We start from the raw sequence: 57,671 nt of genomic DNA on the forward strand, positions 1-57,671 counted from the left end.
GCACTTGTGGCTGCCCTTGTTGCGGCTGCGGCTGGCCCGGTTGATAGCCCGGATAGGCAGACGTGTCGCCGTAAGGACGCATGGGTGGCCCAACAACTTCTACGCTAGTAATGTAATACTTGGTTTCGCCATTCCAGGGGAATTTCAAGATCTTTTCTTCGTAATGCAGTGTCACACGCTGACCTGTTTTTACAGCATCGGTAATCTGCTTGGCTACGTCTTCATCTTTTACCGAAAAGTCAAAATATTGGGGGGTGAGTGAGCCCGTTTCGCCCGAAAAACCACCTACGTTCAGAACACCTTCGTAAGTTTTGAAAATAAATCCTCGTCGGCTGAATTTCGAGACGGTTCCGGCCCGTTCGCCGTCGCTGTAGCTCCAGCCAGTCAGCGCATAGAGTACGCCAAAAACAACTAATAAAAACAAGAGAAAATATAATAAGCCGCGCATAGATATGGTTGGTTTGGTGGTACTTGTAAAGCACACAAATAGACAAAAATTTCTGATAACTTCTGTTTCAGGACTATAAAGACCATGAATTATTCATTAAGTAACAAACCAATCGGGTTCTGGTTCTGAAGTTTTGCCCTGTATTTCGTTACTTTGCGCTCGATTTGTGTATAAGCCTAAGCGCCTGTGCGTCAAATCAGATAAACCGGCCTGCCGGATCACCGGAGCGCCGGACCGATAGCATAGTTTGTTGTTAACCCTTTTTATTCTCTCCAATGAGTACCATCCAAAGCATTCATGCCCGACAAATTCTGGATTCACGCGGTAACCCAACTGTTGAAGTTGACGTTCGTACCGAAAACGGTTTTCTGGGGCGGGCCGCTGTACCCTCGGGCGCATCGACAGGTACCCACGAAGCGGTCGAACTCCGCGACGACGACAAAAAGGTATATATGGGCAAAGGTGTCCTGAAAGCCGTCTCGAATGTAAATGAATTGATTTTCCCTGAACTGGTTGGCATATCGATCTTTGAACAAAGCATGATCGATCGGATTATGCTCGAACTGGACGGTACGCCCAACAAAGGTCGTTTAGGGGCCAACGCCATCCTTGGCGTGTCGCTGGCAGCCGCTAAAGCAGCTGCTCAGGAAGCAGGTTTGCCGCTGTATCGCTATATCGGTGGCGTAAATGCCAACACGCTGCCCGTGCCGATGATGAACATTCTGAACGGTGGCTCGCATGCTGATAATTCAATCGACTTCCAGGAGTTTATGGTAATGCCCGCCAATGCGCCGAGTTTCTCGGAAGCCCTGCGGATGGGTACCGAAATTTTCCATACGCTGAAAGGGGTTCTGAAAAAAATGGGTCTGGCTACCAACGTCGGTGATGAAGGTGGGTTTGCACCTAATATCAAATCGAACGAAGAAGCGATTCAAACCATCATCCAGGCTATCGAAAAAGCAGGCTACCGCCCAGGTGAAGACGTTTGGATTGCTATGGATGCCGCTTCGTCCGAATTCTATGATGCCGAAGCAGGTGTATATCATTTCAAAAAATCGACGGGCGACAAACTGACTTCGTCGGAGATGGCCGGATTCTGGAAAGACTGGGTGAACAAATACCCAATCCTGTCGATTGAAGATGGCATGGCCGAAGACGATTGGGATGGCTGGAAAGCTCAGACCGATTTGCTGAAGGATAACAAAACCCAGCTTGTTGGCGACGACCTGTTTGTAACGAACGTAACCCGCCTTCAGGAAGGTATCGATAAAGGAATTGCCAATGCCATTCTGGTAAAAGTAAATCAGATTGGTTCGTTGACCGAAACCATCGATACGGTAAATCTGGCGAAGCGCAATTCGTACAAAAACATTATGTCGCACCGTTCGGGCGAAACCGAAGACGCTACCATCGCTGATCTGGCCGTAGCATTGAACACGGGTCAAATCAAAACGGGTTCGGCTTCGCGCTCAGACCGGATGGCAAAATACAACCAGTTGCTCCGTATCGAAGAGGAACTGGGCGAAACCGCTTATTTCCCAGGACTTAAGTTTTAGCATAGGGCAAAGGGGACGGGGTATGGGCCAGACGCTCTACCCCATGCCTTCTGCCCCAGGCATCTTGTACCATGCTACAAAAAATCCTCCGCTATTTTCGTAATTTCTACGTTGCCACAGGCGTAGGGCTTCTGGCATGGATGCTGTTTTTCGACGCCAACGACCTGCCGACGCAAATTCGAAACTGGTGGAAGCTGCACGTGCTGGAAGAGGATGTTCAGTTTTATCAGGGCAAAATTAAGGCCGTTCGAACCGAGCGTAAGGAGTTACTGGGAAATGACCAGCTTCGGGAAAAGTTTGCCCGCGAGAAATACCTGATGAAGAAACCCGGTGAAGATGTATTCGTCATTGTGGACGAGAACAACGAACCGCTTGAAAAGTAGCGAGGTGCAGCGAGCATGGAGCGAGGTGATCATTGGTTCACCCTACTCCACGCTCCATGCTCCACGCCCCCTGCCGCTATGATTTCCGTTCTCTTTGTTTGTTTAGGCAATATCTGCCGGTCGCCGGTGGCAGAGGGTATTTTTAAGCAGCTCATCTCCGAAGAAGGGCTTGACAAACAGATAAGTTGTGATTCGGCAGGAACATCGTCCTACCATATCGGCCAGTTACCTGATCTTCGAAGTCGTGAAAATGCCCTTGAACATGGGCTTACGCTTACGCATCGCGCCCGCCGTTTGACGGGCGACGATTTGGCACAGTTCAATTACTTCGTAGCGATGGATGAGAAGAACCTCGAAACCATCGAAAAATTAAACTACCGAAGTACGGGCCTACATACGACTGACACGATTTTTCTGCTACGTGAATTCGATCCCGAGGTCAGCGATGAACCTGATGTGCCGGACCCCTACTACGAAGGTCCCGAGGTTTTCGAAGACGTTTATCAGATCTGTCTACGTTGCTGCCGACAGTTGCTTACGTATTTAATTCAACAGCATAATCTTAATGAGCGAAAGAGCGAAAGAGCGAAAGAGTGAAAAGCCAGCGTAGACTATTTTCACTCTTTCACTCTTTCACTCTTTCGCTCTCTCACTCTTTCACTCATTAAAAAATGAACAAAAAAGTCATTCTCATCATTCTCGATGGATGGGGTATCCCGCTGAAACGCGAAGTATCTGCCATTGAATCGGCACATACACCTTTTATAAACTCGCTGTATCCCAAATACCCGCATAGTACGCTCGAAGCGTCGGGGCTGGCCGTTGGACTACCTGCCGGTCAGATGGGTAATTCGGAAGTTGGGCACATGAACCTTGGTGCCGGTCGGGTGGTGTATCAGGATCTGGTGAAAGTCAACAAAGCCGTTGAGGAGCACACGCTCGATAATGAGCCGGTATTGGTCGATGCCCTGAATTATGCCAAAGCCAACAACAAGCAGGTGCATTTCATTGGACTCGTTTCGGACGGTGGGGTTCATGCACACGTAGATCACCTCAAAGGATTATTGTCCATCGCTCACGCCCACGATCTGACGAACGTATATGTCCACGCCTTTACCGACGGCCGCGACACCGACCCGAAAGGGGGTATTGGGTATATCTCAGAAGTTCAGGACCACATGGCCGCCACTACCGGGCAGATTGCCAGCGTGGTTGGGCGGTATTATGCCATGGACCGCGATAATCGCTGGGAACGGGTAAAAGTTGCTTACGACGCTATGGTACACGGTATTGGTACCAAAGTGGCTGCGTCGGGGGTAACCCAGGCATTGCAGGAGTCATATGATGCCGACATTACCGATGAGTTTGTCAAACCAATCATTGTCAGCAATCCCGACGGCTCGCCTGTAGCGGTTATTGAAGAAGGTGACGTCGTGCTTTGCTTCAATTTCCGTACCGACCGTGGCCGCGAGATTACGCAGGCACTGACGCAGAAGGACTTCCCGGAACAGGGCATGCAGAAACTGCCACTGTACTACATCACCATGACCAACTACGACAGCGAGTTTATGAATGTCAAGGTGATTTTCGATAAAGATAATTTGTCGAAAACGCTGGGTGAAGTCGTGGCTGATGCGGGCCGGAAACAGATTCGCATTGCCGAAACCGAGAAATATCCGCACGTTACGTTCTTCTTCTCCGGTGGGCGGGAAGAACCTTTTGTGGGTGAAAAACGGCTGTTGTGCCCGTCGCCTAAGGAAATGACCGTTCTGGACGACCGGGGTGTGCAGATTACCATTCCGGTAAAAACCTACGATCAGATTCCGGAAATGGCCGCTTACGATATTCGGAATGCCATCATTCCGGAATTGGAGAAAGAAGAAACGGATTTCATCTGCCTGAACTTTGCCAATACCGATATGGTCGGCCATACAGGTGTATTTTCTGCCGTTGTGAAGGCTGCCGAAACGGCTGATGCCTGTGCCCAGGCTGTAACAGAAGCAGCTCTTGCGCATGGCTATACCACAATCATCATCGCCGACCACGGGAATGCCGAGTACATGATCAATGACGACGGTACCCCTAATACAGCGCATACAACGAACCTGGTTCCCTGCATCCTGATCGATAAAGACTATCATCCGGAGCTGAAAGATGGGAAACTGGCCGATATTGCTCCTACTATTCTTCAGTTGATGGGTATTCCGCAACCCCCCGAAATGGGTGGCGTAAGTTTGATCAAAGAATAGAGTGGCAGCGAAGGATTTATATCATCAGGCTGTTGTTAAAGCGTTGGAAGCTGATGGCTGGATGGTCCGAAAAGACCCTCTAGCCATTACTTTTTTGAACCGTACAGTTTTCGTTGATTTGGGTATTGAAGGCGTATCGTTAATCGCTAATCGATCGGGAAGAAAAATCGCTATTGAAATCAAAAGTTTTCTGAGTACCTCGCCGATAAAGGATTTTCAGGAAGCGATTGGGCAATACCTGATGTATGAACTGATTCTGAATGAAACAGATCCCGAGATTGAACTTTGGCTGGCTGTTCCAGTTGCTGTCTATGATGAATTCTTTCTGGAGGAGTTTACGCTCTTTGTTCTAAGTAAGATTTCGATTAGTTTAGTTATATTTGATCAGGTCGCATCGAAAATTGTCAAATGGATTCCATCAATATCTATAGGCAGGCCGCCCAGCAGATAGTTGAGCGGTACGCATCGTATCAATCAGGTAGCCATGAAATTCATCATGAATTGGTAATGGATACTGTGCGGGACCACTATGAAGTGTTAGTTATCGGATGGCAAAAAGGACGGCGTGTGTACCATACGATGATGCATTTTGACATTATTGAAAGCAAGATTTGGATTCAGGTAAATAATACTGACAGGGACTTATCAGCGGAGTTAATCGAATTAGGGGTTTTGAAAGACGATATAGTGATTGCTTTCCATCCTGAAGGCATTCGCAGACACTTGATACCAGCGGCTTAATAGGCTCTAGGGGTTATAAAAGCCGCACTTGTTCGATCAGGTTGCGGCTTTTTTGTTACCATACATAAAAATCCGTGGTCTAGTGCTTATTATAAAGTAGTAGTCCCATCAACTGCTCTTTAAGTAAGGAAACCGGAAAGCTTGTCGTTTCCCTTACTTTATGCAGATTAACTATTCCTTACAACTCACCGATCTTACCGCAAAACTTGACCGATTCTGGGACCTGTCTGGTCAGAAAATACGCCTGATTGAAGCCGAATACGACGTGTCAAAAGGCTCCCCGGTTTTTACCTGGGCGGGTAAATACACAACCCGTGGCTGGACCGAGTGGACACAGGGGTTCCAGTTTGGTTCCGCCATTTTACAGTTTGATGCTACCAACAATACTGAATTTCTGGAAATAGGCCGCCAGAAAACACTTCGTGTAATGGCTCCGCACATTAGCCACATTGGTGTGCATGACCACGGATTTAATAACGTGAGCACGTATGGGAATTTACTGCGGCTCATGCAGGAGGGCCGAATTCCGCACAATGAATGGGAAAAGAATTTTTATGAACTGGCCCTGAAAATCTCCGGTGCCGTACAGGCTAGCCGATGGACTACCGTTAAAAACGGTGGCTTCATTAGCTCGTTCAATGGCCCTCATTCACTGTTTGTCGATACTATTCGTTCCTGCCGGGCGCTAGTGGTGAGTCATGCGCTTGGGCATGTGTTTCAGGGTGAGGGCGATGCAAAAATAAGTCTGCTGGAACGGGCTTTGCAGCATATGAAAGCCACTGCCGATTATTCCGTGTTCTACGGTGAAGGGCGGGATTCGTACGATGTGTGGGGCCGGACTGCTCACGAAAGCGTATTCAACGTAAAAGATGGCAATTTTCGCTGCCCCAATTCTCAGCAGGGGTATTCCGGCTTTACGACCTGGACACGCGGCTTGGCCTGGGCTATGTGTGGGTTTGCCGAAGAACTGGAATGGCTGGCTACCTGCGACGATGCCGAACTAGAACCCTTTGGCGGGCGAACAACTATCGAAGCCTACATGCTCAAAGCGGCAGCCGCTACCTGCGATTTTTTTATTGAAAACACGCCTACCGACGGCATTCCGTATTGGGATACGGGGGCGCCTACCCTGCATCGCCTGGGTGATTACCTGAATCGTCCGGCAGATCCTTACAATGCATTTGAACCTGTGGATAGTTCGGCGGCCGCTATTGGTGCTCAGGGATTACTGCGTTTAGGGAACTATTTAACAGAAAAAGGCAATGAAGAAGCCGGTAAACGCTACTTCCAGGCTGGCCTAACCACGCTTGATACACTCCTTGATGCCCCATATTTGAGCACGAATCCAACGCATCAGGGCTTGCTGCTGCATTCGATCTATCACCAACCCAATGGCTGGGACTATGTACCACCCGGCAGCCACATTGCCAATGGTGAGTCGAGCATGTGGGGTGATTATCACATCCGCGAAGTGGCACTCTACCTACAACGCATCATCCGTAACGAACCGTACTATACCTTCTTTAACTGCATCGCCTGATTGTTTTGCCCATGAGTGAGAAATACAAACCCGCCTACCCGCGTATGGCTCAGCTAAAAACGGCTGCGGACCTGCATAACTACCTGGAAAAGAATCATATCGAGTTGCCGTTCGATGAAACGGTGTTACCCCCCGCCGAAAGTCCGTTCAACCGACCGATTCATCTGAAGTCGGGAAAAACGATTGGCAATAGCCTTTGTATTCTGCCGATGGAAGGGTGGGACGGTACTACAGACGGAAGACCAACCGACTTTACCCGAAATCGGTGGAAGAAGTTTGCCATTAGTGGGGCCAAACTGCTCTTTGGTTGTGAAGCTGTTGCGGTTTGTCATGCCGGAAAAGCCAACCCAAATCAACTGGTCCTGAACGATGAAACCTTTTCGGATTTCGTCGATTTACGTCAGCAACTTCTTAAAGATCATTCCGAGGCCTTTGGAGCAACCGACGATCTGCTGATCGGCCTGCAATTGACGCATTCCGGGCGGTTCTGCAAACCAAAAAGTCATAAAGCCTTTGAGTCAAAAATTCTGTATAGCCATCCGTTTCTGAACAGTAAGTTTGGCATGGCGGCCGATTACCCGGTACTGACCGATGAAGACATCGACCAAATCATCGAGCAATACGTTCAGGCGGCTGTGCTGGCCCAAAAAGCAGGATTCGACTTTGTCGACATCAAGCACTGTCATGGGTATCTGGGGCATGAATTTTTGAGCGCGGTAAGCCGTGAGGGCCAGTATGGCGGTTCCTTTGAAAATCGAACCCGCTACCTGCGAAACATTGTGGCGGGTATCCGGCAGGCAGCATCCGGCTTGGAAATCGGTATTCGATTGAGCGCTTTCGATATGTTGCCCTTCAAAAAAGGGCCAGCTGGAACAGGTATCCCCGAATCGGCCGAACAATATCCGTTTGCCTTTGGGGGTAAGTCGGATGGGCTTGGCCCGGATCTGACCGAAACCAAAGCTTTTTTGGCCCTGGCCGAATCGTTGGGTATTCAGTTGGTTTGCATTACGGGAGGAAGTCCATATTATAACCCTCACCTGATGCGTCCTGCTTTATTCCCACCCTCTGATGGCTATTTGCCTCCCGAAGATCCGCTGCTGGGTGTAAAACGGCAAATCGACGTGACGCATGAGTTGAAGCAGGCTTTTCCTGAACTAGTGATTATTGGATCAGGCTATTCGTATTTGCAGGAATGGTTGCCCAATGTGGCGCAGTACGTGTTGCGGCACAACATGGCCGATAGTGTTGGTTTCGGGCGAATGGTGTTGTCGTATCCGACCATGCCTGCCGATATGCTGGCAGGCCGTTCGCTGGTCCGAAACCATATCTGCCGTACGTTCTCCGATTGTACCACGGCTCCCCGTAATGGACTTATTTCGGGTTGCTATCCGCTGGACACACTCTACAAAAAAAGCCCCGAGGCCGAACAGCTTAAAGCGCTAAAAGACAGCCTGTGAAAAACGTGAAACATAAGCCAGTAGCTCTCATAACGGGTGGTAGTCGCGGTATTGGCTATGGTATTGCCGAACATCTGGCAAAAGCAGGCTTTGACCTCGCTATCAATGGTGTTCGGCCCGAAACGCTGGTGACAGATGCACTGGACAACCTACGGGCACTGGGCGCAGAGGTGATCTACTGTCCCGGTGATATTGCGTCGCGGGAAGACCGGCTGAGTATGCTGGAGAAAATAAAGGCGTATTACGGTCGGCTGAATGTGCTGGTAAATAATGCCGGTGTTGCGCCCAAAGAGCGTCGGGATATTCTGGAAGCAACGGAAGAAAGTTTTGAGTACGTACTATCGACCAACTTGCAGGGGGCCTATTTTCTGACACAAGCGGTAGCCAACTGGATGATTGAGCAAAAAAGAGATGCTCCTGACTTTGCTGGCCGAATCATTACCATTTCGTCGGTTTCAGCTACCGTTGCTTCCGTAAACCGGGGTGAGTATTGCGTAGCGAAAGCCGGATTGAGCATGGCGACTCAACTCTTTGCGGCCCGGCTTGGTGAGTTCGATATTCCGGTTTATGAGGTCCGTCCGGGCATTATCCAAACCGATATGACGGCAGGTGTCACGGCCAAATACGACAGGCTGATTGCCGATGGGTTGTGTGTGCAGAAACGATGGGGGCTTCCCGACGATGTTGGTCGGGTGGTTGCGTCATTGGCCAGGGGCGACTTTCCGTATTCGACAGGTCAGGTAATTATGGTGGATGGCGGCATGACGTTGCCCCGTTTATAAGTTTTTGATAATCAGTTGGTGGTTTTTCGATTAGTTTACCACTGCCCTCCACTTTATGTTCTGAAAACTCATTACGGATTCGTTTGACCATTGTAGTCGTATTTAAGTCAATCAGCGTATTACGATATGACAGAAGAATTGAACGTTTGCCTAACGAACGTACTGAACGTCTAAATCCTAAAATTGCACATGGAGAGTCAAAACGAATCTCGTAGAAAATTTATTAAATCGGCGGCTGTAGGGTCTATAGCTGCCTTCGGCTTACCTACCTACATTCCGGCCCACGCGTTTGGGGCTAACGATCGGGTCCGGGTAGCCGTTATCGGGGTCAATGGTCGGGGGAAAGATCACATTCAGGGGTTTTCCAAGCTGAAAGATGTTGAAGTGGTTACTCTTTGCGATGTCGACAGCAACGTACTTCAGGAACGAGCTTCGGATTTCGAAAAGAAATACAACCGAAAAGTGCAGACCATCGGTGATTTGCGGCAGGTTTACGACGACAAAAACATCGATGCCGTCAGCATCGCTACCCCAAACCATTGGCATGCGCTGGCAGCTATCTGGGCGTGTCAGGCTGGTAAGGATGTGTACGTCGAAAAACCGGGTGCACACAACCTTCACGAAGGCCGTAAACTGGTTGAAGCTGCCTCCCGCTACAATCGCATCGTGCAGCATGGCGTACAGTTACGAAGCTCGGAAGCCATTCAGGAAGCGATCAAGCACCTGCGTGATGGCCTGATCGGGAAGGTCTATATGGCCAGAGGGCTGGTGTTTAAATGGCGTCCAAGCATCGGTGATCTGGGAAAATCAGCGGTTCCGGCCGAACTGAACTGGAACTTATGGCAAGGGCCCGCTCAGGAAAAGGAATTCAGCAAAAATTACGTTCATTACAACTGGCACTGGTTCTGGGATTATGGTAATGGCGACATCGGCAACCAGGGCATTCACGAAACCGACCTTTGTATGTGGGGGCTGGATGTAGGTTTTCCTGAAGAAATCACATCGTCGGGTGGTAAATTTCTCTGGAATGACTGCAAGGAAACGCCCGAAACTCTCACTTCGGTCTATAAATATCCCTCACAGGGCAAAGTCATTCAGTTTGAAGTACGTCCCTGGATGACCAATAAAGAGGATGGTGTCGAGATCGGGAATCTATTCTACGGCGACAAAGGCTATATGGTGATCAACGGTTACGACGATTACAAAACCTTCCTGGGCAAGGAACGTACGCCCGGCCCCGCCCGAAAAGCGGGAGGGGATCACTACGCCAATTTCATCGACTGTGTGCGGTCGCGGGATAAGTCGAAACAGAATGGTCCTGTCGAAACAGCGCATCTGGCTTCGGGTATTGCGCACCTTGGCAATATTTCCTATCGATTAGGGCGAACGTTACATTTTGATCCGAAAAACGAAGTATTCGTCGGCGATAAGGAAGCCAATCAGATGCTTACCCGTAAGTACCGCGCTCCGTTTGTAGTGCCCGAAAAAGTGTAATCCTAATTTGTTATCCCGACTACACGTCCCGGTCGGGATAACAAAAATTAACCAGTCTATGAAACCCGTCTTTACACCTGAACCTGTTACGGCCAATCGATCCACGCTTCGTCAGCTTTTACAAATTCCTGTACTGGTGGCTGCCCTGGGTTATCTGGTGGATATGTATGATCTGTTCCTGTTCAGTGTTGTGCGGGTTCCCAGCCTGAAAGCGCTTGGTGTAGAGGGCGACCGGCTTTTGGGCGACGGGTTGCTACTACTGAACACACAGACAGCAGGTTTACTGATTGGTGGTATTTTCTGGGGGATTCTGGGCGACCGTCGCGGGCGGCTTTCGGTGCTATTTGGGTCTATTCTGCTGTACTCACTTGCCAATATTGCCAATGGGTTTGTTACGTCGCTGAATCAATATGTTCTGCTTCGGTTTATTGCGGGCATTGGTCTGGCTGGGGAGCTAGGCGCTGGTATTACGCTGGTGACAGAAATTTTGCCGAAAGAGATTCGGGGATATGGCACCACACTGGTAGCCACAATGGGGGTTCTGGGCGCTATTCTGGCCTATTTTATGGCCGATCTGTTCGACTGGCGCATTTCCTATTTCATCGGTGGTGGATTGGGGCTTCTCCTGCTTGTGTTGCGGTTCAACGTGCTGGAGTCTGGTTTATTCGTAAAAACCAGCCAGCGGGCGATTGCCAGAGGAAGCGTACAAACGCTGTTTAGTGATAAGCACCGCCGGAACAAATACCTGCAATGTATACTGGTGGGGCTGCCCATCTGGTTTGTGGTGGGTATCCTGATTACGTTCTCTCCTGAATTGGGCAAAGCGATTGGGCTTACTGAACCCGTAATCGCCGGAAAAGCCGTTATGCTGAGTTTTTCGGGACAGGTACTGGGCGATCTGGTAAGTGGATTTCTGAGCCAGTCGCTACGGAGTCGCAAAAAAGTGATTCGGTTGTTTATGCTGGTTTCCTTCGCCTTTATCCTGGTTTATTTGCTGGCGCCAATCAGCCGTCTGACGATGTTTTACGCCGTTTGCGTTTGTCTTGGCTTTGCAAACGGCTACTGGACCTTGTTCGTGACCATTGCGGCCGAACTATTCGGAACCAACCTCCGGGCTACAGTAGCCACTACAATTCCGAATTTTGTACGGGCGGCTACCATTCCGCTAAGTGCTATTTTTGTCCAGTTGAAGCCATCTTTAGGGACCGTTTACAGCGCCTTAACGGTCGGCGTTTTAACCATCGTAATCGCCCTGGTTGCGCTCTCATATCTCGATGAGACGTTTACGAAGGATATGGATTATGTAGAAGAAGGGTAACGATTAGCGCAATAGCTGTAGATTGAACGCAAAGCCCGGCAATACGTCTTCACCTGATAGGCTGTTGTCGAATCCATGCACTACGCTGACTGATCCATCGGCCCGATAAATGCGCACTTCCTCCGTTTTCGGGTCAATCATCCAGGCTAAGCGGCAACCATTGTCCATGTATTCCCGCATCTTGTCGGTGGTTCCCTTAAGCGTGTCCGATTCACTCAACAGTTCGACGACAAAATCAGGGCAAAGCGGTGGAAATTTCTTTCGCTCATCGGGCGAGATTCGATTCCATTGATCATGGCTCACCCAGGCAACATCAGGACTACGTGTAGCCCCATTGGGTAAATTAAACCCGGTCGATGAATCGAAGGCCAGGCCAAGGCATGCTGTTCGATTCCAGATTGTTAAATCAGTGGTTAATTCACTGTTGTGAATCCCTGTTTCGCCCCCCGTTTGTCCCAAAGGCAATATGTTGCCAGTGGCATCACGCTCAAATTTATAATCGGCATTTTCCTGGCAGAAATAGTAGAACTCATCGGCTGTCCTGTGACGCATCTGCTCGAACAGGTCAATGCCCGGCTCTATAGGAAACGGAAACACAATGCCTGTCATGATTGGAATCGTTAGTAGCTGATCAAATATACAAACTTACCTGGTCATAAAACGAAACTCATTGGCTCTCATAAAAGACTTGTTTGTCATTACGTCTAAAATTCGTTACTTAAGTTTTGTGTAGTATACGTTAAACATATGGCTAGAAATACGCGTCAAGAATTGCTTAGTGAAGTCGATAAGCATAAGTGGGTTGTCTTTAACATAGTTGATGAATCTTTGCCTCCCTTCTCTTATACCGTGGGTCTTTACAAGACATTCGGTCACCCTGAGATAATTATTTCTGGCTTAAAATATGAATCGGCACATGCGATTTTGAACGTCATTGGCAGTGATGTTGAGATAAGTATTACTCGAAATACAGATTTCATTTATGATGATGTTCTGGATGGTTATCCTTGTCTTTTTAAGACTGTAGATCGAAACTTGTATGATGATTATTTCGGTAGAGCTATTGTCTATTACGAAAATTGTGACTTCCCAGTATTACAATGTGTATGGCCTGATTTGGAAAATAGATTTCCCGGTGACAATGGGTACACTGTTACTATTCAGGAAATCTTATATAAATAGGTTATACCCATTTTATAAGTGCCAGTCTGAATGCTACAAGCTAGAAAATAAGTGATAGATTTTGTGCTAACCACAAACGCCATAAAACGAAACTTCCCGAAAATGCTAGACGTTGGCGCCCAGCCTTTCGGGAAGTTGATATGTGCTTTGAGAAAGCCGAATTACATGTCGAACAGAATCCGGGCGGGGTCTTCCAGAATCTGCTTCACGCGAACCAGGAAGCTAACCGACTCTTTACCGTCGATAATCCGGTGGTCATACGACAACGCCAGGTACATGATGGGCCGAATGACAATCTGACCGTCGACTACTACCGGGCGTTCGACAATGTTGTGCATGCCCAGAATAGCCGATTGAGGAGCGTTGATGATCGGGGTCGATAGCATCGAACCGAAAACACCGCCATTCGTAATGGTGAACGTACCACCCGTCATTTGCTCGATAGTCAGCTTGTTGTCGCGGGCGAGACCTGCCAAACGAACGATTTCTTTCTCGATACCGGCAAAGCTTAGTTGTTCGGCATTGCGGATAACCGGCACTACCAGGCCCCGTTCGGTCGAAACAGCTACCGAAATATCACAAAAATCATTGTAAACGATCTGTTCACCATCAATCTGCGCGTTTACGGCTGGGAAGTCTTTCAGGGCAATACAAACTGCTTTCGTGAAGAACGACATAAAGCCAAGCCCTACGCCCTGTTTCTCCTTGAACTTATCTTTGTATTTGTTCCGCAGATCCATGATCGGCTTCATATCTACCTCGTTGAAGGTAGTTAGCATAGCCGTTTCGTTCTTAACCGCTACCAACCGTCGGGCAATGGTCCGACGCAGTGAGGTCATTTTTTCGCGACGCTGGTTACGGCTACCACCCGTAGCTACAGGTGCTGGAGCCGGTGCCGGAGCACTTGGTTTTGGAGCAGCCGGTGCCGGAGTTGGCGTTGCGGCTGGTTGTGCCGGAGCTGGCGTTGCCTTTTGAGCGTCCTCTTTTGTAATTCGTCCGCCAACACCTGTACCCTGAACAGCTTGCGCATTAACGCCTTTCTCGTCCAGAATTTTAGCGGCTGCCGGTGATGGATAATGAGCCGCATAACCGTTCTGCCCATTCGAAGCGGGGGCTTCGGTAGCGGGTGCACTTGTGGCTGGTTGTGGACTTGCGGGCGCTGGAGCGGCAGAGGCACCTGCCCCAACTTCGATTTTAGCAATCAACGCGCCAATCGGCAGTGTTTCGCCAGCCTGTGCGACAATACGTAGGGTTCCGGCGGCTTCGGCAGGGAGTTCGAAGGTAGCTTTATCCGATTCCAGTTCGCACAGAACCTCATCGAGTGCGACCGCATCGCCGTCTTTTTTGCTCCAGGAGGCAATGGTTACTTCAGTAACGGATTCGCCAACGGCTGGCACTTTGACCTCAATTACCTGAGCACTGGTAGTAGCTGGTTTGGCAGGCTCAGCAACGGCTACAGGAGTTGCGGCTGCAACAGGCGCAGGCTGTTCGGCTGGCTTTGGCGTCTCGGCTTTGGCTGCTGGCGCTGGTGTAGCTGCTGGCGCACCACCTCCATCGTCGATAGTGCAGATACTGGCGCCTATCGGAAGTACGTCACCTTCCTGAGCCAATATGTGCAGAATACCATCGGCTTCGGCCGTTAGTTCAAATGTGGCTTTGTCAGAATCGAGGCCGCAAAGTACCTCGTCCATTTTTACATGGTCACCTTCTTTTTTGTACCAGGTGCCAACAGTTACTTCGGTAATCGATTCCCCCACGGGAGGGATTTTCATGTCAACGGCCATTTTTCTATAGTTTGTAGTCCGTCGTTTAAGGGTTGACGTTTGCAGATGCTTCTAAAACGCCTACGGCCATCAACCCTCAAACTGCTTTTTTATTCAAACGCTCTCCGAACGATATCGGCTTGTTCCTGAGTATGAATTTTTGGATAACCGGTTGCGGGAGAAGCCGCAGCCTTGCGTGAAATGATGGGCAAATGTACACCTACACGCAATAAATACGTCCAGTAACCCATATTTTCGGGCTCTTCCTGTACCCAGAATTTCTCTGCCTTCTTATATTTTTCCAGAATGGCGTCCAGTTGTGTTTTTGGCAACGGAGCCAGTTGCTCCAGACGGACGATCGCTACATCGTCGCGTTGGTCGGCCTGTTGCTTTTCGAGCAGATCGTAATACACTTTACCCGTGCAGAACAACACACGTTTTACCTTTTTTGCCTGTGCATAGCTATCATCAATGATCTCCTGGAACGAGCCTTTGGTCAGGTCTTCGAGTGGAGAAACACATTTTGGATGACGAAGCAGCGACTTGGGCGACATAATGGCCAGCGGCTTGCGGAATGGCCACGCCAACTGCCGACGCATAATATGGAACAGGTTGGCCGGGGTGGTAATATTAGCTACCGTCATATTGTATTCAGCATACAATTGCAGATACCGCTCTGGCCGGGCATTGGAGTGTTCGGGACCCTGGCCTTCGTAGCCGTGTGGCAGCAACATCACAACCCCATTCTGAATACCCCATTTGGATTCAGCAGCCGCAATGAACTGGTCAATGATTAACTGAGCACCGTTTGAAAAATCCCCAAACTGAGCTTCCCAGATCACCAACGCGTTGGGCGTGGCCATCGAATAGCCATATTCAAAACCGAGTACACCGTATTCAGAAAGTAGTGAGTTATACACCTGAAACTTCGATTGCCCTTCCTGGATAAAGTCGAGCGATGAATAGGTCTGGTTGGTTTCGGCGTCATGCAATACAGCATGGCGATGCGAGAATGTACCCCGCTGCACATCCTGACCACTCAGTCGAACGGGCTTGCCTTCGAGCAGAATCGAACCGTAGGCCAGCAACTCGGCGGTTCCCCAGTTGACGATTTTGGTGTCGCTCAGCATAGCCTGCCGATCTTTCAGCAGCTTGTCGATCTGCTTCAACGGCTTGAAGCCTTCGGGCAATTTAACCAGAGCCTTCCCAATCGTGTCGAGTACATCGGCCGAAACGCCGGTTTCGGGTGATTTTTCGAAATCAGCAGGCTCACTGAAACGTAACTCGGCCCAGTCACGATCCAGCCGAAGGGGCTTATAGGGAATTTCGGCTTTTTGCTTCACGCGGTCCAGCCGATCCTGGAGTTGCTTTTTAAATTCGGTATCCATCCGCTGCGCCAGTTCGGCATCTACGTCGCCCCGTTTGATGAGCAGCTCTTTGTAGATTTCGCGAGGGTTGGCGTGCCTGTCGATGATGTTGTACATCGTTGGCTGCGTAAACTTCGGCTCATCGGACTCATTGTGCCCGTAGCGACGATAGCAAACCATATCAATGAATACATCCCGGTTAAATTTCTCCCGGAACTCAACCGCCAGCTTCGCGCAGAAAATTACGGCTTCCGGGTCATCGCCATTTACGTGGAAGATAGGTGCATCGACGATCTTAGCTACATCGGAGCAATAGATCGACGAGCGGGCATCTTCAAAATCGGTCGTAAAGCCGATCTGGTTGTTGATCACAAAATGGACCGTACCGCCCGTTTGATACCCTGCCAGTTTGGCCATCTGCGTGACCTCATACACGATACCCTGCCCGGCCACAGCCGCATCACCGTGAATCAGAATCGGCAGGATTTTGGTGAAATCACCTTTGTATTCTTCATCGGCCTGCGCCCGAACAAACCCTTCGACAACCGGGTTTACGGCCTCGAGGTGCGATGGGTTAGGGGCCAGTTTTACACTGATCTGCTTGCCCGATTTGGTTTCGGTGAGGCTCGAATAACCGAGGTGGTATTTTACGTCGCCATCGCCATGCACCTGTTCGGGTACATTACCCTCGAATCCATCGAAAATCGATTCATAGGATTTTCCCAGGATATTGGCCAGTACGTTCAGCCGGCCCCGGTGCGCCATACCGATCATTACTTCCTCAACGCCCATATCGGCCGCCTGGCTGATGATGGTATCGAGCGCCGGAATCGTTACTTCGCCCCCTTCGAGCGAAAACCGTTTCTGCCCTAAATATTTGGTGGCCAGGAAATTTTCGAAAACGGTGGCTTCGTTGAGCTTTTCAAGAATCCGTTTTTTCTCGTCGAGGGTAGGTTCAAAGACGAGGGCTTCTTTTTCGATTTTATTCCGCAGCCAGTTTTTTACATCCAGCTCGCGGATGTACATATATTCGAAACCGATTTCACCGGCATAGATTTTCCGCAGCGAATCCATAATGACCCGTAGCGTAGCGGGTCCGATGCCGAGTAATTTACCCGATTCGAACACGGTATCCAGGTCGGCCTCCGAAAGGGCGTAGTCGGGCAAATCGACGCGGGGTTGCCGGTCTTTCCGTTCTTTAAGCGGATTTGTTTTCGCCAGCAGGTGTCCGCGTGAGCGGTATGCTTTGATCAGACTGGCTACAGAAACCTCTTTTTCGGCATGGGATGCGTCGACAGGTTTACTGGCTGTAGCCTGTCCGTTTCCATTGGCCGAGATACCGTTCGATGGGGTGCCGTTTGACTTACTAGCTCCGGCGGTTTCGCCGTAGGTTAATGAAAATTCAAATCCTTTGAAAAATTGCTGCCAGCTTTCATCAACAGATTGAGGGTCTTGCTTGTAAGACCGATAAAGTTGATCGACGTAAGCGGCATCAGAGTTGGCAATATATGAATACTGATCCATGACGGGGACGCGTCGTTGTTTTGACCTGCAAAGGTAGTGTATCGGTTACACACTTAACCCAAATTTTATGGTTTTTATCCTATGATTTTGAGAAAGACGCGCTTGTATGTAAAACAGATGTTAATGAATTTTAGTTGACAAGACTATAAACACATTTTGCGGAGATTGTATAGCTAAAAAAGCCACCCCAGCGGAGTGGCTTTTTTGGTAAACGGCTAAACACCTGACTTGTCAACTTACCAGGGATAACAAATAAGCTGACAGCGTAAACCCCGTTCATCACACAGCGATTTTTACACCCTTAGCGCAGACGTCTACTTGTTGACACATACGCTATTCATCATCGTATACGAGTTGTTGTACTCACGAAGAAAGCTCCACAAGGATCGGTACAATATAGTAAGCCGCGATTAATCCTGGATTAAAAACGCATACGGATACGCACACTGGTTCTGAACCGTATTGTGTTGATGGTAACCTGCAACTAAACCTACATCGGCCGTGATCCAGTATGCCGATCGATACGATCAGGGCAGTTGAGGTACCGACTGGAGAGGCAATAATCTATCCGCGAAAAATGACTAGCAGAAACGGTATCTGCTGACGGATTCTGAGCGTCAATTGGTAACATGTCGTGGACTGATGCTTATATTTGGCCATAAATCGCCTAGTTTGCTTGCTTATGACCGTTGGTGCAGACGCTACGTATCCACTCCCTCCTTCAACGCAACGATGGCAGCGTATGCTGGGTATCCGGCCCGAGGAAGGCCGAACGGTAGGGTTATTTTTTATACACAACTTCCTGCTGGGTATTGGCACCATCCTGATTTATGTAGCAGCGAATGCCATCCTGCTCGAAAATCATCCCGAAACAAGTTTGCCGATTGCTTACCTGGCTTCGGCAGCCGCTATGATCGTGGTTGGACGAATCTATGCCTACTACGAACATCATCTGACGCTTCAAACGCTGGCTGCCCGCGTGCTGCTATCGGCAGTGGTCATGACCATAGTGGTGGGCGTTTTAGTCGTGGTTGGGCATTCGGTAACGGCTGCGGTGGCGATCATGACGGGCTACCGGATCATTTATCTGCTGACCAATCTTGAATTCTGGGGCGTATCGGCGGTCGTATTCGATACGCGCCAGAGTAAGCGGCTGTTTGGGGTGATCAGCTCGGGCGATATGCCTGCCAAAGCTTTAGGGGCTATTCTGGCGGCTCTGGTACATGCCCATGCAGACGTCTTGCGACTCCTACTGGTGGCCTTTGGTGCCTTCATGGCCTCGCTCTATGTACTACGCCTAACCATTCAGTCGCACGATGTGCATGCACCCCACAGGTCAGATCGGGCGGTTGGGCGCGAGCCCTCCCGGCTCATTGGTAAACGCTTTGGTGGAAGCGAATTGATTTTTTATATGTGCCTGAGTCTGGCGATTCTGGCATCGGTAGCGACCGAAATCGAGTACAACTTTTTCATCAACGTAAAACACCGCTTTCATGATCAGACCGACGTGATTCGGTATGTGAGTTATGTGCTGGCGTTGACCTATGGTATTGCCATGCTGGTCAAACTGATTATGTCGCGTAAAGTGCTGGACCGATTCGGGGTTCAGCGGTCTTTGCTGGTGTTGCCCTGGGTGGCTCTGGCCGGACTGGCCGGATTAGCCATTCTGCGGATGATGGCTGCTACCGAAACTGTATTGCTGGTGTATTTCTGTGCGCTCTATTTGCTGTTTGAGGTAGCCCGTCGGGCCTTGTTCGATCCTGTGTTTCTGGTATTGTTTCAGCCGCTCCTGCCCCCCCAGCGGTTGAAAGGACATACGCTGGCAAAAGGGCTCTATGAGCCTATTGGCCTGGGTATTGCTGGTCTGGTACTGTTTGTGTTGCATACAACCATTGAGTCAGGAGGGTCGCTGATCTGGATTGGTTTGTTGGCAGGGGCGGTCTGGCTACTGCGTCATACGTATACCCGGTATTTGTCTGAACTGAACGATGCGATTGGTCGGCGCTTTCTGGAACGCGACCAACTGGCGATGCCGACTGTAGCGCAGAAAAGCCTGATCGACCAACTGAAAAGTAACCGTACGGATGATGTTCTGACGGCAATAAGCTGGCTCGATCAGCATAAGCCTACCGAGCTGACAGCGCACATTCCGGCTCTGTTAACGCATGCAGAACCTGCCATACGGCGACGAACCCTGGTGACATTGACTCATTCCAGCCAGCCTACGCCCACGCGCCAGCTCATGCACATTGCTCTGACCGATCCGGAACCAACGCTTCGTCAGCAGGCGGCTTATCTGCTGGGGCGCCGGATCAACGTTGAAGCGGCAGAGCTGGCTCCATTGATTAATCATACCGACATTACGATTCGGCAAGGGGCTATCAAAGGAGTGCTGGAACTGAATCCGCATGATACAGCTGCTCAGCATAGCCTTACCCGACTCGCCAGCGATACAGACCCGGCGCATCAGGAAATAGCGCTGAACCTGATTGGTACATTACGACTGACGAATTTTGCGTCTACCGTCAGAGCGCATTTGTCGAGCCCATATCCGACCATTGCCAAAACGGCCCTTTTGGCGGCAGGTCGTTTGAACGACGAAGCACTCACACAGTATTTGCTGCAACATCTGACCGACGAAACCATCGGTCGTATTGTGGTGCAGTCGCTAAAAGCACAGGGGCCCGAACTCATCTCTGCGCTGAAGCGGGTTCGGCGGGCAACCATCGACCGGCTGGCCATACAACGGATAGCGGCTATTGGCGGTAGTATTAATACCCCCGAAAGTCGCCAGTTGCTGAACGGTCTGGCACAGGAGCCGGATTTGCTGATTCGGGGCGCAGCGCTTCGGGCGTTGCGCCGTTTTCCAAATGAACCTGCCGACGATGCTGTATTCCGGACGTTGATGCAGGAAGAAATATTGCTGGCCCAGCGTTTACTACATGGCAGCCTGACTGAGCCTGGTTTGGCCAAAACCCTCGATTATGAACTGGCTGTTTTGCTTCAGCGCTTGTTTGACATCCTGACTCAGCTTTACGATTCAGAAACCATTGCCGGAGCCCGTATGGGTATCGGGCATCCAGCGCGTGAACGTCGGGCCAATGCGCTCGAAATGCTGGACAACCTGATTCCCCGCGCCACTTACCAAACCTTGCAGGTGCTGGTTGAGGAGTTGCCACGGTTTGAAAAAGTACAGATTCTGGATAAAGAGCTGGAAACCTTCGATGACTCTGAGTCGATTCGTGCCTTTATTCTTCGAAAAGGCGAAACGACATTTTCGGCCTGGACAATCAGTGAAGTTGTCCGAAACTTACCCGCCAGCGAGGCTCTGGCTGCCCTCGAATCCCTACAGGTTCGATTTACCTCCTTATCTCCTTTGCTTATGAGTCACTCCACCAATTCGGCTGATCAGATTGCCGCTTATGACCGGGTATTGCTGTTGTCGCAAACCCGGCTATTTGCCGATACGCCCGAAAATGTTCTGGCGAGCATCACACCCATTATGAAAGAAGAGCAATATGCTGCGGGTGCGCCTATTTTTCACAAAGGTGATCTGGGCACGGGTATGTATGTGATTTATACGGGTGAGGTAGTGGTTCTGGATCGAGAGACCGAACTGGCGCGTTTTGGGCGGGGTGACTTCTTTGGGGAGTTGGCGCTGCTGGATACCGAAGCCCGTTCGGCAACGGTCGAAGCGGTTACGGATGTGCGGCTGCTGCGGATCGATCAGGATGATTTTTACGACCTGATGGAAGAGCGGGGCGAAATCCTGCGAAGCATCGTTCGGAGCCTGTCGGGCCGAATCCGGCGTCAGAATGAATTACTGGCCGCTAAATAAAATCAACAACCGATTTGGTAGATTTGACCGATGGTTAACGAACCGTAACTATCTGGTAAAAGGAATTCATCGTTAAAAAGCACCTATATGAACTGGTCGGATGGTGAATCATACATAGCAGTCGGCATGGCTGTAGCCGTCATTCGGTATACTCGAAAACTACTGGAAACCGAAACACGACTGCCCAGGTGGGATGTATATTTCAAGAATATATGGCTTTCGGGGTTTGTGCTGATGGCACTCGGGGAGATATTTCCTGATCCCTGGCTCATCTGGTATCAACTCACCATTATTGGTTCTATTTACTATACCGTCTGGCAACTACCTGCGTTTCGGCCAGCAAAGATGCTGCTTCTGGGAATTGCTCCCTATTCGATCCTTATTGTCTTCAAGGATTTGCTTAAGCATCTGGCCCGGGCGTTTTATAAAACCAACAGCGACTACTTTGAAGTAGCCTCAACGTTTGCGTTCATTTGGCTGGTTACCTTTCTGTTTATCGCCAATAGCCAGAAAAAAGCGCTGGCGAAGGAACAGCTTGAACGCGAAAAAGAAGCGGAACAACGGCGTATCATTGAGGCTAAAAAGAATGAACTGGAGTATCTGGTTGCCGAACGGACAGCCGAAATTACCCGGCAAAAAGAAGAGCTTGAGCAAGCACTGGTCGAATTGAAAGCTACCCAAAGCCAACTGATTCATAGTGAAAAAATGGCCAGCCTGGGGGAGCTGACGGCAGGGATTGCCCACGAGATTCAGAACCCACTCAATTTTGTCAATAATTTCTCCGAAGTCAGCATCGAGTTGATCGATGAATTGAGCGAAGAACAGGCGAAAGATGACCGCGATGCAGAACTGGAAGCTGAACTGCTAACCGATCTGAAACAAAATCTTCAGAAAATCACCCAGCATGGCAACCGGGCGGCCTCCATCGTAAAAGGGATGCTTCAGCATTCGCGGGCCAGCACCGGGCAGCGTGAGGCAACGGATCTGAACGCCCTGGCCGACGAGTACCTGCGTCTGGCCTATCACGGCTTACGGGCCAAAGACAAAACCTTCAACGCTCAACTCAAAACGGATCTGGATGCTTCGTTGGGCACTATCAGTGTAATCCCGCAGGATATAGGCCGGGTTTTACTCAACTTGTTTACCAATGCTTTTTATGCCGTTCACCAGCGCCAGAAAAAAGGAGGAGACCCAGCCTATCAGCCAACGGTAACCGTTCGGACCCGATGCGATGGCGACGAAGCGGTTATTTCGGTGAGCGACAACGGTACAGGTATACCCGAAGAGCTTCAATCGAAAATCTTCCAGCCTTTTTTTACAACCAAACCGACTGGCGAGGGCACCGGCCTTGGTCTGTCGCTGGCGTATGATATTGTCACAAAAGGGCATAATGGCGCCATGACGGTCGAAAGTAAAGAAGGTGAAGGAACAACCTTTACCATAGCCTTACCAGCCTAGCCCCGAATGAGTCGCTAATGGTTGGATGATCAGGGCTTTAGAACCACTTTGGTGCAGTCGTCCTCCTTATTTTTAAAAAGCTCGTAGGCGCGGGACGCTTCGGACAGAGGCAGGATATGCGAGATAATATCGTCGAGCACCACTTTGCCCTGAACAACCAAGTCTAGTAGGTGGTCGATATTTTTATGAACAAAAGACTGGCCTGTACGGATCGTAATGCCTTTATCGAATACGCGGCCAATGGGAAAATTGTCGGTTGGACTGCCATACACACCCACCACCGACACGATACCCCCGCGACGAACGGCCCGAAAGCATAACTCCAGCACTTTGGTAGTGCCTTTCTCCAGGTTGATAACGGCTTTGGCTTTTTCGAGCAGCGACCGATTAGCCTCCATCCCTACGGCGTCGACACAAACATCCGCTCCCCGGCCTCCCGTCATGGAGCGGATCGCTTCCACCACATCGACATCGTCGGGATTAAGGGTTTCGACTTTATTGACCCGATGGGCACGCTCTAACCGATAATTGAGCGGGTCGATGGCAATAACCCGGCCTGCGCCCTGTATCCAGGCCGATTTTTGCGCCATAAGCCCTACTGGCCCCGATCCGAAGATGGCTACTGTTTCGCCCCCTTTCAACTCACCCCATTCGATGGCACTCCAGCCGGTTGGGAAAATATCGGTCAGAAAAAGCACCTGTTCATCTTTCAACGATTCGGGTACATGCCGAAGTCCATAATCGGCATAGGGCACGCGGACGTACTCGGCCTGACCACCATTATAGCCACCATACAGGTCCGTATAACCAAACAGGCCGCCCCCTTTTTCGCTAAGCAGCCCACCATCGGGTCCATAATGTTTATGGTTTGAGTTTTCGCACTGCATCTGTAGGTTTTGCTGGCAGAAAAAACAGTGTCCGCAGGCAATGGTAAAAGGAACGACCACGCGATCGCCTTTTTTCAGGTTCGTGACGCCCGTACCAACCTCTTCTACAATGCCCATAAACTCATGGCCGATCACCTCATTTTCCAGTTGAGGAATAAACCCATCGTAAATGTGCAGGTCGGAGCCGCAGATGGCGGTGGATGTTACGCGAATCAACGCATCGCGGGAATCTTCAATGCGCGGATCGGCGGTGTTTTCAACGCGGATATCGCCAATTTTGTGAAATACGGCTGCTCTCATCTGATTGATTGAAAAGAAAACGTTGAGGCTGTAAGCTATCTATGTGTTAACTTAGCTCGACCGGGTTTGTTGACGTGATACCGGGTAAACCGATCCAAAATCGGCCAGAATAGCCTTATTGTGAGCACATGGTCCGCAGGTGCATTGTACCACGCTAAAAGTCAATGATTCTAATCCAGATCGAATCCATCTTTCTCAACAGCTTATTTATGAAACGGAGATTGTCTGCCGCATCGCCATGCCTCAACTTGCTCCTGGGGTTCATTTCCTTTCTGGTTATTCCTGATTATTCGTTGGCCCAGACTGGAGCGGAGGTTTACAAAACCTACTGTGCCGGATGTCATGGAGCGCAATTGCAGGGTAGTGTGGCACCTGCGCTTCTTAAAAAAGACTGGAAACACGGTGGGGATCGTGCTTCGTTGCTGACTACTATTCGAAAAGGGGTTCCCGCAACCGAGATGATCAAGTGGGAGGGTGTTCTTTCGGAGAAACAGATTGAGGCTGTTGTCGACTACATTCTTAAAGCCCAGACATCGCCGGAACTTGTAAAAAATAACGAGTTGCCGCTGAAGGTACAGACAAAGCGTTATACGCTGACGATCGAGAAACTGATTACGCAGGGATTGAACGGCCCTTGGGGAATTGAGTTTACCGACGCTACACACGCACTCATCACAGGCAAGACAGGAGAGCTTTACTGGATGGTAAATGGCCAACTGGACGCCCGGAAAATTACCGGCCTGCCGCATGTATATGGCTATGATATGGTCGGTGGATTGATGGATCTGGCAATCGATCTTGATTATGCCAAAAACGGCTGGGTTTATCTGGCCTTTAGTCATAACTCACAAAACAGCTCCGACAAGAAAACGCCAGGCATGACCAAGATTGTACGGGGAAAAGTGCGTGACTACCAGTGGGTCGACGAACAAACTTTATTTCAGGTTCCAGACTCGCTTCAGGTTAGCGGAGGTACGCGTTGGGGGTGTCGGTTCCTGTTCGATAAAAAAGGCTATCTCTACTTTACAATTGGGGATATGAACCGCGCCCAGGATTCGCAGATATTGTCGCGGCCGTCCGGGAAAATTTACCGAATCAATAGCGACGGCTCCATTCCGACCGATAATCCGCTGTATGGGAAAGAGCAGTACTTGCAGGCAATATACAGTTGGGGTAACCGCAATGTGGAAGGTTTGGCACAGCATCCTGTCACGGGTGTGATCTATGCGAGTGAGCATGGTCCACAAGGGGGCGATGAACTCAATATTCTGAAGAAAGGAGCGAATTATGGATGGCCAGTAATCACCTACGGAATCGATTATAACGGTAAGGTTATTTCCAATGAGACGCATAAGGAAGGAATGGAGCAGCCGATTACGTACTGGACCCCTTCGATTGCGGTATGCCCTATTGAGTTTGTCACCAGTCCCCGGTTTTCGCGATGGCAGAATGACCTATTAGTGGGGACCTTAAAATTTGAAGAGCTACGCCGACTGGTTATTGATGGCGATCGGGTTGTTGAGCAGGAGGTGTTACTGAAAGGATATGGGCGAGTGCGGGATTTGAAGATGGGACCCGATGGTGCTTTATATGTGCTGACCAATACCCCCGATGCCCTGCTTCGTATCACACCAAAGTGATAAATCTTCTGATTCGTATGTAGTTAGGCCGGAAATTGATAACAAAAACTTAACATTGGGCTTTTGTTTGTAGCTTTTTTTTCGTATTTCTTTGTAGATTTTTTTATTACCTTCTGGCACTACAAAAACACAGAAATGAAAGCTAAGAAAAAGGAACTTGCCGAGTCGATTGCTACATCTATCGAAGCAAAATTAACGGAATCGGCTGCTTCGTCGAAGAAATTCAAAAAAGCCATTGAGAAATCGGCCGACAAACTGGCAAAAAAACTGGTGAAACTGTACAAGAAAGCCGATAAGAAAAGTCAGCCTAAAGCGAAGACGACTTCCAAAGTAAAAAAAGTGAAGTCTGCTGCAGCAGCTGCTTAAGGTGATTTATAAGGCTTGATTTTTGTCATTTTGACGAAGCTATTTACAATACGAAGCCAAGATCAGTCTACGGATTACCGCTAACCCCCTAAAGGACACTTAAGTCGAATATAGCGAGGCAGAGCCCCTTTAGGGGGTTGGGAGTAATCCGTAAGCTAAGTTGAAACAGTTTCTTATTTGAGGTCTTTCCCCGCAATATCTTCCCAGCGGTAATAATGGAACGTTTTGCCTTCCGACATGGCGACAAATAACCCATGTGGAAATTGTTTACCCAGCGGTACATTCGTTACGTCGGACCCGTCGCTGACCTGAGCGGCTACTTTCACTACCTTCAGCAGTTTATGGTCGTTCGGATGGCCGGGTTCACCTTCGCGTCGGAAAATATGGAATTGATTCGCCCCCTGATCCGATACGAGCAGATACCCCGTTTTAGCCCCCGTTTTATAGATGGAAATGCCTTCGTGATCTTCCGCAAAGCCCGTTTTGGCAAACAAGGCTAGTTCCGCATTGCCCCGTTCTGGATCGGCGTAGTATTTGCGAACGCCAACGCCTTCGTCAGAATAATAGACGTAGCCTAATTCGTTGTCAACGGCTATCGACTCAATTTCCTTTTTGCCGCTGTAAGTGCCAAACTTCCGAACGAGGGTTGCTTTTACGTGGCCCGAACCATCATCCTGAAGTGCATACTGACCAATGTATGACCCCGTAGTAGGGCCCGTTTTCCGGCCTACCATCGCATACAAAATGCCGGACGGAGCTTTGTAAAGCGCAATACCCATCAGGTCGCGGAACCCGCTGGCCGTATCACCCACAAACATATCGAGCCCCCCATTGTCGACGGGCTGCATGTCGGGCAGCGAAAAAATGCGAAGCTTATGGGTAAATCGTTCGGTGGTTACGGCAATGTCGGTGGGCTTTCCGGCCAGTTTCAGACCGTAGGCAATATCGACGTTGTTGGGTCGCTTCAGATCATGGACTTCTTTGACGATTTTTCCTTTCAGATCGAATACGTACAAACCGCCGTCCTGATCCTTATCGGTGCCGATAATCAGGCTTTTTGCGTGATCGGTCGGATTGATCCAGATAGCTGGATCGTCGGTGTCGTGCCGGACCGTATCGGTAATAATGATCGGCTTGACCACCTGCTGCGCTGTTGATTGGGTTGATTGACAGGCTAGCAGGGATAGGCTTATGAGGAAATAATACTTCATGAATATGTAAAAGTTATAACACGGAGATGCACAGAGATCAGGGAGACACATAGAGTTTTTTAGTCTCAGTGAATCTCTCTAGGCTCTGTGCATCTCCGTGTCACAATAGTTAAAACCTAGTTCGTTCCGAAAGCGCCGATCGTTGTCGATGGGGCAGGCGATTTATACAGCGTACCGTTGGCCAATGAGATCCCATCGGCATACAGACGGGTAAAGCTCGTGGTACCTTTGCCAATAGCTGGCGAACCGCTCTGCAGCCGGAAATCCCAGGCCGTATTGAACAGCGCATTTTTAGAATCGGTGCTCAGCGGGTAGTTCACAAATTTCGGATCGTTATCACCTACGGTTTTGCTGATAACATCGCTGGTTCCAGTCAGAATTTCAGTCGACGGCTGGAAGCCTGTTACCCCATCCTGGGTATAACCGTAATATAAATTGTTGCTCATTTTGGTCCGGCTATCTTCCGGGTTTTTCGGGTCACGTTTTACCCCAAAACGATCGTTCGCCAGCAGGTTATTGTATAATTCGGCACGAACGCCTACTTCTACCCAAATCGATCCCCCTTTAATGGTCGGCCGACGCCAGCCCGCATTCACAATCGTGTTGTTGTAGGCAACGACATACGCTTGCGGAGTGCGGTCGCCGGAGTTGGAGAGTTTCAGGGCGTTCGTGTTTGGGCTATAAACCAGGTTGTAGGCTACATCGGCCTGGACGCCCGATTTGATGTTGATGGCATCACCACCCGATACACCCTGGGTGTAAATCTTATTATTGGCAATAATCACCTTTCCACCTTCGATGTAGAAACCATCTTCGTTCTGGTTGTTCAGACGACTATTGACGATCACCAGCTTGCCATTGACATTCGAATAGTTGACGGCCGGAACGTGGTTCCCGGCGGCTGCCTTATACAAACCTGCTTTTACCGACGGTGAGCTTTCAGTGGTTACAGCACCCCCATACTCCAGAATCGCATTGTCGAGCAACAGTTCGGTGCAGGTAGGAGCGGCAATGATACCGCCCCACAGACTACCCCATTGGTTGGCCGTGGTTTTCCAGGCATCCGGAACGGTAAACTTGACCGGATTGGCCGACGTACCCATTACATAGAGGTTGCCTTTGATGATAAACTCAGGCTTTACGGTCGAATCGCTGAAGATAACGTTGACCCCTTCTTCAATAACCAGCGACTGGCTGGCCGGAACCTGCAAATGTCCGGTGATTTTGTAAGTGCTCCCTTTGGTCCAGGTGCCCGATACATCGCCCGAAACGGCATCTTTTACCACCGGAGTTGGGGTCACTGTCTGGTTCGAATCGTCACTTTTTGAGCAGCCGATCAATACAGCCGCCGATAGGGCAGCCAGGATACATACGTGTTTCATCGTTGTTTTGGTTATGAATCTGTTTTCTTCGTTTGTTGAGCGCAGGAGTGGCTACGGGCCGGTTTATAGTTTATAGCGGATGCCCAGCACATAAGAGCGCTGGTAGAAGTCACGGCGGATCAGTGTTTTGCCCGCTATGTCCTGATTGGGGATGTCTGAATTTTTGCTGTTGACGTTCTTGATAAAAATTTCCGTGGGCGTGTTCAGCAGGTTATTGGCTTTGGCAAAGAGCAGGAAGCCCCGGCCTGGATTGGCCCGGCCTATTCGCTTTTCGAGCGAAGCGTCCATCTGAACGAAACCTTTCTGGTACAGGTCGTTATCGACAAACTGCGATACGGTGTTGATACGGCCACCTGTATAGCTGGCGGCAAGCTGGCCGTCGAAACCGTGTTCGGTGTCTTTGTAGAGTAGCGACAGGTTGGCTACGTGCGCCGACTGACCATACAGCGCCCGGGTTTGATTGACCGTGATGGTTTCCAGATCGCCCTGCGCATTGCGGATACGCTTCGATTTGGGCGTGGTAATGCTGGAATTGGTATAGGTGTAGTTCGCTTTCAACCCCCATTGCCGGAAATACTTGATGGCGTCCAGTTCCAGGCCAAAGTTGGTGGCATTGCCGAAATTGCCAGGTCCATAGTACAAATCCTGACCACGAATGGCATCTTTCTGGAGCGTGTACTCAATCGGGTACTGAATGTGCTTGTAGAAAAGGCCAATCATAAACTGCTCCAGTGGGCGCGGGAAAAATTCATAGCGCAAATCCACATTATCAGCAATGGCCCGCTTCAGGTTTGGATTGCCCCGTTCCTGGTATTCTTCATTGACAATCCGGTACGGAACGATCTCGAAAAAGCCGGGACGATTCAGCGAGCGGAAGTACGATAGCCGCCAGTTGGTCTGCTCTGTAGGCCGATAGCGAAAATGCAGGCTTGGTAAAATATCGGTATAAACCTGACTGCCCGTCGGGTTGTCTTCGCCAATCGGGAATTTCATGGCGTAGCGCTGATCGGTATGTTCAACCCGTACACCGCCCGTTATTTCGAGCGGTTGATCGGTCGTGTGAAATTGAAGGTAACCCGATGCAGTTTTCTCGCTAGCGTCGTAGTTCAGAGCTGAGGCAACGGAACCAAGCGGGTTCTGAATGGTCCAGACAATCTGGTTGTAATCGCTGAAATCGGTGCCGTATTGCGCAAACGGGTTGCTGGGACGAAGGGTATAATTGTTGTAAAAATTAGTCCGTTGTTTATCCCGATACAAGCCACCCGCCATCCATTCGACCGCTACTCCTGCCAGGTTTGTTTTCAGTGTCAGGTTCAGATAAGCCGCCAGATCGGTATCCGAATTGTGCTCCCATCGGCGTTGCCCATCCTGAACGGTCGTTCGTTTTTCGATAAAATTCTGGCGAATACCCAGCAGCGGTACGTAAGTCTGGTCGGGCACTTCGTTCGTAGCCGTCGAGTAAACCGCCGACCAGTTGATGCCCAAACGGGGTGTTAGCTGATGCGTACCCTGGAGTGTGCTGTTGTAGATCTTCTGTCTGGTCAGTCGTGAGCGGGTTTCAAAACCCAGGGTTGCATTGCCCAGCACGGGGTCGAAACCCCCAATGCCCAGTTCGGTCGATTTGGTTTCGCGGATTTGCTCGTTGGTCAGGCTGATAAGCGCGTTGAACCACTGGATTTTGTTTCGTTCATTGACCCGGAAATCCATTTTAGCATGGATGCCATAGCGGGTTTGCCGTTCGGAGTATTCGCGCTCACTTTGCTTGGTCAGCGTAACGCCCCGGAGCGTATCGACCACGTCGCCATTGAAGAACAGGCTGTTGCTGCCCCGGTAAGTATTTTGAAGGCTACCTGCCAGCATAACCCCAAATCGGCGGTTGAAGAATCGATTGCCAATAGCAAAACTGCCGAGCAGGTTGGGCGGTGGCGATTGCCGGGTATAGGTTGCGGAGGCTTTGTTGAAATCAGCAAATTTGGCGCTGTACTGACTCCCAAACTGCTCGTAGGGCGACTGCGCGTTGATGTGCCTGGTGTCGAAGCTGACAAACGGCCTATTGGCAAACAGTTCGCTGTACCCCGTCGATAGATTGGCCAGAATGGTGGGATGCTCGGGCGCATCTTTCATGACCATGTTGATGGCCCCACCCACGGCATCGCCTTCCATGCTGGGTGTCAGGGCTTTGTAAACTTCGAGCCGATCAAGTAGTTCGGCCGGAAAAATGTCGAGCGGGACGTATCGGTATCGGTTGTCGGGACTGGGAATTTTTACCCCGTTGACGAGGGTGTAATTGTAGCGTTTGTCCATGCCCCGCAGAATGGCGTATTGGCCGTCGCCGTTGCTGTTTCGCTCAATCGAAATGCCCGATACGCGCTGGATCACATTGGCTACAGTAAGATCGGGCGATAGTTCGATGGTCCGGCCCGACACGATGTTGGTAACCTGTACTGCATTTCGTTCGAGATCGCGGGCCGTACGGTCGCTGGCTCCATCGCGTTTAGCCTTTACGGTTACTTCGGTCAGTTGACGGTCGTTGTCGGATTCGAGGGGCAGGTCGAGGGTAATGATCTGATCGTCTGTATTTAGGGTCACCTCGCGGGTCATGGTCCGGTACGACACGTAGCTGATTCGGATGGTATACGTGCCGGTAGGTACATTTTTAATTAGAAAGGTGCCATCCAGACCTGATACATGATGAAGCTTGGTATTTTCTATGAGTAATGTCGCCCCTACTACGGGCTGACCCGTAGCTGCGTCGATGGCTCTACCCCGGATAGTACCAGCCCAGGCGTTTAGGCTGAGCAGCAAATAAAAACCAGCAATAAGTACAAGTCGATTCATTTGGTTTCCTGGAGAGGATATGCTCTGCGTTACGATCACTCGATTCCGTTTGTGATGGATGTCGCAAAGGTGAAGGCAGGAAAGAGAACCAGACAAATTTGACCCGTGAACAAAAAGGCAACAGCCCATTCATCACCGTAAACAACCAGGCAACATGATGAATAACTCTCTAATATTTATGTGATAGTCAATGGGTTGTTTGGTTTGAGAAACGCCATTATCTTATTGTTAACAATGTGTTTCCTAATTGTGAAGACACTAAGGGGACTTGTAAATGTTATATTTTTTCAGAATAAGGTTGTATTGGCGATGGAAACCGCTGAATGAAAGTGGAGAGCGATTCGCCTTCGGCAAGGCTTATTTTTTTGCGAAGTCGATAGCGGGCAACGCGCAGACTGTCGGGCGAGATGCCCAGCAGCGTAGCCACATCCGTCGAGTTGATATTCATTTTAAGCAGGGCAATAAGCCGCAGATCGGTGGCCGTCAGATCGGGGAATTGCTGGGTTAGCGAATGGAAGAAGTTGGGATGTACCTGGTCGAAAATCGTACGGAAATCATCCCAGTATTTGTCCTGGTTAAAACTCAGATCGATTTTCTGGGCCAGTTGTCGGAGTAGTTTTTTCTGATCGCGCTTGTCATCTTTCAGGATGGCCGTCAGGTCGTTTTTCAATTCTTCCAGCACCTGATTTTTCTGAATAATCTGGAGCGTATGGGCTGTTAGTTCTTTACTTTTTAGCTCCAGTTGGCTTTTCAGGTTTTCTTCTTCCAGTTGTCGGTTTTTTAGCTCAACCTCAATGCGTTCACGCTGGTTTTGGAGTTTCAACCGTTGCTGACGGATGATTACCGCTCCTAAAATGCCGATCAGCAGTAACACCACTACCGTAGCAATAATGATAATGAGATCGGTACGCTTTTGGGCATTGAGTTGCTCGATCTCACTGTCTTTTCGTTCCACTTCATACAGCGTTTGCAATAAGGTGATCTGGCGGTTGTTTTCGATACCGTAAATTTCATCGGTCAGATCGCGGCTGCGCTCGATGTAGGTATACGCGCTATCGGGTTGGTTCATCAGCCGATAGGTTTTGGCGATGTCGCGGAGGGCGGCACTGATCTGGTATAACTCGCCTTTTTCCTGCGACATACGCAGGGCTTTTCGGGAATAGGCCAGCCCTTGCGCATACTTGCCCGTTTTCCGAAACACATCACCCAGATTGTTCAGAATTTCGAGCTGGCTGATTTCGTCGCGTGTCTGCTGAGCAAGGGTTAGCGCGTTCTGGTAATAGTAATGGGCCGAATCGTAGCGGGCTTCATCTTCGAAAATGCTACCCAGGTTCTCATATATTTTGATTAGGCTGACCGTATCATGGGCCATTCGGCTATTGGCTAAAGCTAATTTCTGGTAGCGATAAGCCAGGTTGGGCGACTGCCGTTTTTCGTAGATATGCCCAATGTTCGCGTAGGTTTGGGCCAGTCCACTGGCGTTGTGCTGTTGCTGATAAAACGTCAACGCTTCGTTGAACTGAGCCAGTGCCTGTTCAACCTGCTCATTATAATAGTATACCGTGCCGAGTTCATTTCGATTGCGGGCCAATCGGTTGGCATCTTTCTTCACTAAAAAGATTTTTTGGGCCTGCAACAGAAAATCAATGGCCTGCGCATAATTGCCCTGATGGTAGAATAGCAGCCCAATATCCTGCAAATGAATGCCTTCAGCTAATTTGTCCTGCTGACGAACGGCCTGATCCAGCCTGGCTTTGATGACCCGGTAAACGGAATCGGGGTATTGTCGGGATAGTTGTTCGGTTGCGTTGAGATTCTGGGCAAAGCAGGTTGTAGCTGCGTAGGTTAATAAAACCAGCAGGATTAGCCAATAAGGCTTTAGGAACACACCCTTCGACCAGAAATGCATACGTAGACACATCCTTTAGGATTCAACAACTCTATAAAAATACAGGCTTATCGGGCAACGAATGTAAACTTTTTATGACCAGCACCGTAGAGCCAAAAAAGCCACTCCCAATCAGAAGTGGCTTTTAATCTACTAACAGAAGCCGTTATCGGAGTGGCGTCGGTAAGGTTACGAAATAGATTCGGTTGACATCGACCTTACCCGTTGCCGGTAAAATTTTAGCCGTAAAGCCGTTTTGTCCGTTATCGACAACCCCAAAGTCGTCGTCGTTCGAGATGGCCAGAATGTTGTTGCCAATCAGGGCAATACCTTCGGCTTTGTCGTGCGGATAAACGGGCTTGAAGCCTGTCAGAATATCGAATACCAGCGTTTTGGTAACGGGCGTAATCCCGGCATTCTGTAACCCCGCTTTATCTTTCAATTGCTCCACCGTCAGGCCACCAAATAGTTTACCGTTCGTGCCATTGGATGGGTCCGAGATATCGGTTGCTCCGGCCAGGTCAATTTTAAATACGCGTTTGAATATAGCAGGTTTGGCTGGGTTGCCACCGTAATCGCCGTCGCGTTCCAGGGTCAGGAAGGTCGTATTGGTAATGGCTGCAATTTCGCTGCAACCCGTCAGGCTGGCGTTTTCCATCAGATAGGCGTATTGCTTCGTTGCACCGCTAGCAATATCGAACGTTACAACGCGCAGAACCACCGAACCCGATACCGCTCCCGAGGATGGATTATACAGCGGAGACTGCATCAGGCCAACCAATGTTTTGCCATCGGGCGTAATCGTCAATCCTTCCATGCCCCGGTTAGGCCGACGGGTAGCCAGCACTTTGGGCAGTGTTCGGCCACCCGTACCCGTTCCGAATGGGTTGATCCGCTCGATGGTTTTGCCGCTGGCATCGAAGTGAACAATGTGTGGACCGTATTCGTCGCTCACCCAGAAGGTACCATCTGAAGCCAGAACCAGACCTTCCGAATCAAGTCCGTCGGCATTTGGGGCTATTGGCTGGCCGTTTAAGTCGAGCGCTGTTTCTCCCGTACTGCCTTGCCCCGATGGGTTAGGTAATCCGGTCAGTAACTGGCCAGCCGCGTTCTTTAGCAGAATCGTATTTTCTAAAACGAGCTGATTACCAACTACGCGGAATCGACCAATTTGTGGTGTAAAATCGGCCTTGCCAAAAATGATCGAGTTCGCGGCTTGTCCGGCAGCATTAGGACCCCGGTCGGTCATCAGGTAAAAGGCGTTCGGATCTTTGGGGTCAGGCGCAAGAGCCGAGCCGAAGCCACCATTGTAAATCGTTGTCCCGTTGGGCGAAATCGCCAAGGTTTTAGGATTGGATGCTTCGGAGAAGGTTGGATAGGCGGTAAGTTCTGGGATGCGGTGATCATCGCAGCCTGCTACCAGTAAGCTACCACCAACAACGAAGGTCACTAAAGACGATACGGAAAGTGCTTTCATAAAGAGCGACATATAGCGTTTGATAAATGCGCAAAGCTATAGCGTCCTATATTACCTGAATGTGATATAGTGCGCTGTAGTATTACGCTAATTTTAAGTTTTAAAACTCTGATAGACAGCTGCTTGTGGCAGGGGACTGTAAGGCTTCTTGTTGACGGTGCCGTAAAGGTGTCAGTACTGCTCAAACGGATTGCCCGTAGGGCATATAGGTGTTTACGACTGAGCCATCATCAAACAAATCGACAAGGGCATACCCGGCTGGCGTATGATGGTACTTGCCAAACCACCAGGCTCCACTCACGGCTCCATTGCAGAAATAGCTGACATTACTATAGTCGACCCGGTCTGTAAGATGAATATGCCCGCTGAGGGCAGCCTTCACGTTGGGGTACCGATGAAAAAGGCTAGTGAGTCGAACGGTATCGCTATGCATCCATCGGGCCGGGATGGTCCAGTTGTCACCGGCAAAACGGGGTCCATCAAAAAAGACACAGGCTGCCAGAATGGGAACGTGCGAGATAATTAAGATCGGTATGTTGGAGGGCGTTGCTTTCAGGTCCGATTCCAGCCAGGCGTATTGTTCGTCGTCGAGATGAGCTGTGTACCAGCTACCGTCGGCTTTAGGCTGTACACTATCCAAAACGATGATATGCCAGCCGTTTCGGGTCAGGCTGTAGTAGCGATTGGCCAACTGCAATTCATCCATGGCCCACTTCTTACCATCGCAGAAGGATGCCTGGGTTTCCTGTTTGCACCAGATGTCGTGATTGCCGACACAGCTCAGAATCGGTAGGGCATTTTCGCTTCCGATCACGTCCTGATAGAGCTTCCATTGCCGCCGAACACTATCCTGACCACGACCATGCGCTTCCATAATGGCATCGCCCCCATTGATGATCAAATCCGGTTTGTCGGGCAGGCTTTGTAGATGATGCAGGCATTTTTCAAACCCTTTGGCGGCCCCAATGAGCGGCTGCATATGTACATCCGTAACGTGGGCGATGCGTAAAATCCGTTGTTTGGGAATTGAGGCTACCTGAGCCGTAGCCAGTTCATTGGCCGAAAGAGCCGCAAGGCCCATACCCATTCGTCTAACTACCTGTCGACGATTCATGCAAGCACGTATTGGTTTACGCAAAGTAAGAACCAGACTATGAACTCTTGATTAAAGCAGGGTTATGGTTGTATTAGGTAATGGACTGATTACTAACGATTCCATAATTTTCAGGCTTTGTTCCGGTCACGGGGAATCACGAAACAATTCATTCGCTTCAATGCCCATGGCTTTACCCGTTCGATACCGCTGCAAACCGCTTCCTAAATTGCATAGGCCTGACGGTATTTAAGCGATTATGAAAACTATATTTTGATAATACCTGAGTTTATTTATAATAGTTTTGAGATTTCATATCACTGCAAAATTAATTTGAACAACTTTCTCAATTCAGATACTTTTTTTCTAAGTATTAATTCGTACTTTCACAACACTCTATCTACTAAGGAGTTATATTTGACTTTACTCTTATTTTATCCGGGATAAATACAAAAACTCATGTCATCACAACTAACTCGCCGGGATTGGCTGCGAGCCAGTGGCCTTCTGACGGCCAGCCTAGGCTTAAGTAGATTTACTCCCGCCGAAGCTGCTTACCCTGCCGCTCCGCTTGTATCGACGTTCACCAATGAATTTGCCTTTACTGACGACCCGTTCGAAAAAATGGGTAGTCTACGTGCCCGATTGCTGGCGAATGAAAACCCGCTGGGTATATCGCCCAATGCCAAACAGGCCTTAGTAAAAGCGGCCGAAATCGGGAACCGATACGCTTTTATGGAGTTTGGCCAGTTGAAGAAATTGATTGCCGCCGACGAAGGCGTAAAGGCTGAAAACATCCTGATGTCGCCGGGTTCATCGGATATTCTGATGGCAGCTGCCGATAATTTTGCGAAAGGGGGCGGCACCATCCTGACCAGCGTGATGACCTACGACGACCTGTTGCAACGGGCCGAAAAACAGGGCGCGAAAATCAAAGCGCTGCCGATGACGAAGGATTATAAATATGACCTACCCGCCATTAAAGCTGCCATCACACCCGATGTGAAGATGGTTTACATCGTTAATCCAAACAACCCAACGGGTACCATCGTACCAACGGCCGAACTGGAAGCGTTTTGCCGGGAAGTTGCTCCGAAAGTGCCCGTATTTATCGACGAAGCGTATATTGATTTCTTCGAACCAGCCGAGCGGCCAAAACTTGGCAAACTGGTGTCGGAAGGGTTAAACGTGATTCTGGCCCGGACCTTCTCGAAAATTCATGGTTTTGCCGGATTACGACTGGGGTATGCCATGGCCCAGCCTGCTATGCTTAGAATCCTGCGTGATTATACCAATGGCGACTTTGCTGTGAGCATTACAACCCTGATGGCTGGTATTGCCAGCTACCAGGACAAGGATTGGCAAAACCACTGTCGGGCCGAAAACGCGAAAGCGCGTGCCTACACGACGAAAGCGCTGGCCGATATGGGCTATGAAGTTATTCCTTCGTCGACCAACTTTATCCTGTTCCCCATCCGAATGAAAACCGGACCTTTCAGCAACCAGATGTTTGCGCAGGGAATCGGTATTCAGACCCGCGATTTCAACGGCCAACCGTATTGCCGGGTCAGCGTTGGCACTATGGACGAAATGGCCATTTTTATGGACGGGTTTAAAAAAGTGGTTGGATAAAGGAAGTATTGGGAGTGAGGAGCGAGGAGTGAGAATGCTGGCGCAATCTTGTCATGCGGAGCATTCTCACTCCTCGCTCCTCGCTCCTCACTCCTGATAAACTATGACAAGACGCGATTTTATTAATGCAACCAGTGCCAGCTATGCCAGTTTGTTGGCGTGGGGAATGATTCACCCGGCTCCCGCGTCGGCGTTCGAACTCCCCGCCAACGGCCAGATGCAGGATGGTAAAGGACGAAAAGTAATCATTTTAGGGGCGGGGCTGGCTGGTCTGACGGCGGCCTATGAGCTGGGCAAACTCGGTTACGACTGCACTGTGCTGGAAGCCCGCTCCCGTTCGGGTGGCCGGGTCTGGACCATCCGGGGCGGTACCAAAGAAACCGAACTGGGTGGAGGTACGCCACAAACCTGTACGTTTGAAGATGGCTTGTATTTCAACGGCGGAGCGGCCCGTATTCCCCATCATCACCAGATCACACTTCATTACTGCCGGGAGTTAGGCGTGCCGTTGCAGATATTCAATGGGTCGAACGAATCGGCTTACCTCTACAACGATGGGGGAACGGGCAATTTTGCCAACCGACGGATGCGTATTAGTGATTATCACCACGATATGCGCGGCTATACGGCTGAACTGCTGGCCAAAGCCCTCGACCAGTCGTCGCTGGATCAACAATTGACGAAGGAAGACGTTGAAAAACTTATCGACTTTCTGAAAAACGAAGGCGATCTGAACACGGCTCATCTCTACAAAGGCACCAATCGGCGGGGGTACAAAGACAAAAGCGATCCTGGTGCTGGTAATACCCCCGGTACATTGAGCGACCCTTATGGGCTTACCGATCTGCTCCGGTCGGGATTTATGCAGCCGGTATTCTACAACGTGGGCGACTACGCCTATGAACAGCAGGCTACCCTGTTGCAGCCCGTTGGTGGGATGGATATGATTCCGAGAGCATTTGAGAAAAAGCTGGCGGGTAAAATCCTGTTCAACGCGCCCGTCAAAGAGCTTCGCAAAACGGAAAATGGCGTTCGGGTTATTTATCAGAAAGATGGAAAACCCGTTGAGCTGACTGGTGAATTCTGCGTCTGTACTTTGCCGTTGCCCATGCTCAAAAATCTGGAATCGGACCTGTCGGGTACGGTACAGCGAGCGGCTGATTTTATTCCGTACATGAAAACGGGTAAAATCGGTCTGCAATTCAAGCGTCGGTTCTGGGAGGAAGATGACGGGATTTACGGGGGTATTTCCCGAACCAACCTGGACATCAACCAAATCTGGTATCCGTCGTTTGGTTTGCAGGAAAAGAAAGGGGTTTTGATCGGCTACTACAACTTTTATAGCCGGGCTGAGGCTGTTGGCGCTCTATCGGTTGCCGATCGGCAGAAACTGGCCCTGGAGCAGGGTGGGAAAATCCATCCTCAATATCCGGCCGAGTTTGAAAATTCGTTTTCGCTGGCCTGGCATCGGACGCCGTATAGCAATGGTGGCTGGGCCAATTACGACGACGCTACCCGGAAAAAATACTATCCGGCCCTGCTCGAACCCGATGGAAACATCTATTTTGCCGGTGAGCATACTACGTATCTGACGGCCTGGATGGCTGGCGCGTTCACATCGGCCCGCCGTACGGTCGAAGCCATTCATGCCCGCGTAGGTGAGTACACCAAGAAGTAATGATTTTACATTTGTCATGCTGACGAAGGAAGCATCTTCATCGCTATTATAAATTGTGTCCTGCTCGAAGATGCTTCCTTCGTCAGCATGACAAAAAATACTATGAAAAACAACCTGCTCTCTCTTTTACTTTTTATTTGCTGTGCCGTTTCTACTCAGTTGATTAGCCAGCGTGTGTGGGCACAAACGGCTTCGGCCAGCATGACGGTCGATCAGTTGAATGCGATCAAAGCCATCAAAATCGCTAACCTCGATAAAGACACTTATTTCAAATCAGGTGGCTTTATCCTCGACCGCTATGAAGAACGTCCGGCCTATGTGTTTGCGTACAGCGATGGCATTACCCGGAAAATTTACCTCTACAAAGTGTTTGCGGCCGAAGACACCAAAGAACTGGGGCTGCTTGCTGTTTATAAAAACGAAAAGACGGGGGCCATAAAGCCCTTCGTTATTCCCGGAGCTTCAGCCGACCGAAAAGCCTGGGATGCCTACATCGACGATCTGAAATACGTTGGCGAGAAAGAACCCGGCCTTATGTCGACGCTGACGTTTGTACTTTCCCGCGAAATGGCTGGTTTATTGTCGGGCGGTGCTGGTAAGTCGGAAGAGGGGAGTGGTAAGAAAAAAGAGGAATACAATTTCTGCTTTCCAGCCAACGCTCCGGTAACCCTGGCCGACGGTTCTACCAAATCCATTCAGGATATTGCCGTAAACGATGTGGTGATGGGCTACGATGCGAAAACCAAAACCCTTACGACCACGCATGTTACCCGTGTGGATGTGCATACAGGCTCGTTTGCGCTGGCAGGTGTATGGCTGGCACCCGTTCAGGAAGTAACGGCCGATACCCGCGCTAGTCTGACAGCACCTATACTGCTCGAAGCAACGGCTAATCACCCGGTGTTGACAGCTACGGGCCGAAAGGCGCTGGGTGAGGTAAAAACGGGTGAGGTAGTTTACCGCTATGATGCCACAACGCAGGGGGTAGCAGCCTATAAAGTGGTTCGTCTCGAAACCTCCGTTCGTTCGGTTAAGAACGTATATAACCTGGCTACTGAATCCGGGGCTTATCTGGTTGGCGAAACTATAGTGCTCGATAAGTAAAATAAACACTTTGATTATACCAGAAAGGGTATAAATTTGGATTTGCAACCCAGATTTATACCCTTTCTGGTATAGTTATGAAAACAGCACTTGGAGAGTTTATCAAATTGCGACGTAGACAGGCAGGGCTTACACAGGAAGAGCTGGCTTACAAAGCAGGGGTTGGCCTACGATTTATTCGTGACATGGAGCAGGGAAAAGAATCGCTACGGCTGGATAAAGTAAATCAGGTACTAGGGCTGTTCAACCATGAAGCTGGGCCAGTACTAAAAATAAACACAGGTCATGAATCGTAATGCCGAAGTTTGGGTTGGCGATTCCGTCGCTGGGCTTCTTCAGGAAACCGACGAAGGCTATGTGTTTATTTATTCGGAAACCTATGTAAATATGCCAGAAGCACAGCCTATTAGCCTCACCATGCCGCTTCGGTCAGAAGCCTATCAAAGCACGATTCTTTTTCCATTTTTCGACGGATTAATTCCCGAAGGCTGGTTACTGGATATAGCCCAGGATAATTGGAAAATTCAGTCAAATGATCGCTTTGGGCTATTACTGGCGTGTTGCCGTGATTGTATTGGAGCCGTTAGTATTATCGCCTATGACTAGTCGTTGTCTGTATTGTTATCGACCGCTTGCTGATAATGAAGAAGGCTTTCATGCTTCCTGTAGTAAGGCCTTTTTTGGGCAATCGAAACCGCCTGTTCTGCCCTATTCTCTGGAAACTATGCATACATTGGCGGAGCAGATTGTGCGGCAGAGCATTACAGTTACGGGAGTTCAGCCTAAACTATCCATCCATATAGAACGCCAGCATGGTCAGTCACGTCTTACCTTGGTCGGCTTATGGGGGCATTACATTCTAAAGCCACCTTATGCTTTATACCCCGGAATGCCGGAGATTGAGGACCTTACTATGCATTTGGCAGCCGTTTTTGGTATCCGAACGGTGCCGCATACATTAATCCGCCTGCAAACGGGGGAGCTGGCCTATCTGACGAAACGAATTGATCGAACCGAGGATGGGCAAAAACTGGCTATGGAAGATTTTTGCCAGTTAGCTGAGCGACTGACAGCCGATAAATACAAAGGGTCGATGGAATTGGTTGCCCGGCTCATTCAGAAGCATAGTGCGCATTATGCGTTGGATTGGGTGACCCTTTACGAACTGACTTTGTTCTGTTTTCTGACGGGCAATGCCGATATGCATTTGAAAAACTTTTCGCTCTGGCGGACAAAGGCGGGTATCAGTCTGACTCCTGCCTACGATTTACTGGCTACTAAATTGTTGTTACCGACCGATATGGAAGAGTTGGCTCTTTCGCTCAATGGCAAAAAAAGCCGTTTTCGTCAGAGTGATTGGGAAGCCTTTGCCACTTATCTGAACCTTACGTCCAAACAGCAAGCCAATGTTTTTCGGCGATTTGGGCAAAGGTTATCGCAGGCAGTGGCGTTGATTGGCCAGAGTTTTTTGGGACAAGAACAGCAAATGGCCTACATCGCACTTATTCAGGAACGCGCTCAGCGGTTAGGGCTAGCTATTAACGCATAGGATTTTTAATAGTCGTTAGGTAGTCTGGCGAAATACGTGTCTGTTTTGCATTGTCCTATTCTGCTTTTGCCTGTACATTTGTTCAATAAAATCGTATGCTCGCATACTAATTCAGGCAACAAAATCATGGCAGAAGCTTTCATTTATGATGCGGTTCGCACACCGCGTGGGCGCGGTAAAAGCGACGGTTCGTTGCATGACGTGCAGCCCATTCAACTCCTGACCACCGTTCTGCGCGAACTTCGGGATCGTAATCAACTCGACACCTCCCTGGTCGATGATGTGATTATGGGCTGCGTAACGCCCATTGGCGAACAAGGGGCCGACATTGCCCGAACAGCCGCCATTGTGGCCGGTTACGCCGAATCGGTGGCGGGCGTACAACTCAACCGATTTTGTTCGTCGGGTCTGGAAGCGATCAACATGGCTGCGGCTTATGTAATGTCGGGGCAAGTAGATGCCGTTGTAGCCGGTGGTGTGGAGTCGATGTCGCGGGTGCCGATGGGCTCTGATGGTGGGGCTCTGTTCATGAACCCTCAGATTGTAGCCCAGCATAATATTGTTCCCCAGGGTATTTCGGCCGATCTGATTGCGACGAAATATGGCTACTCCCGGAACGATGTCGATACGTTTGCGGCTGAGTCATACCGTAGAGCTGTTGAGGCTCAGGCGGCCAATCGCTTTCAGAAAACGCTGATTCCCATCAAAGATGTTGTTGGGACCACCTTGCTCGACCGCGACGAAGGGGTACGGCCCGGTACAACGGTTGAGAGTTTAAGCAAACTCAAGCCCGCATTTGAAGGCATCGGGCAGATGGGGCTAGATGCACTGGCGCTGCTCAAATACGCTCAATACGACAAAATAAACCACGTTCATCATGCCGGTAACTCCTCGCAGATTGTCGACGGAGCCGCTGGCTTACTGATCGGTAGTAAGGAGTTCGGTGAAAAAACAGGCTTAAAACCGCGCGCTCGAATTAAATCATTTGCCGTAGTTGGTTCTGAACCAACTATCATGCTGACAGGACCTGTTCCGGCCACGCGCAAAGTGCTTAAGCGGGCGGGTATGCAAATCAGCGACATCGATCTGTTTGAGGTCAACGAGGCTTTTGCGGCTGTGCCCTTATTGTTCATGGACGAGCTTGGTGTATCGCATAACCAACTGAATGTGAATGGAGGGTCGATAGCGTTAGGTCATCCGCTGGGGGCAACCGGAGCCATCTTATCGGCCACGCTGCTCGATGAGCTGGAACGCACTGACAAACAGGTTGGTCTCACTACCCTCTGCATTGGCGGAGGTATGGGAATCGCCACCATTTTTGAGCGCGTAAATTGAATCAATAGAACACGGATTGTTATGATTCTTATGATTTGTTAAGATCTGTGTAAATCATAAGAATCATAGCAATCTGCGTTCTATTCTTGTAGGTAAATAGTTGATTAATAGATTATTATACGGTATTATGCGTTTTCACTAATGGCAATTCACTATTCTGTCAATGATACAATAGCGTTCATCACCTGGGAAATGACAACCAGCCCGATGAATGTGCTCAATGATGAATCGATTCCTGAATTTGAAGCTGCTCTAAAACGTGCCTATGCCGACGAGTCGGTCAAGGGCGTCATCATCAGCTCGAATAAACCCGAATTTGTGGCCGGGGCCGACCTCAAAATGATTCTGCGGAACAACGACAAAGATCCGGCCGAAATGCAAAAGGTTTCGCTGGAGTTGAATCGGGTATTCCGTAGCATCGAAACATCGGGCAAGCCGACCGTAGCGGCTATCAATGGTACCGCGTTGGGCGGGGGCTACGAAATCTGTCTGGCCTGTCATCACCGGATTGCACTAAATAACCCCAAAACGTTAATCGGTCTGGTCGAAGTAACGATTGGGCTGCTGCCCGGTGCCGGTGGTACACAGCGATTGCCCCGCATGATTGGTATGCAGGCGGCTTTACCCCTGATTCTGGAAGGGAAAAAAGTGGGGGTTCAGGAAGCGAAAAATCTGGGTATGGTCGATGCCATTGCCGATACGCCGGCCGATATGCTGGCGCAGGCCCGTGCCTGGATCGAAGCGAACGGAACGTCTGCCCAGCCCAAACCTGTAAAACCCTGGGACGAAATTGACCGAAAAACTGGGAAGATTGTCGGCAGAGATAATTTTAAAGTGCCGGGTGGCACCGTTCAGAGTGTAGTGGGCGTTCAGACGTTTAGTGCCGGAACGGCCATGCTTATGGACAAAACAAAGGGCAATTATCCGGCTCCACTAGCCATAATGGCCTGCGTGTACGAAGGATTGCAGGTGAATATCGACCGGGCACTGGTGATTGAATCCCGCTATTTTGCCGAGGTGGCGACCTCGAAAGTGGCGAAAAGCCTGATTCAAACCATGTTTCTGGGCCTGAACGAAGCGAATAAAGGCGTCGGTCGGCCAAAGGATATACCGAAAACAGAGGTCAAAAAACTGGGTATTCTGGGTGCAGGGATGATGGGGGCAGGCATAGCGTATGTGTCGGCACAGGCCGGAATAGATGTTGTTCTAAAAGACGTAGCCATCGAAGCGGCTGAAAAAGGAAAAGCCTATTCACAAACGTTGCTCCAGAAAGGTATGGAACGCGGTAAGGTCGATGCCGCAACGGCCGAACAGGTTCTTAATCGGATAAAGCCGACGGCTCAGACGGAAGACCTGCGTGGGTGTGATCTGATCATTGAAGCCGTGTTTGAGAATCGGGCGTTGAAGGCGCAGGTGACCCAGGAAGCCGAACCGATGCTGGCCGACGAAGGGCTGAACGTGTTTGCGTCTAACACCTCTACCTTACCCATTAGCGGTCTGGCCCAGGCGGCTGCAAAACCCGCGAATTTTATCGGGATTCACTTTTTTTCGCCCGTCGATAAGATGGCGCTGGTCGAAATCATTGTGGGTCGTCAAACATCGGATTATGCCCTGGCCGTAGCGATGGATTATGTTCGGAAAATCCGCAAAACCCCGATTGTAGTCAACGATTCGAGAGGCTTTTACACCTCGCGCTGCTTCAGCACCTACACTGCCGAAGGCATGGAATTGCTCAAAGAAGGGGTAAATCCGATACTGATCGAAAATGGGGGTAAAGATGCTGGGATGCCGGTAGGACCACTAGCCGTAACGGACGAAGTGTCACTGGAGTTGGTGTACAAAATTTCGGGGCAGGGGATTCAGGATGGAGCTGTTCCCGAAGCAGATACGAGTTATCAGATTGCCAAACAGTTCGTTAACCTGGGCCGACTGGGAAAAAAAGCCAAAGCTGGTTTTTATGACTATGCCGACGACCGGAGTAAGAAACTATGGCCGGGCTTGCAAGATTTGTTTCCACGGGCCGAAGTGCAACCGACGCTCGACGAAGTAAAAACCCGGCTACTGTATCGACAGGCTATCGAAGCCGTCCGCTGTTTTGAAGAGGGTGTGTTGCGTACCAAACTGGATGCCGATCTGGGCTCCATCCTGGGTTGGGGCTTTCCAGCTTATACAGGTGGAGCGCTGTCGTTTGTAGACTTTGTCGGACCTGAAACATTCGTCAAAACCCTCGACCGACTAGCCGATGCCTACGGGGAGCGTTTCCGGCCGACCGATCGGCTGCGCGAGCAAGTAGCTGCTCCCTAGAATTCAGGGACGAGGATTTAGGGGTGACATGTCTGGCGCCAGCTAATGGAGGACGCAATCTCATTCCTGAATCCTCACTTTCTGATAGCTCACAGGAGTCGTTCCGGTCCAGCGACGGAAAGCCCGATTGAATGCGCTTAACTCATTGTATCCCAGGATGTATGAAATTTCCTTGACTGGGTGCTTGCCTGAACTTAAGTAATGAATAGCCAGTGATTTGCGGATGGAGTCGGTAAGCTGTTGATAGCTAACGCCTTCCTGCTGCAATCGACGCTGTAAACTTCGGCTGCTGGTATTCAGATTCGCAGCAACGGCATCGAGGGTAGGAATGCCTAAATAGGCGTTGGCCCACAGGAAGCTTGTAATCCGTTCCGATAAACCACGGGATTGCTGAAACGCATCATCCAGCGTAGTTACCTTCTGTAAAAATACTCGCTGTAACTCGTAATCGGCCGTCAGGATGGGTTCATCCCAATACGTCAGCTCGAACGATAAGGTATATTCAGAACTATTGACCAGGTGACGGCATCGGAAAATACGTTCGTATTCGGCCTGATTGGCCTCGCTAAAGGGCAGTTTTACCAAAATAGGCTGAATTTTCTTTAGGACCAGGCCATCTACTTCGTGGAGGGTAAAGGCCATAAAAAAATCCATCATCTGCCGGGCCACTTCTGGTGCATTGGCCAGATAAGGAGCCTTGGCTATCAACTGAATATCAAAGGATTGTTCGGTATGGATGATGTCCATCTCAACGACATCCGTAATCAAATGCACAAACGCAATGGCGTGCGTCAGGCCTTCGCCCACCGTCTGGCTATGTTGGATCAATTCCCCAACAACGCCCAATGCGGCAATTTGCAGCGACTCACCAAAGTGTAGTCCAAATAAGCTGTCGTTGCTCAAATGAGTAGCGTTGCGCCAAAGCGATTCAATCTGTTCTGGGTATAAGGGAGGGGACTTGGCTTGCTTCAGTTGGGCCAGGTCTAGGCCCGAACAGGCACAGAGTTCTTCTGCCGATAGGTTTCTTTGAACAGCATAGGCTAGCAAATTGATCACTAGCTGTTTCTGATAGTCTTGCATACCCTAAAGGTAATGATTGATTCGGCGCTGGTTTTTCGATGGCGCGAAGTGGTAATTGGTTGGCGGATAAAGATAAAACCCGGCTTACAGCTACCCGGTAATTTTGTCAAAAAACGCCATGAAAGCAATCGCGATCTCCTTTATGCTCGCCATGAGCCAGTTCGGAAATTCACAGATTATTAACCAAAAACACCCTAGCACAAACACAATGGAAACTCAGTCAATTCAGGTTGTTCACGACTTTCTCACAGCCGTTCAGCAAGGTAATCAGGCTAAACTAGCGGCCATTATTCATCCTAATATTCAGTGGAACCAGCCGGGCAATAACCGCTTTTCGGGCACAAAGAAATCGAGTGGTGAGGTCTTTCAAATGGTCGGAGGGATGTTTCAGTCATCTGATAATAGCCTGGCATTAACGGAGATAAAAACACTGACCGCCAATGGGAATCAGGTAGCTTGTCTGGTTCACTGGAAAGCCGTTCAGCCGAGCGGTGGTATCCTGGATGTGGATAACATCGACGTGTATACGGTTGAAAACGGAAAAATCGTGCAGGCTACCGTGTATTCAGCCGATATTGCCCAGGAGGATAATTTCTGGCTCAAGTAATTGGGGTATGCCTGAAAAGAGCGGCATGGCATAATGAAAGTTATGATAGGCCGCTCTTTTCAGTCAGATCAGCCGAAAGCTCATTCGGTGGTGTCTGGTGGGGCCAAATTGCCGGATGGCTTCGCGGTGGATGGGGGTTGGATACCCTACATTTTTTGCCCACCCGTAGGCTGGAAATTCGGTGCCGAGTTTCTCCATTAAATCGTCCCGGTAGGTTTTGGCCAGAACCGAAGCAGCCGCAATTGACAGGAAATGGGCGTCTCCTTTGATCAGACACGTATGTGGGATCATTGGGTAGGGTACAAATCGATTCCCATCGACCAGGAGGTGTTCCGGGCGTAGGGCCAGAGCGTCGACGGCGCGGTGCATTGCCAGAAAACTCGCTTTTAAAATGTTGATGCGGTCAATGTCTTCGGGCGACACTTCGGCAATGGCCCAGGCCAGCGCATCCCGTTCGATGGCTATGCGCAGGGTTTCGCGTTGTGAACGCGATAGCTGTTTGGAATCATTCAGGATGGGGTGGGAATAATCGGTAGGCAGGATAACAGCAGCCGCAACAACCGGCCCGGCCAGACAACCTCGACCTACCTCATCTAACCCAGCTTCAAGGACGTTGGCGTTGTAGTAAGAGCGTAACAAGCGTATCAGTTCAGGTAAACAACGGTAAAAATAACGGATTGCCTACATACTACTCACCGATAGCGAACAACAATGACCTGAAGCGGCAGACAACCTGATCCGGCACAGCTACAGTCGGCGCCGAAACGAATAGTCACTACTTTCTGGAGCGTTGTCGTTGCTGGTTTACTGAATCCATAGTAAATGTCGTTGGTAAGTAACTGGCTATCGGCAGTAGTGATCACGAGTTCGAGCTGATCGAAATCCTGAGTTGCCGGAAAGCTCAATTCCTGCAAGCCATTGGCTAGAAATTGAATGTCGGCCAGGTTTGTAAAGGTTTTTGTATCCCGAATGGTAGGGGTTAGGTCTGTACTTAAATACGTATTGAGGGTATAGGTCGGTAGGGCAGTAGTCGACGTGAGGGTTGGGTTACTGATTATAAATCCGGCCAGATCGCCCGGTTTTCCCGTACCGCTAAGAGTAGCTTTCAGGGTCGTTACGCCTAAAAGTACGGATTGCTCGAGGTGAGCGAAATCGGTCAGGCTGGTTGAGGTAATGTTGGTACGGTCAACGATGGGGCAAAAGGTGGCCAGCGGCATGGGTTCACAAGCCAGGTTGCTACTGACGGTTAATCCGGTAGTGGTTAAAAATCGCTGTGTCGTGGTATCAGTAAGGGTCGACGCGACCGAAAGCGTAAACGTAGCTGTACCCGATGCTACCGTTGTTCGCTGAAAACGAAGGGTGCCATCTACATTGATACTCGCCTTTCCGGTGCTGGGCTGGTTAAGGATCGTAAGCGTTGCTGGATCGATTTGCCCTGAGCCCACCGCCGAAAAAGACGACAATACACTAAAGTTCTGCACGCAGGAAGCAAGCGTAAAGGTCAGGCTATCGGTTGAAGGGGCCGGTAATTGAAGTAGTAGTATTGTAGATGCTTTAGCGTCGCTGGCTGCTCCTATCGATAGCAGATAGAACAGGGCCGGGATAAGAGCCTTACTGGGCTTCCCTAAATGAATGGGCAAAGTGAATCGCATATTCCGTTCCATACCGCATGGTATAATTTTTATAAGTTACTAAGTAGACAAAATAGGGCCAATGGAGCGGATATAAGGCAATTATTCGATACGTTTTGGGGTAATTGAAGAGGTATATAGACACAAGAGCCGTTGATGCCAAGCTCATATCTGCCTGAAATCAACGGCTCGTTGCGAATCAGATGTGAGTTTAAAAAAACTCCAGTTACATTTATGGAATATGTCTTTTACGCGAATCCGTACCCAGGCAAGCTGGGCAGCATGCGCACATAACCTATATGAAACTGAGTTGGCTAAAGCTATAAAATAGACATCGAACCAGAAGGTACTTGCTTCATAGAAGACGCCTTGGTAAGTTTCTGGTTACCAGTCAATAGCCTTATTTACAACTATTATGCCATCCGATTTTAATCGTCGTAGCTAAAGAAAAAATATTTCTAAAACAACAAAAAACAATAGTTAATACCTTGGTAATCAAAGCCTTGGAAATGGGTGAAAATTTAGACGATCAGGTGGGTCGCCTGAGATGTTTTATAGATCTAGCACACTTTTTGTTTTCGCTTTTTGTGAGTTCGAATAGTATATTTAGGTATTGTGCATGATATGGTAACATTAGCCCAAAACGTTATAAACCACGACGGGCTCTGCTTTATTTTTCAAGCTTACTTCACCTATTCGCTCGCAGGAAAACGATTCCGCGATCTGTTGCTGGGCCGACTCAACGATGACGATTTGACCGGGCTTTGCCACTGACTGGAGCCGCTGGGCGGTGTTGACCGCATCACCAATCACCGTATAATCCAACCGACGGAGGGTGGTCGAGCCAATGTTTCCCGATACCATTTCACCACTGTTGATACCAATCGAGACTTCTGGATGATAGCCCGGATGACTTAACAGGTTTTCTTCAATCCTGGCGATCTGTGTCCGTACGGCCAGAGCGGCCTCAATCGCCCGGTCGAGGTGGTATTCGCCCCGGAAAACCGCCATAATGGCATCGCCCATAAACTTATCCACAAGGCCACCCTGCGCAATAATTTCCTTGACCATCACATCGAAATAGCGGTTCACCATTTTCACAACCGTATCGGGCGATTCGCGTTCCGAAATGGCGGTAAAGCCACAGATGTCGATAAACAGAACAGTGGCTACTACGGTCTCGCTGGCCGACAGCGCTGTTTCGAACTCGGGCCGATTCATGAACGTCAGCACCGATTCGTCGACGTACATGCGTAGAATGTTGTTTTCCTTGATGGCCTGGAGCGTTTGCCGGATCTGAGCAACATATTCCATGGTTTTCTGCATGGTCACTTCCAGATCTTCAAAGTTGACGGGCTTGGTTACGAAATCGAATGCGCCCCGGTTCATGGCGGTTCGGATGTTATCCATATCGCCATAGGCCGATACGATGACGGCCTTCAGCATGGGGTTGGTTTCGTGGAGCTTAACGAGGAGCGTCAGCCCATCCATACCTGGCATGTTGATGTCGGTCAGAACCATGTCGGTATCCGGTTCCTGAGCCAGGGTTTGCAGCGCTTCTACACCGTCATGAGCGAATATAAATTCATACTGCTTTTCCCGTATCTGCCGTCGAAATTTCTGTTTTATGAGTAACTCAAGATCAGTTTCGTCGTCAACTACTAATATTTTAGCCTTCATGCCAACTCACGAAGTTTTTGTTTCAGAAGTGCGAAATCAAGTGGTTTTGTGAGAAAGTCATTCGCGCCCAGCGAAATGGCCTCCTGTTGCGAATTAGGATCGCCATAGGCGGTAATCATCATCACAACCGGGGGCGGAGGAGCGTTGAAGTCTTCCCGAATGTGCCGCAAGAGTTCGAAACCGCTCATACCCGGCATATTGATATCGGATAAGATCAGTATGACTTCCGACGAGTGCCCATTCAGATAGCTTAGAGCCTCTTCGCCAGAGTTTGCAAAATCCAGTCGAAACTCACCGTTCCGGATTTCCCGCCGGAAACGCTGTTCAAAAAGATCTTTAACATCAACTTCGTCGTCAACGACTAAAATTTTCATCATTATCAAGAGGGTTACCCAAAGATACGCATTTTGCGGTTTATGGCGGCCATCGAACCAAGTTTCAGCAATTCGGTTATCCGGCCATAGCCACCTGGTTATCCACAGCCTGTTGCCAGCCCCTTATTTTATGGGACCGGGCGGAGTGAGGTGACGAGCCAGAAAACGGTAAATCTCTTCACGCGATTCGCGGGCGAGCTTCGTATCGAGCCGATTGAAACTATGACCACCGGGCGCATCCTGATAAATCTTATAGTCGAATTTTTTCTCGTGTGCTTTCAGGGCATTTATCAGTGATTCAACTTCCAGTACGTTTACATCTTCGTCGTTGGTATTGGTATGAATCAACAGGGGTGTCTTTAGTTTTTGCGCATTCCAGACGGGCGATCGGCGACGGTACTCGGCCACGTTGTCGGAAGGATCTTTACCGATGTGGGTGGCGGCCGAAAAAATAGCCCGGTAGTTGGCAGGCTTATAGCCTAAACGGGCAATAATGTCGGTGACGGGTACCCCGGCGTAGGCAACTTTATACTCGTCGGGATGGTCAAAAATATTCATCAGGGTAATCATACCTCCGTGGCTCCAGCCGATAATACCGATCCGGTCGGGGTCTACCTGGGGCATGTTTTCGGCGGCCCAGCGTTTGCCAGCCAGAACGTCGTCATTTTCGTAATCGCCGTAATCAATCTGGTTGTAAAACGTACCTCCGTAGCCTATGCTGCCCCGGTATTCGGGCGCTATAACCAGGTAGCCCTGATCGAGCAATTCGCGTACGATGTGTACATAGAGTGTACTAAAATCGCCATGAACGCCATCGTGTACAAAGACCACCAGTGGCAGTTTTTTGGCCGACGCAAACTTCTTTGGGGCAAACGTATAGGCCGGAATAATGACCGGGTTATTGGCTCCCTGACCTGTTGGATTGCGAACCACATGAGGAGGTTTGCTGGTATAGCGGATCTTATCGATAACCGCTACATCACCGAGTTTCTGATACCATAGCAAATCATCGATACTTTTTGTAAGACTCTGGTCGGCAAACCGGGTATTTTCTTCGAGCATACGAACCCGCTCCGACAAATCGCCAGAGGTCGAGGTTGTCTGGCCAGGTAGAGATAGCTGGGCGAAGGTAGCAAAATGAATAAGAAATAAAACGATTACGGTAAAGAGGTTGTACATAAGTAAGTTGATTGGGTGCATGGACTTTTCGAAAGTAAGTTATTGATAATCATCGAAAAGTAGATACATCTGTGGACCTGATTAACCTTACGTTTTCTATTTTTTCTGGCGCAAAGCAACAACTGCCGGACCATTGCCTCACTATCTTAATATAAATAATTCTTCATGTTAAGCCAACCTAACTTTCGTTAGGAAGGCAGGTTATGTTTCTAGGTGTTTGTCTGTTGAATCTGTGGTTTTGCCAGTAACGATTTATTATGAGTGTCATCAAACCTGCCCTATTGTATCCCGAACGCATCATCTACCTTTCGGGTGCTAATAATTACAGTTGGATTTGTTTTCAGGATGGCGAGAAAAAACTGCTCGCTAAACCAATCAGTTATCTGGAAGAGCTGCTACCCGATTTTATCCGTGTGCATAAAACCGCTTTAATCAACCCCACGTATGTGCAAAGCCTGCATGAACCTCCGCACCGGAAAATGTCGGGTAAAGTACAATTGAATAGTGGCGATGTGTTTCCGGTTAGCCGCCGACGATGGCAACAGGTTGTCGATGCGTTACAGAATCATACAACCGCTCTGGCGACTCAGGAACTACTCCAGCCGCCCACGTTTACCCAACCTGAATCGGCTGTGGTGAGCCCAGCTCCCGCACAGGCAACCCGGTCTGTTTTTCTGATTTCGCAGGATAGAGAGATGGTAACGTCGGTAGAGCATGTGGTTCAGAAAAAGTGGCCTGGCTATGTAGTTCAAACCAGCGCCAACAGTGTCATACTTCCCGATATTTGGGGGCAGATGCCAGCCAGCGAGCATCCTATCTTGCTGTTGCTCGATGCCCGAACCATCACGCTGGAGCGATTGAATACCCTTCAGCGTTTGAAGAATAATAAAACGCTTGGTCGAATTCCCGTGATTCTATTAACCTCGGCAACCGATCAGGCCATTGTGAATGGTTATCAATATAAAGCCAATTCAGTAGTGGCAATACCACCCGGTACAGGCTTTATCGACGCTATTTTTGAACGTGTATTCCAATATTGGCTTCGAATTGTTACCCTGCCCAGTATGGCGATGAATTAATCCCTGCTGCCCATCAGACCGAGAACTGAACGGGCGGCAGCGTAGCAGTTTCCCACCAGTACGTTCGTAAGGCCATAAAGTACCGAAGCCAACCCTTTAAGTCAGCCGGTTTGATTACGTAGGAGGCTATACCCTGCTGGTAGGCTTCTTCTACATCGCTACGCTGGCTCGATGGACTAAGAACCACTACGGGTATGCGATTGCAGGCAGCGGGTAGTGCCTTGATCTGCCGTAGTGCGTTCCAGCCATCTTCGCGGGTTGGTAAAAACAAATCCTGTAAGATCAATTTAGGAAGTTCCCACTCCTGGGTATTCCATTCCTGAAGTAAGTGGATGGCCTGTTCGGGCTGATTGGTATAAATAAGCGTTACTTCGGGTAACCACTGCTGCATGGCTTTGGCAATCAGTGTGCCATGACCCGGGCCATCCTCAATAACTAATAACTTGGGTTGTTTGAAATTAGAGCGAATTTGCTCGTAAAATGTAGTCGGCGACATAGACGTAGAGTAATACGAATAAAAAGAGGAGAAGTGTGCTGCAATTTGAGGTACGATTCAAAAGCCTAATGCGAAAACAATACTGCTGAATCATACCCATTTCCTGGCTATTGTCTGACAACGGCTAGGTTGTATCGCGTTGTCGGGTATGGGCCTGATTGGGAGCGGTGCGGTTTCTCCGGTTCGTGTTCCTGTTGCTCGTTGGTGTCGACGTGCTCGAATCGGATGGTATCGTCGATGTCTGAGGCAGGTTGTTTGGGTTGTTCATCGAGCCGCTGGTCGTCGAATCCCGGTTTGGGCGGCTGTTCTGATTTCGGAGCGTTGATTGCGCCTGACTTTCCAGGTTGGCTAAACCAACCAGTAGGGATGCAATAACTACTGCCTTTTTCATACGAAGCTGGGTTTACTGAAAATCAGACACAGTTCTCCTTAACCCAACCTTATCAAACCAAAAGACTAACAGAGTTTCCTGAAATAGTTAGGAAACGGTGCGGTGCGGCAATAAAAAAGCCGATGAATCGTCATCGGCTTCGTTATAATCAATTTTGTGAACGGTTACTTCCTATACACAACCTGTATCTTACCAACGGAAGTACCTAGCGTATAGTTGACCGGCGCGGTTGCGGCTAGTTCTTCTATATTTTTGGTTTTCGAATAGGTGTACGTATCCTGCCCACCCGCATCATATTTCAGGGTAAGGGTATTGTTCGAGAAATCCCAGGTGCCGGACGCATCATCAACGGTTACCGAGCGGTAGTTTTCGTTGAACGTATTGTCCGAATAAATGTCGATGGTGGACCCGTATGATTCAAAATAATAGAGATCGATAGCCGCTCCATTCACATTCGATGTGGTGGAGGTAGGGAAGCCACTGAGTACCCCTTTGTTTAATGTCCAGCGCCCTACAACAGGTGAGGCAGGTGCGGGATCGCTTTTACTACAGGAAACTAGGCCCGCAAAAGACACCACCAGGAGGAGTGCATACAGGTGATAAACGTAACGCTTCATAATCAGTTGATTTTTAGGGATTCTGAGTTAAAACAGAACAAGGAACTGTAAACTACAAAAAAAACGAATAATGCAACACGTATTAGTACGCACAATCTCGACTTTTTGATGCACGGTTCTCTGTATAGGTTAACGGAAATCAGAGGTTTTTGGGTTTTAAATATTTATCGAACCACTGTAAATACCGATCAACCCGGTCTTTCTGGTAGCTCGGAACCGTGATGCCGTGAAACTGGCCGGGGTAAATAATGAGTTGCGTAGGGATGCCCAGAGAGCGAAGAGCCTGAAACATTTGCTCACTTCCGGCTGCAGGTACGTTGAAATCTTTCTCTCCGGCCATAAACAGCGTCGGCGTTTTGATCCGATCGGCTTTCAGGAATGGATACGAGAGTTTCAGCCATTTTTCAGGGTTTTTCCAGGGCGCACCCAATTCGTTTTCATATTGATTGGTGTACTGATCGATACCGTACATGCTTAGTTGCAGCGAACTTCCGGCTCCACTGGCGGCCGCTTTAAACCGGGTATCGGTCGCAATGGTATAATTCGTCAGGATGCCGCCATAACTCCAGCCACCAATACCCAGTCGATCCGGATCAGCGATGCCTTTTTCGACCAGATAATCGGCCGCGCCCAGAATATCCTGCACTTCTTTATTTCCCCAGTCGGCGTAGATGGCTTTGGTGAAGTCGATACCCCGGCCGTTGCTCCCCCGGTAATTAACCGCCACTACGGCATAACCACCTGCTGCCAGAAGCTGACGAGTCAGGTCAAATGAAAACTCATCCTGCGATACGGGGCCTCCGTGAATGTAGAAGATGGTTGGGAGTTTTTTCCCGGCGGGCGTATTCACTGGGCGATACAATACGTTCGAAACCTGCGTACCATCCTTACTTTTCGACGTAAATCCTTCGACCGTTGCCAGTTCGAGCGGTTCCAGAAACGCATCGTGTACATGGGTGAGCCGACGGAACGACCCCGTTTCGATGGCGTATACTTCGCCGGGTACCTGCGGTTCGCTGACAAGGGCTACCCAACTTCCGGCGGTGCTGGCACTGAGGTTGCTGAATACCCGGTTGCCACTGGTCACTTTACTGAATTTACCGTCGAGGGTGTACTGACCAATATAGGCCTGTCGGTCGTCCTGAACGATCACGCCAATACTTTGCCCGTCTTTGGCCCAGACTGGGGTGCGAACCGGGCGGTCCAGCGATTTGGATAATAACGTAGGTTCGCCCCCGTTCTGGCCGACTACGCACAGAATCGGCTGGTCGTACATGATGAAGTTACTCGAAGAGGTAGAGCGCAGATAGGCGATACGTTTTCCATCGGGGCTCCAGGTAGGGTTGTTGTCGGAGCCGCTCCAGGTAGTCAATTGTTTCATCTGAGCGCCTTTCTGGGCCGCGATTACGTAAATATCGGTATTCTCATTTCGGTCGGGGTCTTCGGTTCGGTTGCTGACAAACGCCAGGTATTGCCCATCCGGCGACCAAACGGGTGAGGTTTCATCATAGGCGCCCGTAGTCAGGGTATCCAGCTTTTTGGTGGCCAGATCAAACACATATAAATGAACCGGACTGCGCTCCAGGTACCCCTTCATGTCGGCCTTGAAATGATACCGATCCAGTACGTATGGTTTCCGAACTTTAGTTTTGGCCGAATCCGCATAATCGGGGTCACGCAGCACCATGGCGATCTTTTTGCCATCCGGCGACCACTCGTAGTCTTCCAGATCGGTTTTGAGATCGGTTACTTTTTTCGCTTCGCCACCCCGTCGGTCCATCAACCAGATCTGGGCTTTGGTAGCGCCCTGCCGGGCCGATACGAATGAAAGGTATTTCCCATCGGGGCTGAATCGCGCCCTCGATTCACCATCAGGACTATTGGTGAGCTGAACGGTTTCTTTCCCATCCCAACTGACCATCCATAAATCGGAATTACGCTTGTCTTTCGTTGTATCGACGGTGGCAAGGCCGTAGCTGATCCACTTCCCATCGGGCGAAACCTGGGGGTCGCTGACGGTTTGCAGTCGGTACATATCTCTGGGCACAATCGGCCGTTTTTTGGCCGGAGTTTGGGCTGAACCTGTCAAACTGAGCAGTAATAGCGAGCCAAAAAGTAGGGAGTAGTTTGTCATAGCGAAGACTAAATATCGGTCAATGAAGGAAGAGAAAATGGGTTTAGGCAGCCAGGGCTTTTAACGCGTTTATAAAAGTGTCTAATTCGGCTGTCGTTGTATAAATGTGGGGAGTAACCCGAATGCCGCGTACATTAGCCGCCGGGCTATCGATGGCGACCGTAAAGATTTTGTATCTACTGAATAGGGTTTTAGCCAGATCGGCCGGAGCAATTTTTTCCAGGCCAACGTTGGCAATGGCACAGGTTCGGGCTGGGTCTTCGGGGGTGTTCAGAACAATTCCCGGATGATGACGGATCGTATCGGTCCAGTAGCGTTGCAGATAGCGTAACCGGGCTTCTTTCCGCTCAATGCCGATCCCTTCATGAAAGCGAACAGCATCCTGAATAGCTAAGTCGGTGGCTACCGGGTGCGTACCCGTATGATTCAGCTTTCGAATGTCGTCGTCGGCAAAGTTGCTGTCGGCAAACAGCGGCCATAAACCTTTGATTTTATCTTTACGGACATACAGTATACCAGCACCGAGCGGAGTTCCCAACCATTTGTGCAGGCTGCTGGCGTAATAATCGCAACCTCCCAGATCACTGATTTTAAAGTTCAACTGCGCAAAAGCGTGTGC

The 57,671-nt window shown here is 49.7% G+C and carries 48 protein-coding genes (2 of these 48 cut by a window edge); 26 read left to right on the forward strand and 22 right to left on the reverse strand.

Features of this window, described 5'->3' with window-relative positions:
* Positions 1 to 448, reverse strand: the 5' portion of a protein-coding gene (locus B153_RS0109890; RefSeq protein ID WP_020596541.1) for a hypothetical protein. The gene continues 50 nt to the left of window position 1, outside the view; 448 of the gene's 498 nt are visible here — the first part of the coding sequence; it begins with the start codon at positions 446 to 448; its stop codon lies off the left edge, out of view.
* Between the two features lie 275 nt (positions 449 to 723).
* Here B153_RS0109890 and eno point away from each other — a divergent pair, with 275 nt between their 5' ends.
* From eno to B153_RS0109945, 11 genes are all read left to right on the forward strand, one after another.
* Positions 724 to 2,004 carry a phosphopyruvate hydratase gene (gene eno, locus B153_RS0109895; protein WP_020596542.1) on the forward strand — a complete coding sequence of 427 codons (1,281 nt, stop codon included), beginning with the start codon at positions 724 to 726 and terminating at the stop codon, positions 2,002 to 2,004.
* Positions 2,005 to 2,075: 71 nt separating this feature from the next.
* Positions 2,076 to 2,387, forward strand: coding sequence for an FtsB family cell division protein (locus B153_RS0109900; protein ID WP_020596543.1), 312 nt, complete (start codon positions 2,076 to 2,078; stop codon positions 2,385 to 2,387).
* 78 nt (positions 2,388 to 2,465) lie between these two features.
* Positions 2,466 to 2,984: a low molecular weight protein-tyrosine-phosphatase gene (locus B153_RS0109905; protein WP_020596544.1), complete on the forward strand. Its 519-nt coding sequence runs from the start codon at positions 2,466 to 2,468 to the stop codon at positions 2,982 to 2,984.
* A gap of 74 nt (positions 2,985 to 3,058) precedes the next feature.
* On the forward strand, positions 3,059 to 4,636 hold the full coding sequence (gpmI, locus tag B153_RS0109910) for a 2,3-bisphosphoglycerate-independent phosphoglycerate mutase (RefSeq protein WP_020596545.1): 1,578 nt from the start codon (positions 3,059 to 3,061) through the stop codon (positions 4,634 to 4,636).
* A 1-nt stretch (position 4,637) separates the two neighbouring features.
* Entirely contained in the window at positions 4,638 to 5,087 is a 450-nt protein-coding gene (locus B153_RS34930) for an element excision factor XisH family protein (protein WP_020596546.1), read from the forward strand.
* Positions 5,045 to 5,377: a XisI protein gene (locus B153_RS0109920; RefSeq protein WP_026262040.1), complete on the forward strand. Its 333-nt coding sequence runs from the start codon at positions 5,045 to 5,047 to the stop codon at positions 5,375 to 5,377. The genes B153_RS34930 and B153_RS0109920 overlap by 43 nt, the downstream gene beginning before the upstream one ends.
* Before the next feature lie 160 nt (positions 5,378 to 5,537).
* Positions 5,538 to 6,917 (forward strand): glycoside hydrolase family 88 protein, encoded by a 1,380-nt coding sequence (locus B153_RS0109925; protein WP_020596548.1) that lies wholly within the window; start codon positions 5,538 to 5,540, stop codon positions 6,915 to 6,917.
* An 11-nt stretch (positions 6,918 to 6,928) separates the two neighbouring features.
* A complete protein-coding gene (locus tag B153_RS0109930; protein WP_026262041.1) occupies positions 6,929 to 8,374 on the forward strand; it encodes an oxidoreductase in 1,446 nt (481 codons plus the stop codon).
* Entirely contained in the window at positions 8,371 to 9,156 is a 786-nt protein-coding gene (locus B153_RS0109935) for a 3-ketoacyl-ACP reductase (protein ID WP_020596550.1), read from the forward strand. Before B153_RS0109930 ends, B153_RS0109935 begins: the two co-directional genes overlap by 4 nt.
* Positions 9,157 to 9,345: 189 nt before the next feature.
* Entirely contained in the window at positions 9,346 to 10,650 is a 1,305-nt protein-coding gene (locus B153_RS0109940) for a Gfo/Idh/MocA family protein (protein ID WP_020596551.1), read from the forward strand.
* Between the two features lie 58 nt (positions 10,651 to 10,708).
* Positions 10,709 to 11,968: an MFS transporter gene (locus B153_RS0109945; protein WP_020596552.1), complete on the forward strand. Its 1,260-nt coding sequence runs from the start codon at positions 10,709 to 10,711 to the stop codon at positions 11,966 to 11,968.
* A 3-nt stretch (positions 11,969 to 11,971) separates the two neighbouring features.
* Here the strand turns inward: B153_RS0109945 and B153_RS0109950 are convergent, their stop codons facing one another.
* Positions 11,972 to 12,577, reverse strand: a complete 606-nt coding sequence (locus B153_RS0109950) for a Uma2 family endonuclease (protein WP_020596553.1) — start codon at positions 12,575 to 12,577, stop codon at positions 11,972 to 11,974.
* A 138-nt stretch (positions 12,578 to 12,715) separates the two neighbouring features.
* Here B153_RS0109950 and B153_RS0109955 point away from each other — a divergent pair, with 138 nt between their 5' ends.
* Positions 12,716 to 13,150, forward strand: a complete 435-nt coding sequence (locus B153_RS0109955) for a DUF4262 domain-containing protein (protein WP_020596554.1) — start codon at positions 12,716 to 12,718, stop codon at positions 13,148 to 13,150.
* 161 nt (positions 13,151 to 13,311) lie between these two features.
* On the opposite strand, the gene odhB is transcribed toward B153_RS0109955, so the two are convergent.
* The gene (odhB, locus tag B153_RS0109960) at positions 13,312 to 14,934 is read right to left on the reverse strand and encodes a 2-oxoglutarate dehydrogenase complex dihydrolipoyllysine-residue succinyltransferase (protein WP_020596555.1); all 1,623 of its coding nucleotides are present in this window, start codon (positions 14,932 to 14,934) and stop codon (positions 13,312 to 13,314) included.
* Between the two features lie 89 nt (positions 14,935 to 15,023).
* Positions 15,024 to 17,804: a 2-oxoglutarate dehydrogenase E1 component gene (locus B153_RS0109965; RefSeq protein WP_020596556.1), complete on the reverse strand. Its 2,781-nt coding sequence runs from the start codon at positions 17,802 to 17,804 to the stop codon at positions 15,024 to 15,026.
* Between the two features lie 682 nt (positions 17,805 to 18,486).
* Between B153_RS0109965 and B153_RS0109970 the strand changes: the two genes are divergently transcribed.
* Both B153_RS0109970 and B153_RS0109975 read left to right on the forward strand, forming a co-directional pair.
* Positions 18,487 to 21,642 carry a cyclic nucleotide-binding domain-containing protein gene (locus tag B153_RS0109970; RefSeq protein ID WP_026262043.1) on the forward strand — a complete coding sequence of 1,052 codons (3,156 nt, stop codon included), beginning with the start codon at positions 18,487 to 18,489 and terminating at the stop codon, positions 21,640 to 21,642.
* An 87-nt stretch (positions 21,643 to 21,729) separates the two neighbouring features.
* A complete protein-coding gene (locus B153_RS0109975) occupies positions 21,730 to 23,100 on the forward strand; it encodes a sensor histidine kinase (RefSeq protein WP_020596558.1) in 1,371 nt (456 codons plus the stop codon).
* A gap of 29 nt (positions 23,101 to 23,129) precedes the next feature.
* Here B153_RS0109975 and B153_RS0109980 read toward each other — a convergent pair whose 3' ends face one another.
* Entirely contained in the window at positions 23,130 to 24,287 is a 1,158-nt protein-coding gene (locus tag B153_RS0109980; protein WP_020596559.1) for a zinc-dependent alcohol dehydrogenase, read from the reverse strand.
* A 209-nt stretch (positions 24,288 to 24,496) separates the two neighbouring features.
* On the opposite strand from B153_RS0109980, the gene B153_RS0109985 reads away from it, so the two are divergent.
* Together B153_RS0109985 and B153_RS34935 are read left to right on the forward strand one after the other, a co-directional pair.
* Entirely contained in the window at positions 24,497 to 25,927 is a 1,431-nt protein-coding gene (locus B153_RS0109985; protein ID WP_040761171.1) for a PQQ-dependent sugar dehydrogenase, read from the forward strand.
* 135 nt (positions 25,928 to 26,062) lie between these two features.
* On the forward strand, positions 26,063 to 26,293 hold the full coding sequence (locus B153_RS34935) for a hypothetical protein (RefSeq protein WP_157634625.1): 231 nt from the start codon (positions 26,063 to 26,065) through the stop codon (positions 26,291 to 26,293).
* A gap of 173 nt (positions 26,294 to 26,466) precedes the next feature.
* On the opposite strand, the gene B153_RS0109995 is transcribed toward B153_RS34935, so the two are convergent.
* From B153_RS0109995 to B153_RS0110020, 6 genes are all read right to left on the reverse strand, one after another.
* A complete protein-coding gene (locus tag B153_RS0109995) occupies positions 26,467 to 27,504 on the reverse strand; it encodes a phytase (protein ID WP_020596562.1) in 1,038 nt (345 codons plus the stop codon).
* 116 nt (positions 27,505 to 27,620) lie between these two features.
* Positions 27,621 to 28,886 (reverse strand): hypothetical protein, encoded by a 1,266-nt coding sequence (locus B153_RS0110000; RefSeq protein WP_020596563.1) that lies wholly within the window; start codon positions 28,884 to 28,886, stop codon positions 27,621 to 27,623.
* Positions 28,887 to 28,949: 63 nt separating this feature from the next.
* Positions 28,950 to 31,724, reverse strand: a complete 2,775-nt coding sequence (locus B153_RS0110005; protein ID WP_020596564.1) for a TonB-dependent receptor — start codon at positions 31,722 to 31,724, stop codon at positions 28,950 to 28,952.
* A gap of 277 nt (positions 31,725 to 32,001) precedes the next feature.
* The gene (locus tag B153_RS0110010; protein ID WP_020596565.1) at positions 32,002 to 33,633 is read right to left on the reverse strand and encodes a tetratricopeptide repeat protein; all 1,632 of its coding nucleotides are present in this window, start codon (positions 33,631 to 33,633) and stop codon (positions 32,002 to 32,004) included.
* A gap of 145 nt (positions 33,634 to 33,778) precedes the next feature.
* A complete protein-coding gene (locus B153_RS0110015; RefSeq protein WP_157634627.1) occupies positions 33,779 to 35,089 on the reverse strand; it encodes an esterase-like activity of phytase family protein in 1,311 nt (436 codons plus the stop codon).
* Between the two features lie 181 nt (positions 35,090 to 35,270).
* Positions 35,271 to 36,203, reverse strand: a complete 933-nt coding sequence (locus B153_RS0110020) for a metallophosphoesterase family protein (RefSeq protein WP_040761156.1) — start codon at positions 36,201 to 36,203, stop codon at positions 35,271 to 35,273.
* A 438-nt stretch (positions 36,204 to 36,641) separates the two neighbouring features.
* On the opposite strand from B153_RS0110020, the gene B153_RS0110025 reads away from it, so the two are divergent.
* From B153_RS0110025 to B153_RS0110060, 8 genes are all read left to right on the forward strand, one after another.
* Positions 36,642 to 37,814 carry a pyridoxal phosphate-dependent aminotransferase gene (locus tag B153_RS0110025; RefSeq protein ID WP_020596568.1) on the forward strand — a complete coding sequence of 391 codons (1,173 nt, stop codon included), beginning with the start codon at positions 36,642 to 36,644 and terminating at the stop codon, positions 37,812 to 37,814.
* 103 nt (positions 37,815 to 37,917) lie between these two features.
* Positions 37,918 to 39,492, forward strand: coding sequence for a flavin monoamine oxidase family protein (locus B153_RS0110030; protein WP_020596569.1), 1,575 nt, complete (start codon positions 37,918 to 37,920; stop codon positions 39,490 to 39,492).
* Positions 39,493 to 39,594: 102 nt separating this feature from the next.
* Complete coding sequence (locus B153_RS0110035; RefSeq protein WP_020596570.1) at positions 39,595 to 40,596, forward strand: Hint domain-containing protein; 1,002 nt, start codon at positions 39,595 to 39,597, stop codon at positions 40,594 to 40,596.
* Positions 40,597 to 40,673: 77 nt separating this feature from the next.
* On the forward strand, positions 40,674 to 40,892 hold the full coding sequence (locus B153_RS0110040) for a helix-turn-helix transcriptional regulator (protein WP_020596571.1): 219 nt from the start codon (positions 40,674 to 40,676) through the stop codon (positions 40,890 to 40,892).
* Positions 40,882 to 41,202 carry a HipA N-terminal domain-containing protein gene (locus B153_RS0110045; protein WP_020596572.1) on the forward strand — a complete coding sequence of 107 codons (321 nt, stop codon included), beginning with the start codon at positions 40,882 to 40,884 and terminating at the stop codon, positions 41,200 to 41,202. The genes B153_RS0110040 and B153_RS0110045 overlap by 11 nt, the downstream gene beginning before the upstream one ends.
* Complete coding sequence (locus B153_RS0110050; RefSeq protein ID WP_026262044.1) at positions 41,195 to 42,145, forward strand: HipA domain-containing protein; 951 nt, start codon at positions 41,195 to 41,197, stop codon at positions 42,143 to 42,145. The genes B153_RS0110045 and B153_RS0110050 overlap by 8 nt, the downstream gene beginning before the upstream one ends.
* 126 nt (positions 42,146 to 42,271) lie before the next feature.
* Positions 42,272 to 43,480: an acetyl-CoA C-acetyltransferase gene (locus tag B153_RS0110055; protein WP_020596574.1), complete on the forward strand. Its 1,209-nt coding sequence runs from the start codon at positions 42,272 to 42,274 to the stop codon at positions 43,478 to 43,480.
* A 141-nt stretch (positions 43,481 to 43,621) separates the two neighbouring features.
* Entirely contained in the window at positions 43,622 to 45,784 is a 2,163-nt protein-coding gene (locus B153_RS0110060) for a 3-hydroxyacyl-CoA dehydrogenase NAD-binding domain-containing protein (RefSeq protein ID WP_020596575.1), read from the forward strand.
* Between the two features lie 60 nt (positions 45,785 to 45,844).
* Here the strand turns inward: B153_RS0110060 and B153_RS0110065 are convergent, their stop codons facing one another.
* Positions 45,845 to 46,864, reverse strand: coding sequence for an AraC family transcriptional regulator (locus B153_RS0110065; RefSeq protein ID WP_020596576.1), 1,020 nt, complete (start codon positions 46,862 to 46,864; stop codon positions 45,845 to 45,847).
* A gap of 208 nt (positions 46,865 to 47,072) precedes the next feature.
* Between B153_RS0110065 and B153_RS0110075 the strand changes: the two genes are divergently transcribed.
* Positions 47,073 to 47,471, forward strand: a complete 399-nt coding sequence (locus B153_RS0110075) for a nuclear transport factor 2 family protein (protein ID WP_020596578.1) — start codon at positions 47,073 to 47,075, stop codon at positions 47,469 to 47,471.
* A gap of 63 nt (positions 47,472 to 47,534) precedes the next feature.
* Here the strand turns inward: B153_RS0110075 and B153_RS0110080 are convergent, their stop codons facing one another.
* The 5 genes from B153_RS0110080 to B153_RS0110100 all read right to left on the reverse strand — a co-directional run bounded on the left by B153_RS0110080 (position 47,535) and on the right by B153_RS0110100 (position 52,335).
* On the reverse strand, positions 47,535 to 48,110 hold the full coding sequence (locus tag B153_RS0110080) for a ribonuclease HII (RefSeq protein ID WP_020596579.1): 576 nt from the start codon (positions 48,108 to 48,110) through the stop codon (positions 47,535 to 47,537).
* A 53-nt stretch (positions 48,111 to 48,163) separates the two neighbouring features.
* Positions 48,164 to 49,135 carry a hypothetical protein gene (locus B153_RS0110085; protein WP_020596580.1) on the reverse strand — a complete coding sequence of 324 codons (972 nt, stop codon included), beginning with the start codon at positions 49,133 to 49,135 and terminating at the stop codon, positions 48,164 to 48,166.
* 600 nt (positions 49,136 to 49,735) lie between these two features.
* Positions 49,736 to 50,782, reverse strand: a complete 1,047-nt coding sequence (locus tag B153_RS0110090) for an adenylate/guanylate cyclase domain-containing protein (protein ID WP_020596581.1) — start codon at positions 50,780 to 50,782, stop codon at positions 49,736 to 49,738.
* Positions 50,779 to 51,159, reverse strand: coding sequence for a response regulator (locus tag B153_RS0110095; protein ID WP_020596582.1), 381 nt, complete (start codon positions 51,157 to 51,159; stop codon positions 50,779 to 50,781). The genes B153_RS0110090 and B153_RS0110095 overlap by 4 nt, the downstream gene beginning before the upstream one ends.
* Positions 51,160 to 51,279: 120 nt before the next feature.
* Positions 51,280 to 52,335 carry an alpha/beta hydrolase family protein gene (locus B153_RS0110100; protein WP_020596583.1) on the reverse strand — a complete coding sequence of 352 codons (1,056 nt, stop codon included), beginning with the start codon at positions 52,333 to 52,335 and terminating at the stop codon, positions 51,280 to 51,282.
* Positions 52,336 to 52,592: 257 nt separating this feature from the next.
* Between B153_RS0110100 and B153_RS0110105 the strand changes: the two genes are divergently transcribed.
* Positions 52,593 to 53,414: a response regulator transcription factor gene (locus B153_RS0110105; protein WP_020596584.1), complete on the forward strand. Its 822-nt coding sequence runs from the start codon at positions 52,593 to 52,595 to the stop codon at positions 53,412 to 53,414.
* 13 nt (positions 53,415 to 53,427) lie between these two features.
* Here B153_RS0110105 and B153_RS0110110 read toward each other — a convergent pair whose 3' ends face one another.
* The 5 genes from B153_RS0110110 to B153_RS0110130 form a co-directional block, all read right to left on the reverse strand.
* On the reverse strand, positions 53,428 to 53,910 hold the full coding sequence (locus B153_RS0110110; RefSeq protein WP_020596585.1) for a response regulator: 483 nt from the start codon (positions 53,908 to 53,910) through the stop codon (positions 53,428 to 53,430).
* A gap of 124 nt (positions 53,911 to 54,034) precedes the next feature.
* Positions 54,035 to 54,301, reverse strand: coding sequence for a hypothetical protein (locus B153_RS0110115; protein ID WP_020596586.1), 267 nt, complete (start codon positions 54,299 to 54,301; stop codon positions 54,035 to 54,037).
* Between the two features lie 164 nt (positions 54,302 to 54,465).
* Positions 54,466 to 54,918 (reverse strand): hypothetical protein, encoded by a 453-nt coding sequence (locus B153_RS0110120; RefSeq protein WP_020596587.1) that lies wholly within the window; start codon positions 54,916 to 54,918, stop codon positions 54,466 to 54,468.
* Positions 54,919 to 55,057: 139 nt separating this feature from the next.
* On the reverse strand, positions 55,058 to 57,052 hold the full coding sequence (locus B153_RS0110125) for an alpha/beta hydrolase family protein (protein WP_026262046.1): 1,995 nt from the start codon (positions 57,050 to 57,052) through the stop codon (positions 55,058 to 55,060).
* A 43-nt stretch (positions 57,053 to 57,095) separates the two neighbouring features.
* A protein-coding gene (locus B153_RS0110130; RefSeq protein ID WP_020596589.1) for an aminotransferase class V-fold PLP-dependent enzyme crosses the window boundary here: on the reverse strand, positions 57,096 to 57,671 show its final stretch. Its footprint extends 705 nt past the window's final position; the window shows 576 of its 1,281 coding nt (coding positions 706–1,281); its start codon lies off the right edge, out of view — the gene reads right to left on this strand; the stop codon is at positions 57,096 to 57,098.

It is taken from the genome of Spirosoma panaciterrae DSM 21099 (assembly GCF_000374025.1).
GTDB classification, from domain to species: Bacteria; Bacteroidota; Bacteroidia; order Cytophagales; family Spirosomataceae; genus Spirosoma; species Spirosoma panaciterrae.

Bases quoted from the DNA above. Each gene is read 5' to 3' on its own strand.
- B153_RS0110020 (WP_040761156.1), bottom strand. From the start codon at position 36,203: ATGAATCGTCGACAGGTAGTTAGACGAATGGGTATGGGCCTTGCGGCT.
- B153_RS0110125 (WP_026262046.1), bottom strand. From the start codon at position 57,052: ATGACAAACTACTCCCTACTTTTTGGCTCGCTATTACTGCTCAGTTTG.
- B153_RS0109945 (WP_020596552.1), top strand. From the start codon at position 10,709: ATGAAACCCGTCTTTACACCTGAACCTGTTACGGCCAATCGATCCACG.
- B153_RS0110110 (WP_020596585.1), bottom strand. From the start codon at position 53,910: ATGTCGCCGACTACATTTTACGAGCAAATTCGCTCTAATTTCAAACAA.
- B153_RS0110065 (WP_020596576.1), bottom strand. From the start codon at position 46,864: ATGCAAGACTATCAGAAACAGCTAGTGATCAATTTGCTAGCCTATGCT.
- B153_RS0110040 (WP_020596571.1), top strand. From the start codon at position 40,674: ATGAAAACAGCACTTGGAGAGTTTATCAAATTGCGACGTAGACAGGCA.
- B153_RS0110095 (WP_020596582.1), bottom strand. From the start codon at position 51,159: ATGATGAAAATTTTAGTCGTTGACGACGAAGTTGATGTTAAAGATCTT.
- B153_RS0110060 (WP_020596575.1), top strand. From the start codon at position 43,622: ATGGCAATTCACTATTCTGTCAATGATACAATAGCGTTCATCACCTGG.
- B153_RS0110050 (WP_026262044.1), top strand. From the start codon at position 41,195: ATGACTAGTCGTTGTCTGTATTGTTATCGACCGCTTGCTGATAATGAA.
- B153_RS0110035 (WP_020596570.1), top strand. From the start codon at position 39,595: ATGAAAAACAACCTGCTCTCTCTTTTACTTTTTATTTGCTGTGCCGTT.
- B153_RS0109930 (WP_026262041.1), top strand. From the start codon at position 6,929: ATGAGTGAGAAATACAAACCCGCCTACCCGCGTATGGCTCAGCTAAAA.
- B153_RS0109940 (WP_020596551.1), top strand. From the start codon at position 9,346: ATGGAGAGTCAAAACGAATCTCGTAGAAAATTTATTAAATCGGCGGCT.
- B153_RS0110030 (WP_020596569.1), top strand. From the start codon at position 37,918: ATGACAAGACGCGATTTTATTAATGCAACCAGTGCCAGCTATGCCAGT.
- eno (WP_020596542.1), top strand. From the start codon at position 724: ATGAGTACCATCCAAAGCATTCATGCCCGACAAATTCTGGATTCACGC.
- B153_RS0110090 (WP_020596581.1), bottom strand. From the start codon at position 50,782: ATGAAGGCTAAAATATTAGTAGTTGACGACGAAACTGATCTTGAGTTA.
- B153_RS0109975 (WP_020596558.1), top strand. From the start codon at position 21,730: ATGAACTGGTCGGATGGTGAATCATACATAGCAGTCGGCATGGCTGTA.
- B153_RS0110015 (WP_157634627.1), bottom strand. From the start codon at position 35,089: ATGAAAGCACTTTCCGTATCGTCTTTAGTGACCTTCGTTGTTGGTGGT.
- B153_RS0110115 (WP_020596586.1), bottom strand. From the start codon at position 54,301: ATGAAAAAGGCAGTAGTTATTGCATCCCTACTGGTTGGTTTAGCCAAC.
- B153_RS0109970 (WP_026262043.1), top strand. From the start codon at position 18,487: ATGACCGTTGGTGCAGACGCTACGTATCCACTCCCTCCTTCAACGCAA.
- B153_RS0110100 (WP_020596583.1), bottom strand. From the start codon at position 52,335: ATGTACAACCTCTTTACCGTAATCGTTTTATTTCTTATTCATTTTGCT.
- B153_RS0109925 (WP_020596548.1), top strand. From the start codon at position 5,538: ATGCAGATTAACTATTCCTTACAACTCACCGATCTTACCGCAAAACTT.
- B153_RS0109900 (WP_020596543.1), top strand. From the start codon at position 2,076: ATGCTACAAAAAATCCTCCGCTATTTTCGTAATTTCTACGTTGCCACA.
- odhB (WP_020596555.1), bottom strand. From the start codon at position 14,934: ATGGCCGTTGACATGAAAATCCCTCCCGTGGGGGAATCGATTACCGAA.
- B153_RS0110025 (WP_020596568.1), top strand. From the start codon at position 36,642: ATGTCATCACAACTAACTCGCCGGGATTGGCTGCGAGCCAGTGGCCTT.
- B153_RS0110005 (WP_020596564.1), bottom strand. From the start codon at position 31,724: ATGAATCGACTTGTACTTATTGCTGGTTTTTATTTGCTGCTCAGCCTA.
- B153_RS0110120 (WP_020596587.1), bottom strand. From the start codon at position 54,918: ATGAAGCGTTACGTTTATCACCTGTATGCACTCCTCCTGGTGGTGTCT.
- B153_RS0109965 (WP_020596556.1), bottom strand. From the start codon at position 17,804: ATGGATCAGTATTCATATATTGCCAACTCTGATGCCGCTTACGTCGAT.
- gpmI (WP_020596545.1), top strand. From the start codon at position 3,059: ATGAACAAAAAAGTCATTCTCATCATTCTCGATGGATGGGGTATCCCG.
- B153_RS0109905 (WP_020596544.1), top strand. From the start codon at position 2,466: ATGATTTCCGTTCTCTTTGTTTGTTTAGGCAATATCTGCCGGTCGCCG.
- B153_RS0110085 (WP_020596580.1), bottom strand. From the start codon at position 49,135: ATGGAACGGAATATGCGATTCACTTTGCCCATTCATTTAGGGAAGCCC.
- B153_RS0109985 (WP_040761171.1), top strand. From the start codon at position 24,497: ATGAAACGGAGATTGTCTGCCGCATCGCCATGCCTCAACTTGCTCCTG.
- B153_RS0110105 (WP_020596584.1), top strand. From the start codon at position 52,593: ATGAGTGTCATCAAACCTGCCCTATTGTATCCCGAACGCATCATCTAC.
- B153_RS0110010 (WP_020596565.1), bottom strand. From the start codon at position 33,633: ATGCATTTCTGGTCGAAGGGTGTGTTCCTAAAGCCTTATTGGCTAATC.
- B153_RS34935 (WP_157634625.1), top strand. From the start codon at position 26,063: ATGAAAGCTAAGAAAAAGGAACTTGCCGAGTCGATTGCTACATCTATC.
- B153_RS0109920 (WP_026262040.1), top strand. From the start codon at position 5,045: ATGGATTCCATCAATATCTATAGGCAGGCCGCCCAGCAGATAGTTGAG.
- B153_RS0109950 (WP_020596553.1), bottom strand. From the start codon at position 12,577: ATGACAGGCATTGTGTTTCCGTTTCCTATAGAGCCGGGCATTGACCTG.
- B153_RS0110045 (WP_020596572.1), top strand. From the start codon at position 40,882: ATGAATCGTAATGCCGAAGTTTGGGTTGGCGATTCCGTCGCTGGGCTT.
- B153_RS0110000 (WP_020596563.1), bottom strand. From the start codon at position 28,886: ATGAAACACGTATGTATCCTGGCTGCCCTATCGGCGGCTGTATTGATC.
- B153_RS0110075 (WP_020596578.1), top strand. From the start codon at position 47,073: ATGGAAACTCAGTCAATTCAGGTTGTTCACGACTTTCTCACAGCCGTT.
- B153_RS0110055 (WP_020596574.1), top strand. From the start codon at position 42,272: ATGGCAGAAGCTTTCATTTATGATGCGGTTCGCACACCGCGTGGGCGC.
- B153_RS0109995 (WP_020596562.1), bottom strand. From the start codon at position 27,504: ATGAAGTATTATTTCCTCATAAGCCTATCCCTGCTAGCCTGTCAATCA.
- B153_RS0109955 (WP_020596554.1), top strand. From the start codon at position 12,716: ATGGCTAGAAATACGCGTCAAGAATTGCTTAGTGAAGTCGATAAGCAT.
- B153_RS0109980 (WP_020596559.1), bottom strand. From the start codon at position 24,287: ATGAGAGCAGCCGTATTTCACAAAATTGGCGATATCCGCGTTGAAAAC.